At 58.9% G+C, this 57,067-nt stretch carries 59 protein-coding genes, 3 tRNA genes and 1 pseudogene (1 of these 63 cut by a window edge); 43 read left to right on the forward strand and 20 right to left on the reverse strand.

The window, feature by feature from the left end; genetic code table 11:
* The 24 genes and pseudogenes from ERD78_RS17800 to ERD78_RS17915 all read left to right on the forward strand — a co-directional run.
* Positions 1–88: IS3 family transposase (locus ERD78_RS17800; RefSeq protein WP_129970584.1), on the forward strand; the 88-nt coding region annotated here is incomplete at its 5' end.
* 405 nt (positions 89–493) lie between these two features.
* Positions 494–829, forward strand: coding sequence for a type II toxin-antitoxin system RelE/ParE family toxin (locus ERD78_RS17810; protein WP_129971097.1), 336 nt, complete (start codon positions 494–496; stop codon positions 827–829).
* Positions 826–1,140, forward strand: a complete 315-nt coding sequence (locus tag ERD78_RS17815) for a helix-turn-helix domain-containing transcriptional regulator (protein ID WP_129971099.1) — start codon at positions 826–828, stop codon at positions 1,138–1,140. Before ERD78_RS17810 ends, ERD78_RS17815 begins: the two co-directional genes overlap by 4 nt.
* A 216-nt stretch (positions 1,141–1,356) precedes the next feature.
* Positions 1,357–2,835, forward strand: a complete 1,479-nt coding sequence (miaB, locus tag ERD78_RS17820) for a tRNA (N6-isopentenyl adenosine(37)-C2)-methylthiotransferase MiaB (RefSeq protein WP_129971101.1) — start codon at positions 1,357–1,359, stop codon at positions 2,833–2,835.
* The gene (locus tag ERD78_RS17825; RefSeq protein WP_129971103.1) at positions 2,832–3,839 is read left to right on the forward strand and encodes a PhoH family protein; all 1,008 of its coding nucleotides are present in this window, start codon (positions 2,832–2,834) and stop codon (positions 3,837–3,839) included. Before miaB ends, ERD78_RS17825 begins: the two co-directional genes overlap by 4 nt.
* Positions 3,829–4,305 (forward strand): rRNA maturation RNase YbeY, encoded by a 477-nt coding sequence (gene ybeY / locus ERD78_RS17830; RefSeq protein WP_129971114.1) that lies wholly within the window; start codon positions 3,829–3,831, stop codon positions 4,303–4,305. Before ERD78_RS17825 ends, ybeY begins: the two co-directional genes overlap by 11 nt.
* Positions 4,306–4,449: 144 nt before the next feature.
* Positions 4,450–5,331, forward strand: coding sequence for a CorC family transporter (locus tag ERD78_RS17835; protein WP_129971116.1), 882 nt, complete (start codon positions 4,450–4,452; stop codon positions 5,329–5,331).
* Positions 5,321–6,988: an apolipoprotein N-acyltransferase gene (gene lnt / locus ERD78_RS17840; RefSeq protein ID WP_129971309.1), complete on the forward strand. Its 1,668-nt coding sequence runs from the start codon at positions 5,321–5,323 to the stop codon at positions 6,986–6,988. The genes ERD78_RS17835 and lnt overlap by 11 nt, the downstream gene beginning before the upstream one ends.
* Positions 6,989–7,043: 55 nt before the next feature.
* A complete protein-coding gene (locus tag ERD78_RS17845) occupies positions 7,044–8,000 on the forward strand; it encodes a tripartite tricarboxylate transporter substrate binding protein (RefSeq protein ID WP_129971118.1) in 957 nt (318 codons plus the stop codon).
* Between the two features lie 3 nt (positions 8,001–8,003).
* Complete coding sequence (locus ERD78_RS17850) at positions 8,004–8,486, forward strand: tripartite tricarboxylate transporter TctB family protein (RefSeq protein ID WP_129971120.1); 483 nt, start codon at positions 8,004–8,006, stop codon at positions 8,484–8,486.
* Positions 8,487–8,490: 4 nt separating this feature from the next.
* Entirely contained in the window at positions 8,491–9,987 is a 1,497-nt protein-coding gene (locus ERD78_RS17855) for a tripartite tricarboxylate transporter permease (protein WP_129971122.1), read from the forward strand.
* Between the two features lie 164 nt (positions 9,988–10,151).
* A tRNA-Ala gene (locus tag ERD78_RS17860) sits at positions 10,152–10,227 on the forward strand.
* A gap of 75 nt (positions 10,228–10,302) precedes the next feature.
* Positions 10,303–10,378: transfer RNA gene (locus ERD78_RS17865), tRNA-Glu, on the forward strand.
* Between the two features lie 27 nt (positions 10,379–10,405).
* Positions 10,406–10,482 (forward strand) — tRNA-Asp (locus tag ERD78_RS17870).
* 447 nt (positions 10,483–10,929) lie between these two features.
* Positions 10,930–11,223, forward strand: a complete 294-nt coding sequence (locus ERD78_RS17875) for a CopG family ribbon-helix-helix protein (RefSeq protein WP_129971124.1) — start codon at positions 10,930–10,932, stop codon at positions 11,221–11,223.
* Positions 11,220–11,618, forward strand: coding sequence for a type II toxin-antitoxin system RelE/ParE family toxin (locus tag ERD78_RS17880; RefSeq protein ID WP_245152523.1), 399 nt, complete (start codon positions 11,220–11,222; stop codon positions 11,616–11,618). Before ERD78_RS17875 ends, ERD78_RS17880 begins: the two co-directional genes overlap by 4 nt.
* Positions 11,619–11,810: 192 nt before the next feature.
* Positions 11,811–12,130: pseudogene (locus ERD78_RS17885) on the forward strand (helix-turn-helix domain-containing protein).
* Between the two features lie 172 nt (positions 12,131–12,302).
* Positions 12,303–13,445 (forward strand): XRE family transcriptional regulator, encoded by a 1,143-nt coding sequence (locus ERD78_RS17890; RefSeq protein WP_209020034.1) that lies wholly within the window; start codon positions 12,303–12,305, stop codon positions 13,443–13,445.
* Positions 13,435–14,073 carry a PIN domain-containing protein gene (locus ERD78_RS17895; protein ID WP_180029224.1) on the forward strand — a complete coding sequence of 213 codons (639 nt, stop codon included), beginning with the start codon at positions 13,435–13,437 and terminating at the stop codon, positions 14,071–14,073. The genes ERD78_RS17890 and ERD78_RS17895 overlap by 11 nt, the downstream gene beginning before the upstream one ends.
* Complete coding sequence (locus ERD78_RS20275; RefSeq protein WP_425331548.1) at positions 14,018–14,299, forward strand: nucleotide-binding domain-containing protein; 282 nt, start codon at positions 14,018–14,020, stop codon at positions 14,297–14,299. Before ERD78_RS17895 ends, ERD78_RS20275 begins: the two co-directional genes overlap by 56 nt.
* 896 nt (positions 14,300–15,195) lie before the next feature.
* Positions 15,196–15,474 carry a type II toxin-antitoxin system RelE/ParE family toxin gene (locus ERD78_RS17900; RefSeq protein WP_129971128.1) on the forward strand — a complete coding sequence of 93 codons (279 nt, stop codon included), beginning with the start codon at positions 15,196–15,198 and terminating at the stop codon, positions 15,472–15,474.
* Positions 15,474–15,767, forward strand: coding sequence for a HigA family addiction module antitoxin (locus ERD78_RS17905; RefSeq protein WP_129971130.1), 294 nt, complete (start codon positions 15,474–15,476; stop codon positions 15,765–15,767). Before ERD78_RS17900 ends, ERD78_RS17905 begins: the two co-directional genes overlap by 1 nt.
* A gap of 136 nt (positions 15,768–15,903) precedes the next feature.
* The gene (locus tag ERD78_RS17910; protein WP_129971132.1) at positions 15,904–16,149 is read left to right on the forward strand and encodes a type II toxin-antitoxin system Phd/YefM family antitoxin; all 246 of its coding nucleotides are present in this window, start codon (positions 15,904–15,906) and stop codon (positions 16,147–16,149) included.
* Positions 16,146–16,409, forward strand: coding sequence for a Txe/YoeB family addiction module toxin (locus ERD78_RS17915; RefSeq protein WP_129971134.1), 264 nt, complete (start codon positions 16,146–16,148; stop codon positions 16,407–16,409). The genes ERD78_RS17910 and ERD78_RS17915 overlap by 4 nt, the downstream gene beginning before the upstream one ends.
* A 5-nt stretch (positions 16,410–16,414) precedes the next feature.
* Here the strand turns inward: ERD78_RS17915 and ERD78_RS17920 are convergent, their stop codons facing one another.
* The 7 genes from ERD78_RS17920 to ERD78_RS17950 form a co-directional block, all read right to left on the reverse strand.
* A complete protein-coding gene (locus ERD78_RS17920) occupies positions 16,415–18,313 on the reverse strand; it encodes an amidase (RefSeq protein WP_129971136.1) in 1,899 nt (632 codons plus the stop codon).
* A 25-nt stretch (positions 18,314–18,338) separates the two neighbouring features.
* Positions 18,339–19,382, reverse strand: a complete 1,044-nt coding sequence (locus ERD78_RS17925) for a succinylglutamate desuccinylase/aspartoacylase family protein (protein ID WP_129971138.1) — start codon at positions 19,380–19,382, stop codon at positions 18,339–18,341.
* 218 nt (positions 19,383–19,600) lie between these two features.
* Positions 19,601–20,506: a LysR family transcriptional regulator gene (locus tag ERD78_RS17930; protein WP_129971139.1), complete on the reverse strand. Its 906-nt coding sequence runs from the start codon at positions 20,504–20,506 to the stop codon at positions 19,601–19,603.
* 90 nt (positions 20,507–20,596) lie between these two features.
* Positions 20,597–21,466, reverse strand: a complete 870-nt coding sequence (locus tag ERD78_RS17935; protein ID WP_129971141.1) for an MBL fold metallo-hydrolase — start codon at positions 21,464–21,466, stop codon at positions 20,597–20,599.
* 112 nt (positions 21,467–21,578) lie between these two features.
* A complete protein-coding gene (locus tag ERD78_RS17940) occupies positions 21,579–21,911 on the reverse strand; it encodes a DUF4148 domain-containing protein (RefSeq protein WP_129971143.1) in 333 nt (110 codons plus the stop codon).
* Between the two features lie 146 nt (positions 21,912–22,057).
* Entirely contained in the window at positions 22,058–22,690 is a 633-nt protein-coding gene (locus ERD78_RS17945; RefSeq protein WP_129971145.1) for a TetR/AcrR family transcriptional regulator, read from the reverse strand.
* Between the two features lie 272 nt (positions 22,691–22,962).
* Positions 22,963–23,751 carry an AraC family transcriptional regulator gene (locus tag ERD78_RS17950; protein ID WP_129971147.1) on the reverse strand — a complete coding sequence of 263 codons (789 nt, stop codon included), beginning with the start codon at positions 23,749–23,751 and terminating at the stop codon, positions 22,963–22,965.
* Between the two features lie 97 nt (positions 23,752–23,848).
* On the opposite strand from ERD78_RS17950, the gene ERD78_RS17955 reads away from it, so the two are divergent.
* A complete protein-coding gene (locus ERD78_RS17955) occupies positions 23,849–24,106 on the forward strand; it encodes a hypothetical protein (RefSeq protein ID WP_129971149.1) in 258 nt (85 codons plus the stop codon).
* A gap of 15 nt (positions 24,107–24,121) precedes the next feature.
* On the opposite strand, the gene ERD78_RS17960 is transcribed toward ERD78_RS17955, so the two are convergent.
* The 6 genes from ERD78_RS17960 to ERD78_RS17985 form a co-directional block, all read right to left on the reverse strand.
* Positions 24,122–26,464 (reverse strand): molybdopterin oxidoreductase family protein, encoded by a 2,343-nt coding sequence (locus ERD78_RS17960; protein WP_167668982.1) that lies wholly within the window; start codon positions 26,462–26,464, stop codon positions 24,122–24,124.
* 248 nt (positions 26,465–26,712) lie between these two features.
* Positions 26,713–27,909 (reverse strand): alpha-hydroxy acid oxidase, encoded by a 1,197-nt coding sequence (locus tag ERD78_RS17965; RefSeq protein ID WP_129971153.1) that lies wholly within the window; start codon positions 27,907–27,909, stop codon positions 26,713–26,715.
* A gap of 15 nt (positions 27,910–27,924) precedes the next feature.
* The gene (locus ERD78_RS17970; RefSeq protein WP_129971155.1) at positions 27,925–28,896 is read right to left on the reverse strand and encodes a tripartite tricarboxylate transporter substrate binding protein; all 972 of its coding nucleotides are present in this window, start codon (positions 28,894–28,896) and stop codon (positions 27,925–27,927) included.
* A gap of 42 nt (positions 28,897–28,938) precedes the next feature.
* Positions 28,939–29,964, reverse strand: a complete 1,026-nt coding sequence (locus ERD78_RS17975; RefSeq protein ID WP_129971157.1) for a hydroxyacid dehydrogenase — start codon at positions 29,962–29,964, stop codon at positions 28,939–28,941.
* A gap of 10 nt (positions 29,965–29,974) precedes the next feature.
* A complete protein-coding gene (locus ERD78_RS17980) occupies positions 29,975–30,649 on the reverse strand; it encodes an RraA family protein (RefSeq protein WP_129971159.1) in 675 nt (224 codons plus the stop codon).
* Between the two features lie 90 nt (positions 30,650–30,739).
* The gene (locus tag ERD78_RS17985) at positions 30,740–31,639 is read right to left on the reverse strand and encodes a LysR family transcriptional regulator (RefSeq protein ID WP_129971161.1); all 900 of its coding nucleotides are present in this window, start codon (positions 31,637–31,639) and stop codon (positions 30,740–30,742) included.
* A 108-nt stretch (positions 31,640–31,747) separates the two neighbouring features.
* Here ERD78_RS17985 and ERD78_RS17990 point away from each other — a divergent pair, with 108 nt between their 5' ends.
* The 3 genes from ERD78_RS17990 (at position 31,748) to ERD78_RS18000 (ending at position 34,299) form a co-directional block, all read left to right on the forward strand.
* Positions 31,748–32,209: a DUF3293 domain-containing protein gene (locus tag ERD78_RS17990; protein ID WP_167668983.1), complete on the forward strand. Its 462-nt coding sequence runs from the start codon at positions 31,748–31,750 to the stop codon at positions 32,207–32,209.
* 225 nt (positions 32,210–32,434) lie between these two features.
* A complete protein-coding gene (bioB, locus tag ERD78_RS17995; RefSeq protein ID WP_129971165.1) occupies positions 32,435–33,445 on the forward strand; it encodes a biotin synthase BioB in 1,011 nt (336 codons plus the stop codon).
* A 5-nt stretch (positions 33,446–33,450) separates the two neighbouring features.
* Positions 33,451–34,299: an EamA/RhaT family transporter gene (locus tag ERD78_RS18000; RefSeq protein ID WP_129971167.1), complete on the forward strand. Its 849-nt coding sequence runs from the start codon at positions 33,451–33,453 to the stop codon at positions 34,297–34,299.
* A gap of 59 nt (positions 34,300–34,358) precedes the next feature.
* Here ERD78_RS18000 and ERD78_RS18005 read toward each other — a convergent pair whose 3' ends face one another.
* Entirely contained in the window at positions 34,359–35,945 is a 1,587-nt protein-coding gene (locus ERD78_RS18005) for an MFS transporter (protein WP_129971169.1), read from the reverse strand.
* 74 nt (positions 35,946–36,019) lie between these two features.
* Complete coding sequence (locus ERD78_RS18010; protein ID WP_129971171.1) at positions 36,020–36,526, reverse strand: peroxiredoxin; 507 nt, start codon at positions 36,524–36,526, stop codon at positions 36,020–36,022.
* A gap of 193 nt (positions 36,527–36,719) precedes the next feature.
* Between ERD78_RS18010 and moaC the strand changes: the two genes are divergently transcribed.
* Positions 36,720–37,220: a cyclic pyranopterin monophosphate synthase MoaC gene (moaC, locus tag ERD78_RS18015; protein ID WP_129971173.1), complete on the forward strand. Its 501-nt coding sequence runs from the start codon at positions 36,720–36,722 to the stop codon at positions 37,218–37,220.
* 40 nt (positions 37,221–37,260) lie between these two features.
* Entirely contained in the window at positions 37,261–38,076 is an 816-nt protein-coding gene (locus ERD78_RS18020; RefSeq protein WP_167668984.1) for a prepilin peptidase, read from the forward strand.
* A gap of 104 nt (positions 38,077–38,180) precedes the next feature.
* On the opposite strand, the gene ERD78_RS18025 is transcribed toward ERD78_RS18020, so the two are convergent.
* From ERD78_RS18025 to ERD78_RS18050, 5 genes are all read right to left on the reverse strand, one after another.
* A complete protein-coding gene (locus tag ERD78_RS18025; protein WP_167668985.1) occupies positions 38,181–39,617 on the reverse strand; it encodes a collagen-like triple helix repeat-containing protein in 1,437 nt (478 codons plus the stop codon).
* A 349-nt stretch (positions 39,618–39,966) separates the two neighbouring features.
* Complete coding sequence (locus tag ERD78_RS18035) at positions 39,967–40,506, reverse strand: MarR family winged helix-turn-helix transcriptional regulator (RefSeq protein ID WP_129971181.1); 540 nt, start codon at positions 40,504–40,506, stop codon at positions 39,967–39,969.
* A gap of 18 nt (positions 40,507–40,524) precedes the next feature.
* Complete coding sequence (locus tag ERD78_RS18040; RefSeq protein WP_306669793.1) at positions 40,525–42,000, reverse strand: collagen-like triple helix repeat-containing protein; 1,476 nt, start codon at positions 41,998–42,000, stop codon at positions 40,525–40,527.
* Between the two features lie 477 nt (positions 42,001–42,477).
* Positions 42,478–44,151: a collagen-like triple helix repeat-containing protein gene (locus ERD78_RS20060; RefSeq protein ID WP_129971187.1), complete on the reverse strand. Its 1,674-nt coding sequence runs from the start codon at positions 44,149–44,151 to the stop codon at positions 42,478–42,480.
* Positions 44,152–44,430: 279 nt separating this feature from the next.
* Complete coding sequence (locus ERD78_RS18050) at positions 44,431–45,942, reverse strand: ShlB/FhaC/HecB family hemolysin secretion/activation protein (RefSeq protein WP_245152530.1); 1,512 nt, start codon at positions 45,940–45,942, stop codon at positions 44,431–44,433.
* Positions 45,943–46,586: 644 nt separating this feature from the next.
* Between ERD78_RS18050 and ERD78_RS18055 the strand changes: the two genes are divergently transcribed.
* From ERD78_RS18055 to ERD78_RS18115, 13 genes are all read left to right on the forward strand, one after another.
* Positions 46,587–46,763, forward strand: coding sequence for a Flp family type IVb pilin (locus ERD78_RS18055; protein WP_129971191.1), 177 nt, complete (start codon positions 46,587–46,589; stop codon positions 46,761–46,763).
* 30 nt (positions 46,764–46,793) lie between these two features.
* Positions 46,794–47,318, forward strand: a complete 525-nt coding sequence (locus tag ERD78_RS18060) for an A24 family peptidase (protein ID WP_167668986.1) — start codon at positions 46,794–46,796, stop codon at positions 47,316–47,318.
* Between the two features lie 10 nt (positions 47,319–47,328).
* Positions 47,329–47,826 (forward strand): TadE/TadG family type IV pilus assembly protein, encoded by a 498-nt coding sequence (locus tag ERD78_RS18065; protein ID WP_129971195.1) that lies wholly within the window; start codon positions 47,329–47,331, stop codon positions 47,824–47,826.
* Position 47,827: 1 nt separating this feature from the next.
* Positions 47,828–48,385, forward strand: a complete 558-nt coding sequence (locus ERD78_RS18070; protein WP_129971197.1) for a TadE/TadG family type IV pilus assembly protein — start codon at positions 47,828–47,830, stop codon at positions 48,383–48,385.
* 3 nt (positions 48,386–48,388) lie between these two features.
* Entirely contained in the window at positions 48,389–49,375 is a 987-nt protein-coding gene (gene cpaB / locus ERD78_RS18075; protein ID WP_129971199.1) for a Flp pilus assembly protein CpaB, read from the forward strand.
* 104 nt (positions 49,376–49,479) lie between these two features.
* Positions 49,480–50,742, forward strand: coding sequence for a type II and III secretion system protein family protein (locus tag ERD78_RS18080; protein ID WP_129971315.1), 1,263 nt, complete (start codon positions 49,480–49,482; stop codon positions 50,740–50,742).
* A gap of 12 nt (positions 50,743–50,754) precedes the next feature.
* Complete coding sequence (locus tag ERD78_RS18085; RefSeq protein WP_129971201.1) at positions 50,755–52,056, forward strand: P-loop NTPase family protein; 1,302 nt, start codon at positions 50,755–50,757, stop codon at positions 52,054–52,056.
* Between the two features lie 23 nt (positions 52,057–52,079).
* A complete protein-coding gene (locus ERD78_RS18090) occupies positions 52,080–53,441 on the forward strand; it encodes a TadA family conjugal transfer-associated ATPase (protein WP_129971203.1) in 1,362 nt (453 codons plus the stop codon).
* Entirely contained in the window at positions 53,438–54,370 is a 933-nt protein-coding gene (locus ERD78_RS18095) for a type II secretion system F family protein (protein WP_371734634.1), read from the forward strand. Before ERD78_RS18090 ends, ERD78_RS18095 begins: the two co-directional genes overlap by 4 nt.
* Positions 54,371–54,379: 9 nt before the next feature.
* On the forward strand, positions 54,380–55,384 hold the full coding sequence (locus ERD78_RS18100) for a type II secretion system F family protein (protein WP_129971207.1): 1,005 nt from the start codon (positions 54,380–54,382) through the stop codon (positions 55,382–55,384).
* Complete coding sequence (locus tag ERD78_RS18105; RefSeq protein WP_245152525.1) at positions 55,384–56,316, forward strand: tetratricopeptide repeat protein; 933 nt, start codon at positions 55,384–55,386, stop codon at positions 56,314–56,316. Before ERD78_RS18100 ends, ERD78_RS18105 begins: the two co-directional genes overlap by 1 nt.
* A 2-nt stretch (positions 56,317–56,318) precedes the next feature.
* Complete coding sequence (locus tag ERD78_RS18110; RefSeq protein ID WP_129971209.1) at positions 56,319–56,882, forward strand: DUF3613 domain-containing protein; 564 nt, start codon at positions 56,319–56,321, stop codon at positions 56,880–56,882.
* A gap of 26 nt (positions 56,883–56,908) precedes the next feature.
* A protein-coding gene (locus ERD78_RS18115) for a TadG family pilus assembly protein (RefSeq protein WP_167668987.1) crosses the window boundary here: on the forward strand, positions 56,909–57,067 show its beginning. It continues 1,956 nt past the right edge of the window; the window shows 159 of its 2,115 coding nt (coding positions 1–159); the start codon lies at positions 56,909–56,911; the stop codon falls past the right edge of the window.

Consider the following 57,067-nt stretch of genomic DNA (forward strand, 5'->3'; position numbering starts at 1 on the left):
CATTCACTACTACAATCACGACCGCATCAAAATAAAACTAAAAGGCCTGAGTCCGGTGCAATACCGTATTCAGGCCTTGGCCACCTAATCTGTAACCGTCCAACTTCTAGGGGTCAGTTCAGATTGGCCGCCCCTTTTTTCATTTCACCGAGGTGTGGGCTATCGCCCCGACGGCACCAATCCGTGCCGCCACGTTCCGATGCGCCCCAACCGCAAGGCCATGCGCTACGTCCATACTGAGGATGACCCGGTATGCAAGGCGGCAGAACAGGTGGTGAACCAGCGCAAGACGATCACCGGCGCATCGCCACGCTCCGCCGAGGCGACGGCATGACCCCGCAGCCGCTTGCCGCAGGCCAGTCAATTCGCCAGTCGGTGTCTGGCGAATCCTGCACAAGGCGCCGTCTGCCTAAATTGTCGTGTCGCTGAAATGACAATTCGGGCAGGGGTCGGCCGTCACCTCATCTTGACTTTAATTCGTCTATAAACGAAAATGACCACATACCGAATCGAGCACTATCTGACGGCAGATGGGCAGAGGGATCTCTACATCGACTGGCTGGGCCACCTGCGGGATGGCAAGGCCAAGGTGGCGATCATCCGGCGTGTGGCCCGCATCGAGCAAGGCAACTTTGGCGATCACAAGTTCTGTCGTGATGGCGTGTGGGAGCTACGCATCGACGTTGGGCCAGGCTACCGAGTCTATTACGCCCTGTCCGGGCAGCGGCTCGTACTGCTGCTCTGCGGTGGCGACAAGCGCACGCAGGACACGGACATCAACCGTGCGGTGGACTACTGGCGGGACTGGCAACGGAGAACCGACGAATGAGAAGCAGAACTCATGACAATGCAATGGCCGAGATGTATCGCAATGACCCGGCGCTCGCGCTCGACGTCATCAACGGCATTTTGGAGGACGGGGAACAGGCTGAACTGCTGACTGTGCTGCGCCAGCTCACGCAGGCGTTCGGCGGCGTGCAGGCAGTGGCCGAACAGGCTTGCCTGAACCCGACGCAGCTCTATCGCACACTCTCACCGAAGGGTAATCCGGCACTGAACAGTCTGACCGCTATTCTCAAGGCGATGGGACTGCGACTAGCGGTGCAACCGATAGACTCAACGCCAGCGCAAGCAGCCTAAGAAATCCTGTTGAAGCCTTTTAACTTAACGCCTCAGTCTGTCGACTGCACACTCCTGCTGATCTCTTTCTTAGCTGAAGCTCCATCCAATCTTTCAGATCCTCATAGCTGGTCTTGCTCAACTGAGCCGGCCATTTGTTTTTCTTTCTTCGTGCGGCAGTACAATAAGGGTTTTTATCGCGGCCCCCGGGATCAACACCCGTCACGGCCTTCAGACATGCAAGAAATCAATCTCAAGCGCACGCCAAGCGGCGATGCCTCGGGCGCCAGCATTACGCCCTCCCCTGCCGTCATGGCGGAATCCGCGTCCTCCCGTCAGGCCTCCTCCCCGACAGGCCAAGGCCAACGCAAACTGTTCATACGCACCTTCGGCTGCCAGATGAACGAGTACGACTCCGAGAAAATGGCGGATGTGCTGCGAGAAGATCAGGGTGTCGTGCTTACGCAAGACCCAGAGGAAGCCGACATCATTCTCTTCAATACCTGTTCCGTGCGAGAGAAAGCACAAGAAAAAGTGTTTTCCGATCTAGGAAGAGTTCAGCATCTGCGCAAGTCCAAGCCCGGCCTCATTATCGGCGTGGGTGGCTGCGTGGCCAGTCAGGAAGGCGAGGCCATTGTGCGCCGCGCACCTTATGTGGACGTGGTGTTTGGCCCGCAAACGCTGCATCGCCTGCCATCACTCATCGCACAACGCAAAGCGTCAGGCCAGCCACAAGTCGACATCAGCTTTCCAGAGATCGAAAAATTCGACGCGCTCCCTCCCGCGCGCGTGGAAGGGCCGACCGCGTTCGTGTCCATCATGGAGGGCTGCAGCAAGTATTGCAGCTTCTGTGTCGTGCCCTATACGCGCGGCGCGGAAGTGTCGCGCCCTTTCGACGACGTGCTCATCGAAGTGGCCGACCTGGCTGACCAGGGCGTCAAGGAGGTCACGCTACTGGGCCAGAACGTCAATGCCTATCGCGGCCCGATGAGCGGCACGAACGAAATCGCCGATTTCGCCATGTTGCTTGAATACGTACACGATATTCCCGGTATCGAACGCATTCGCTACACCACGTCGCACCCCAAGGAAATGACCACGCGCCTGATCGAGGCGCACGGCAATCTGCCCAAACTGGTGCCGTTCCTGCACCTGCCGGTCCAGGCGGGCAGCGACGCCGTGCTGGCAGCCATGAAGCGCGGCTACACGACGCTGGAATTCAAGTCCATTGTGCGCCGTCTGCGCGCGGCGCGTCCCGGACTGACACTGTCCTCCGATTTCATCGTGGGCTTTCCGGGGGAAACCGAGGCCGATTTCGAGAAAACGATGAAGCTCATCCGCGATGTGGGGTTCGACACCTCCTTCTCCTTCATCTATTCACGCCGCCCCGGTACGCCGGCGGCAGACCTGCAGGACGATACACCGCGCGAACTCAAACTTGAGCGCCTGCAACGCCTGCAGTCGCTCATCAACGAACAGGCGGCGATCATCAGCCAGGCAATGATAGGCACGACGCAGCGCGTTCTGGTGGAGAAGCCCTCCCGGCGCGATCCCGGAGAGCTGTCCGGGCGCACCGAGAACAATCGCATCGTCAATTTCGCTGGCCAGCCCCGATTGATCGGGCAGATGATAGACGTGCGCATCACGCAGGCATTCAGCAACTCGCTGCGCGGCGAGATCGTGACGCGCGACTCACTCACAGAGGAGCGGGCATGACGGCGGCATCGCGCAGAAAGCCGGTTCATCTCACGCTCGAGGGCGACAACACGCACCTGGCCAATCTGTGCGGGCCGCTGGACGCCAATCTGCGCCAGATCGCAGATGGCTGGAACGTCGCCATACAGCGGCGCGGCAGCCATCTGACCATCACTGGCGACAAGGCGCGTGCCGCGGCCGGCGCCATAGACATTTTCCACCGTCGCGCCGTGCACAAGGCGCTTTCCGTCGACGATATTCAACTGGGCCTGGTGGAATTGGGCGCGCGCATGGCTGAAAATGATGGCGATGCGCAGCAGGCCGACACGCTGCCGGAACTGCCTCCCGTGGACGACATGAGCCTTTCGCTGCGTACACGCAGAACGGACCTGCGTCCCCGCACACCGCGCCAGCGCGACTATCTCAACGCTATTCTTAAACACGACATTACCTTCGGCATCGGCCCGGCCGGTACAGGCAAGACCTGGCTGGCCGTGGCCTGCGCCATCGATGCCCTGGAACGCGAGGCTGTGCAGCGGCTCGTGCTCACGCGTCCCGCTGTCGAGGCAGGAGAACGGCTGGGCTTCCTGCCTGGCGACCTCGTCCAGAAGGTCGACCCCTATCTGCGTCCGCTCTACGATGCGCTCTACGATCTCATGGGTATAGAGCGCGTGCAGCGGTTGTTCGAGAAGCAGACTATCGAGATCGCTCCACTCGCCTATATGCGCGGGCGCACGCTCAACCACGCCTTTGTCATACTCGACGAAGCTCAGAACACCACGCCGGAGCAAATGAAAATGTTCCTCACCCGCATCGGTTTCGGCAGCAAGGCGGTCATCAATGGCGATCCGTCCCAGGTCGATCTGCCGCGCGGGCAGGCGAGCGGCCTGACCCACGCCGTGGACGTGCTGGAAGATGTGCAGGGCATCGCCACGACCCGGTTCACCAGCCGCGATGTGGTGCGCCATCCGTTGGTGGCGCGTATCGTGGATGCATACGAAAAAGCGGGCGACCATGTCTCCTGAGCCTTCGCCCGGCCTGACCCTCGCCGTTCAATACGCGGTGAAAGCCGAAATGCTGCCGCGATGGCGGCTGCGGCGCTGGGTGGCGCAGGCAGTCAGGATGGTTGCGCAGACGCGGCCGATGACAGGCGTCATGCTGACACTGCGGCTGGTGGACAGTGATGAAGGCCGCGAACTGAACAATACATACCGCGGCAAAGACTACGCCACCAATGTGCTGACCTTCGAATATGGCATCGATCAGCAGGGCGTCGCCAGCGGCGACATCGTCCTGTGTGTTCCGGTTCTGTACCGGGAGGCCGAGAAACAGGGAAAACCCCTACTCGATCATGCCGCTCATCTGGTTGTGCATGGCGTGCTGCATGCCCTGGGCTATGATCATATTAAGCGGGACGAGGCACAGCGCATGGAGGCCCTGGAAGCCGCCATTCTGGCCCGCATGGGCTTGCCCGACCCTTACCAGGCATGAGGCCAGCTCGCATCCGCACGCGGCCCGGCCAACAGCAGCATCTTCGCCAGTGCAGCCTGGTGCCGGCCAGCCACGCCGATGCATCCCTGACCGGCATCGCATTATCGGTTATCCTAATCATTCGTGTATTCAGTCCCCTGGACAATGTCAGACCCTAGTTCACCCGACGCCGAGCAGCGCCCGGCGAAAAACAGCAAGTCCCTGTTCCAACGTCTTACGTCCTTCATGCGGCCAACAGAGCCCGCCGACCGCGAAGACATCAAGGCCGTGCTCGAGGCCGCCCATGATCGCAAAGTCCTCGACGGCGAAGCCTACGCCATGATTTCCGGTGCGCTGGATGTGGCCGAGCAGACCGTGGCCGACATCATGGTTCCACGCTCCAAAATGGACATGCTGGACATCAGCAAGCCGCTGTCCGAGATTCTTCCAGAAATCATCGAAACCGGGCACTCTCGCTTCCCCATTTACGAAGACGATCGGGACAACATCGTGGGCATACTGCTTGCCAAGGATCTGCTTCTTTCGGTCAGCAACCCGTCCATAGACCTGCGCCCGCTGGTGCGCCCCGCCGTCTTCATTCCTGAAACCAAACGCCTGAACGTGCTGCTGCACGAGTTCCGCATCAGCCGCAATCATCTGGCCATCGTAGTCGACGAACATGGCGGCATCTCAGGCCTGGTGTCCATGGAGGATGTGCTCGAACAAATTGTCGGCGACATCGAAGACGAATACGACGAAGACGACGAAAAGACCATATTCCAGACCGGCACCAACAGTTGGCGTGCAATGGGCATCACCGAGATCGAAAACTTCAATGTGCATTTCGGCACGCATCTGCCCCACGAAGACTACGATACGATCGGCGGTTGGCTTGCCGCGGAATTGGGGCGCATACCGCGACGCGGTGACAGCATCAATTATGAAGGCCTGAATATCACGGTCGTTGGCGCCGATGCGCGCCGGGCGCTGTGGCTGCACATCCAGCACCATGCCGCCAAACCGCCCGCTCCAGCCGATGCCGCCTGACCAGCGCTCCAGCACCTCGATACTGAGCCGGGCTAGCGGCCCGGCCGTGCTTCTCGTACTCGGCACAATCCACGCGCTGTCGTTTTCGCCCGACCCCCTGCCCCAGTGGCTGCTGCCGTTCATACAGATTTTCGGGCTGGCCTTCCTCGCTCATCATGTCTTTCTGGCCCGCCGCATGCGCGACGCGGCAGCCGGCGCATTCTTATTCTGCTTCGCCAACTTCGCTGTCGGGATGTACTGGCTCTACATCAGCATGCACGACTACGGCGCAATGGCCGCGCCCTTGGCCATTGCGGCAGTGGCTGTGCTCGCTGCCATCATGGCGCTCTATGGCACATTGGCTTGCGCAGCGAGTTGGTGGTTGGGTGCCAAATATCTGGATGCGCGCGCCAGCTACCAGCGGCATCTGCTTCTGGCCGCCACCTTCGCATCGTGCTGGACCGCGGCCGAATGGCTGCGCGGCACGCTGTTCACTGGTCTGCCTTGGCTGAATATCGGTTACGCGCATGTAGAGGGCATGCTGGCACCGTGGGCTCCCATCATCGGCGTCTATGGCGTGGCATGGCTTGCCGCCTTTGCCTCCGGCGCAATCGGGCTGCTGGCCCTGGCCAGAAACTCAAGCAATGACGCCAGAGCCGCGGTAGGTGTCGGCATAGCCATCCTTACTGGACTGATCGGCATATTCCTGCACCATGTGCAATGGGCCCAACCGCAGGGCAAGCCGCTCATTGTGCGCCTGGTGCAAGGCAACGTGCCGCAATCCGAGAAGTTCGATCCCGGCCTGATGGTACAGGGACAGATCGACTATCTGAGCCTTGCGGAGCTTGCGCCCCGTGCGCCGGATGGCAAGCCCGATATCATCGTGCTGCCCGAGACCGTGGTGCCACTTTTCCAGGACGACGTCGCGCCAGAACTATGGGACCGATGGCTCGATGTGGCCCGCATGCAGGACGCGAGCCTGATCCTGGGCGTACCGCTGCACGACTATGTCCAAGGCCGCGAGCGCTTCACCAACAGCGTGATCGGTGTCAATGCCAATACCCCTCGCCAGGCCATCATTGATGCCAATCCGGCCATGCGCTACGACAAGCATCACCTGGTCCCCTTCGGCGAATTCGTGCCAGCGGGCTTCCGATGGTTCGTGGACGCAATGACCATCCCCCTTGGCGACTTCGATCGCGGCCCGGTGCGTCAGCGGCTGTTTACCATCGACGGCACTGTCTTCGCCCCCAATATCTGCTACGAAGATGTCTTTGGCGAGCAGATCATCGCCTCTGTGCGAGACAGCGACAGGCTAGGCCCTGGCGCCAATGTACTGGTCAATGTCAGCAATCTGGCATGGTTCGGCGATTCCTGGGCGCTGCGCCAGCATCTGCAGATATCCCGTATGCGGGCCCTGGAAACCGCGCGGCCCATGTTGCGTGCAACGAACACGGGGATGACCGCCGCCATCGACCCCGATGGCAGCATACGCGCGGTGCTCGACCCGCTGCAAAAAGGCGTGTTGGACGTCGAGGTTCAAGGCATGACCGGCATCACGCCCTACGTCCGCTGGGGCGACCGGCTTGCGCTCGGCTGGACTGTGTTATTCCTGATACTGGCGCTGGCCTTGCGCAGACGGCCTCTCACAGGTGACGAACAGCACAATAAGGGGTAGAGTGCAGGAAAGGCTTGCAAACGAAATGCGCTACACCCAGTAGCAGGAGACATACATGACGTTTCTTACCCGATTCTGTTCCGCTGTCGTTGCAGCACTCATGCCTCTCGCCGCGGTGCTGGCTGATCCAGCCATCGTCATGGCTCCCGGCGGTGCGGGAGGCGGCTACGATGCCGCGGCGCGTGTTCCTCTGCAGGTCATGCAGGAAACAGGCATTTTCACCGACGGCTCGCAAGTCACCAATAAAGGTGGCGCTGGCGGCACCATCGGACTCGCCGAGTTCGTCCGCACAGCCAAGGGCAACGACAACGCCATCATGTCCATTGGTTCCATCCTGGTTGGCGCCATCATCCTGAACAAGTCGCCTGTTTCACTTGACGACGTCACCCCGCTGGTACGCTTGACGGATGACGCGGGTGCCGTGGCAGTGCCAGCCGACTCTCCCTTCAAGACGGTCAAAGACCTTACCGCCGCCCTGGCAAAGAACCCCGGCGCAACCCCTGTGGGCGGAGGCTCCATTGGCGGCGTCGATCACGTCACCGCCGCCTTGCTTGCCAAGGCCGCAGGCCTGGATCCCCGGAAAATCAACTACGTGCCTTATACAGGCGGTGCGGAAATGATTACCGCGCTGGCTGGAGGCCAGCTGAAGGCAGCCATCTCCGGCCTTTCCGAACTCAAGCCGTATGCCGACCAGGGCAGGCTGCGCATCATCGCGGTCACCTCCGAACAGCGTCTGCCCGGCGTCGATGCGCCGACGCTCAAGGAATCCGGCCTGGATGTCGTCATCGGCAATTGGCGCGGTATTGTCGGTGCGCCAGGCATGTCGGACAAAGGCAGGAAAATGTGGCTGGACCGCTTTGCCAAAATGCACGATACGCCAGAATGGAAAAAGGCACTGTCCGATCATGAATGGACGGATGCATACCTTGCAGGGGACGATTTCGCCGCCTTCCTGGATCAAGAGAAAGTGCGCCAGACTGAGGTCCTGAAATCGGTCGGGCTGGTGAAATAACACATGGGATCCCAACCCCGCCGACCGTGGTGGCTGGGGCTGCTTGTCGTGGCGATAGGTCTGCTCTGGTTCTATGAGGGCTGGAGCATGCCGCAGTTGGGTGGCTATGCAACGCTGGGGCCCGGCTTTTTCGTCAGCGTTCTCGGTGCCCTGCTCATCCTGTTCGGCATCATACTGCTGGTGCAGATAGGCCGTGGCGAAACATTTGTGCCCCAGGATACCGAGAATGCCGAAGCCGGCGCCAAGGCAGCCTGGCCATCTTTCATGTGGGCCGCCGGTGCCGCAGCCATACCGTTGCTGACCATGACACGGCTTGGCTTTCCCTTGACCGCCATGCTTTCATTCGCGATGGTGACGCGCGCATTCGGCTCGCGCAAAATCCTGCTCGACTGCGGCATCGGGCTGGCCCTGGGCATCATCAGTTGGCTTGGATTCAGCAAGCTGGGCGTGAGCCTGGGCGGTGCCCTGCCGCTGGCGGGATGGTGAGCATATGGACTCGTTCTACTCCCTGATACAAGGCTTCGGCTTTGCATTGCAACCCGAGAATCTGTTCTGGGCGTTCCTCGGCTCCATGCTCGGCACAGCCATCGGCGTGCTGCCCGGCATCGGCCCCGCTCTCACTATCGCCCTGCTCCTGCCTATCACCGTGAAAGTCGCACCCACCGCGGCCTTCATCATGTTTGCCGGCGTGCTGTACGGCGCCATGTACGGCGGCTCCACCACCTCCATTCTGCTGAACACGCCAGGTGAAAGTGGATCCATGATGACCGCGCTGGAAGGCAACAAGATGGCCAAGAATGGCCGCGGCGCGGCGGCCTTGGCCACTGCGGCCATCGGTTCGTTCGTGGCCGGCACCATTGCGACCCTGGGCATCACCTTTCTTGCCCCGCTGATAGCCGAACTGGCATTCGTGTTCACCGCCGCCAATTATTTCGCATTGATGGTCCTATCGCTCATGTCCGTGTCGGTGGTGCTGGGCACGTCACGCGTGCGGGGCTTTATCGCGTTGTTGCTTGGCCTGGCATTGGGCGTGGTGGGCATAGACCCGCAGACGGGGCTGGCCCGGCTGACATTTGGCTCGCCCGCCCTGCTGGACGGCATCGAGCTCACCGTGGTGCTGGTCTCGATGTTTGCTGTTGGCGAAATTCTGTATGTCGCCAGCCGGTTTCGCAATATGCCGCCGCAGATAAACCCGCTGGCCGGCGGCAGCTGGATGACACGCCAGGATTGGAAGCGTTCCTGGAGGCCCTGGCTGCGCGGCACATTTCTTGGCTTTCCCATCGGCGCGCTACCGACCGGTGGCACCGAAGTCCCCACGTTTCTGTCCTATACCATAGAGCGGCGTCTGTGCAAGCATCCCCAAGAGTTCGGTAATGGCGCCATCGAAGGCGTCGCTGGGCCGGAAGCAGCCAACAACGCCGCCGCGGGTGGCATCCTGGTGCCGCTGCTCACACTGGGCCTGCCCACTTCAGCCACAGCCGCCGTCCTGCTGGCTGCGTTCCAAAGCTACGGACTACAGCCCGGCCCCTTTCTCTTTACCAACAGCCACGATCTGGTATGGGCAGTCATAGCCTCCCTCTATATCGGCAACATCATGCTGCTGGTATTGAATCTGCCGCTGGTCGGGCTTTGGGTACGCCTGCTGCTCATCCCCCGGCCCTATCTGTATGGCGGCATCCTGATTTTCGCCATGGTCGGCATCTGGGGAATATCCACGTCGTGGATGGACCTGTTGGTGATGTTCGTAGTCGGCTTGGCGGGCTACGTCATGCGTGTTTACGATTTCCCCATTGCTCCCGTCCTCATCGGCCTCATCCTCGGGCCCATGGCCGAAACCCAGTTGCGCCGGGCATTGGCCATTGGCAACGGCAGTCCTCTGGCCCTTGTTTCCGACCCCTTGTCCATCGTGTTACTGAGCCTGGCTGCCGCGGTCCTGCTGCTGCCGCTCCTCCTGCGGCGGCTTCGGGCGGCCGCGAACAGCCAATAGACAGATGCCGCCTCACCCGTGCCCTGCCTGTCTTTTGCCAATGAAAAGTGCCGGCATCCGAAGGCGGACAACGCCGCGTTGCATTGGCTACGGCCAGCGCGTCAACTTGCAAGCGATAAAAATTTCGTGCATAATCTCGCTTCTTCGCTAGTCAATCTAGTTCCGGGGGTATAGCTCAGCTGGGAGAGCGCTTGCATGGCATGCAAGAGGTCAGCGGTTCGATCCCGCTTACCTCCACCATCAAAGCGAAGATGCGCCGCAAGGCAGCAAGAAGTACCGCGTGTTTGATATGCTAGAATGCGCAACTTATGTCCTGTCCCCTTCGTCTAGAGGCCTAGGACACCACCCTTTCACGGTGGGTACAGGGGTTCGAATCCCCTAGGGGACGCCAGGTTTCCTGGTCTACGGCAACCGCTGCGGAGCGGTAGTTCAGTTGGTTAGAATACCGGCCTGTCACGCCGGGGGTCGCGGGTTCGAGTCCCGTCCGCTCCGCCAAGAAATTCAATGAAATCAAGCGCTTACATCAATGTGAGTGCTTTTTTTTCGTCTGGGTTTTGTTCCAAAGTCGGTGTTTTTGTTCCAAAGTTTGGCTTTTTCGACTTTCTGTTTGGCTGGAAAGCCGCGCCAGGCCTAGCTTTCCGAGTTGGGCCATCTCAACGAATACCGGCTCAAGTTGCCGGTATCTATACCCCTATTCCCCACTGATTCATGTGCCCAAATGGAGGCGCATTTGTGTAGCGCGTGAGCGTATTTCCGTTCCTATCTAGGGTGCCAAAGAGCCTCCCTACGCTAAGACTTCTCCGGCGCTTGATAGATATTTGAAACGACATGCTCAATACAAACAATCCGATACTGAAATGCTATTCCCACCGCATACAATGCCTGGCACCCGACAACGTGTTATGATGCACTATATTTGTAACACATAAGAGGGCAAACGACATGAGCGAAGCCACCTTTACCTTTAGAGTCGATGAAGCCCTGAAAACCGAGTTTTCCACCGCAGCGAAAGCCCGCGACCGCAGTGCCGCGCAGCTCCTGCGCGACTTCATGCGAGATTTCGTGCGACAGCAAGAGGAAGCGGCAGCGCATGACGCCTGGTTCCGTCGCCAGGTACAAATCGGCCTGGACTCGGCCAATGCTGGCGACGTAATTCCAGCGGCGGAAGTCGAAGCCGAAGCCGAATCTTGGCGGGCTGAAATGCGCCTGAAGATGGCCGGTGTTACTACATCGTGAAGCTGGTCTGGACACGGCCAGCACACGCTGACAGAAGGAAAATACGGGAATACATCGCGCAGCACGCTCCGGCTGCTGCGTTGGCCTTGGATGAACTGTTTTCAGAGAAAGCTGGCCTGTTGCTTGATCATCCCGGCCTGGGGCGGACTGGCCGGGTGCCTGGCACCCGCGAGTTAGTCGCTCACCGGAATTACACTCTGATTTACGACACGGCTGGCGATGTGGTGCGTATCCTGCGTGTCCTGCACGCAGCCAGGCAGTGGCCACCGCGCTATACGATGGACGAACTGCCGGAAGGGGCTGAAGCCTCCGTGACCTACCCGCTGCCGCCAAAAGAACGCGAATGGGTCGATGCGCCGTCAGTCGGCCGAGAATGGCCCAACGACGAGAATTAAAGAGTCCGAAAAATATAGATGCTCAAGCGCAAGTGATGAAGATCGAGAGTGGAATCGCTTTACTCCCGCTTTATCAAGAGCGAGGAAGACGCTCAGGCCTCCATCGCCATGCACGCTGCCAATGGCATCACCCAGGTCCGCCTGGAAGGTGGCCTCGAAACGTTATCGAGACCTATTACAGGAGCTAAGCAAATGAGCAACCAACGATTTGCGAGCATCTGGGATGCCATCGAAGACACCCCCAGGAAGAAGCGGAGAACATGAAGCTTCGGTCGGTCCTCATGACAGCACTGAAGCAGCACATAGTTCGCGCCAAGATGGATCAGGCCGAAGCCGCCAAGCTTTTTGGCGTGACCCAGCCCCGCGTCTCTGACCTGATGCGTGGAAAAATCAATGTTTTTGGTCTTGATGCACTGGTCAATATGGCCGCTGCCGCTGGACTGCACATTGAGATGCGCGTACTTGAACCTACCGTGAGGCGATGCCTGCACGATAGCACACGTGAAAGATAGGTCCTCGCTCAGAACCGGGTTCAGAGCTTGGCACATTGTGTATTGCGCATTACACAATGTGCCAAGCCCTCCCCTTCCTGGCATCGATCCATGTAAGAGCAATACCCGCACAATATTGATACACTCCTTTACATTGCAGGTACTCAGTGCCGCGACAATACAATGAAATCCAATGACTATAAATCTTCAAACCCTAGGTACGAAGCTGTCAAAATACCGCAGTCAGGTTACTCAGACTGTTGAGGAGGTAGCGAAAGCCACCGGTATCGAGAGTAGCCGTGTGCGCTCAATTGAGAGCGGTGTGCAAGAACCGACTGGCGACGAGATTCTCATCTTGGCTGATCATTACCGCTGCGATTTCAAATTCTTCATCAGCGACGAGCAATCCACGCCTTTCGAGCAAACAGAGATCCTCTACCGAGCACATGGCCGAGACTTCTCGAAGGAGGATCGCATTGCGATTCAGGAGTTCCTCTACCTATGCGACACTGAAGAGTTTCTGATGCAGGAACTCGGGAGGAGGACGCAGCCCTTCAGCTTTCAGCGAACTGGCACGTATCTCAAGGGGCATGGAGAGGCTGCTGCTGCAGCTTTCCGCACTGCGATGGGTCACAACGACCGGCAGGTGCCACGGGACATTTACGAGGAGTTCCGTTCAGCCGGTGTGCACGTTTTTCGGCGGAAGCTCGGAAACTCTGCGATTTCGGGTCTATTCATCATGCACCCCACAGCCGGTAAATGCGCCTTGGTGAACTACAGCGAAGACATCTACCGGCAACGGTTCAGTGCTGCACACGAAATGGCACACGCAATCTTCGACAGCGCCTCGGGGCCACGCGTTACCTACTTCCAAACACAGGGGCTCGACATGCTAGAGGTGCGTGCCAATCGCTTTGCCTCTTGCTACCTTATGCCGCCCGAGGTGTTGCGCCGTCTTCCTGAGCCAATCGTTTGGAGCGAGGCAGATGCACAGCGTTGGGCAAATGAATTCCGAGTAAGTTGTGACGCCTTGGGTATTGCACTCAAGGAAGCGAAACTTGCCGACGCCAGGTCCAGTAAACGCATCCGTGGTTATCGAGTGCCCCGCGAATCCAAACTTGACCCTGAGCTTCCTGATTCCCTTAATGATGCACAGCGTAAGCGAAAAACCGCACTTCTTGAGCGTGGCCTTTCGGATCATTATGTAGGTCTTTGTTTTGATGGGTACAAGCAGGGAGTGATCAGTCTCGGTCGCTTAGCAGAGGCGCTACTCTGTAGTCGCGCGGAACTCAGCGAACTCTCAAAGCTTTATGGGCGGAGCCTGTATGTCAATTGACCCTTCCAAGTTTCACTCAGTCAATGTCACCGACACCTGTTCGGTTTGGAACATTCTTTCTTCGAACCGCCTGCGCGCAGCAACCAAGGAGGCTCACTGCTACTTCTGCATCACATCGTTCGTCCATTACGAGTGCATGATCAAACCAAGGAAATCCCCAACTGAGGCTGACAATGAGCTGCGCAGACGTTTACAAACCGAGCAGCAACGCGGCTCTTTTCCCGTTCATTCGTGCAGTATTGAAGATCTCCAAAGCGTGAAGCTACTAGAAAGCCGTAGGCGACTGGGTATGGGCGAGATTTCTTCTATTGCGTTTGCAATGAAAAACCGTCAGGCCGTGCTTACCGATGACCAGAAAGCGCGGAAACTAGCGGATGAGGCAGGGCACAACCTAGTGCAGACGACCCCTCATTTGTTCTCATGGCTAATATTCACGCGGAAGCTGAATGACTCAGACGTGCAGATCGTCATTGACGAGCACAAGGCGTTAGAAGGCGACTTAGCACGACATCTGGAAAAAGGCTATGAGATAGCGCTGGAATGCCAACTCAATACTCGCCCTATCAACTCCGATACACCGTCCGACTCATCCCAGCCGACGCAGGCGCCGCTGGAGTCAGGCGGCTAATTCCAGCGTATCCTCAAATGGCAGGTCATCTGGCAACCACTATGTTGAAGTCTATGCTGTACAAGATCGTGTTTGTGTTGCACGTGAGCGTATCTCCGTCCCCATTGAATCTCAAAAGCGCTCCCCAACCGACAACAGTGAAGTGAATTATTCACACAACACTGCTGTCGAATATGATGGTAAAGTTTTAGATAGCCCAATAAAATTTTTCTTGTCGCACCTATGAATGCCCAAGCCCGCCGACTGTAGAGTTCGCGGGCTTTGCCACGCTTAGCATATGAAAATGGAGCGCAACGTGAGCAGGAGTAGACGCAAAACCCCGATCACGGGCATTACCACGGCCCGTAGCGAAAAGTTTGATAAGAAGATTTGGCACCGAGCTTACCGGCACGCCGAGCGTCAGCGACTTCACACCAATCCCTACTCGTTCCCGCGCCATCACTTTGAATTTGGTGCACATGCCTGGAATCTGAGCAAGGATGGTAAGCAGTACTGGGGGCTAGACGTTACTGCAAGTCTGATGCGTAAGTAAGCAACAGCCCCAGTTGCGATAGATTGCCTGCAGAAAATGCGGTTCAAAGTTTCATCCGCTTCCAAGTGATCCGGTGCAAGGCGTGCATACCGCATAGTCGAGCTCACCGGAAAGCACCTCCAGTTTCACCATCGTTGACGATAGGTTCACTAACTCTTACATTGCTGCAACGAGAGGGGTTGGGTGTCAAAGTCGCTCTGACAAATTTTGGAACGAAAACCTGTACAACCGCATGAAATCGTGCGAAGAACAATGTTTCTTTGGAACGGGATTTCTCTGGGCACCCGCATAAACATTGGCTTCGATAGGACGGCTGTCACGCCGGGGGTCGCGGGTTCGAGTCCCGTCCGCTCCGCCAAAAAATTCAATAATCAAGCACTTACATCATGTAAGTGCTTTTTTTTCGCCTCGATTTATATTCCAAAATTTGGGATATAAAGCCTACCGCTTGGCTGCGAAGCCACGCCGGGCCTGGCCTGGCTTTCGAGATCAACCTACCTGAAGAATAGGAATGGTTTCCAGAAAAAACGGGAAAGAAGGGGCATTCTACACTTCTTGTTTCGTGATGCGCAACAAGCTACAATCAACGCATGATCAAAAGCTTTCGGCACAAGGGCCTTCGTCGACTGTTCGAAACTGGCAACGCATCAGGCGTTCAAGCAAGCCATGCCACACGCCTTCGCCTACAACTATCCGCCCTTGATACCGCTCAGGTTATCGAAGACATGAACCTTCCAGGATTCAGGCTTCACCCCCTCAAGGGCGCAATGAAGAACCGCTGGTCGATTACTGTTAACGGGAACTGGCGTATTACCTTTGAGTTTGAAAACGGAAACGCTTTTGTACTGGATTACGAGGACTATCACTAATGAGCATGCATAACCCACCCCATCCGGGTGAATTCATATCCGGCATCTACCTTGAGCCCAACAATATCAGTGGTCGTGAGCTTGCCAAGGCGCTCGGCGTAGCCGCTTCCACCTTAAGCCGAGTACTCAGCGGCGCGTCTCGCATCACACCTGAAATGGCGTTGCGCCTATCCAAGGCGCTTGGACGCAGTCCGGAAAGCTGGCTGGCCATGCAGGACGCCCATGACCTGTGGTTCGCTCGCCAGCATGTCGATTTGAAGCGTGTCGATGCGCTGCAATTCGCCATCGCCTAGGGTCAGGTTTGCAATCTCCACTAGATAGAGACGCTGGTGTCTAAACCAGTAGTGCAGTCAGCCAACAAGTGCCATCGCGCTTGGCCAAACGTACGCAAAACGTACGATATAAATGCACATTTTTAGGAGAGGTATCATGTCCACAACAATGACTGCGACCGAGGCACGTGCCAACCTCTATCGACTCATCGACCAAACCGCCGAGTCTCACCAGCCGATTCGAATTGCCGGCAAGCGTTCGAGCGCGGTGCTTATCTCCGAGGCAGATTGGGATGCCATCCAGGAAACCCTATATCTGGCTTCCATACCGGGCATGCGCGACTCCATCAAGAAGGGGATGGCGGAACCCCTGGCAAGCAGCGCCAAGGAGCTTGATTGGTGACTTGGCAGGCCGTCTACGCAAATGCAACGCTCAAGGATGCGAAAAAGGTTGCTGCGGCTGGCTTCAAGACCAAAGTGCAAGCACTGATTGAAATACTGGAGGCCAATCCGTTGCAGAACCTGCCGCCTTACGAAAAGCTGGTTGGTGATCTCTCTGGCGCCTACTCCCGTAGAATCAATATCCAGCAGCGATTGGTGTATGAGGTGTTCTTCCAGGAACGTATCGTTCGTGTTTTGAGGATGTGGACGCATTACGAGTAACCACTCTAACTTCCGCTTGGCGCAAAGCGGACACGAGCAGCCCCCCATGGGGACTCCTGGGTATAAAGATGAACATACAGTTCGCCCTTCAGCGCAGCCCTCAGATGATGGGCCTGCAAGACGATCTCTTTGCTTGCCTGGCCTGGCGCTGCATGCGGCAAATGAAAAATAACTGGCCCAGGGCGTTCACCTTGCGACGACTGGAGGGTCAACGCAATAATAGAGGTTTGCTCCACCTGCGCGGTTTCTGTACTGACCCCCAGCCGCCCGGTGCAAGGGTCCAGCACGTACTTTACTGTTATTGCACAAGCCGGCTCATTGTCTGGCGTAATACGCAGCATTCCCGACAACGGTGGCGGCGCCTTCCCGTTCACCAAATCCGGCGCATATATCGGTGGCACCCGTCTATTCCCCGACAGCTCCCAGTCCAGAGCAAAGTTCAGCAGGGTCTGTTCGGAGTACGGGCGACCGAGCAACTCAAGCCCCACAGGCACGCCGTCGCGAGTAAAGCCCGCCGGCAGGGAAATGGCTGGCAATCCCGTCGACGGGCTTAGCTGGCTGTTCTCACCGGGTTGCACTTCGCCTATCACACTCGGCTTTCCACGCAGCACGGGATAAAGCACGGCGGAAAGCTTGTGTTCATCCATCACCTTCTGCACCAGCAGCGAAATCTCCCGCTTCTTCTCCCTGGCATGCCGGTAGGACGTCGTGTCAGGCGACTCGGGCTGATCACGCAGCCTAAAAACCTGGTCGAGCTGCTCATGATGTAGTCCTCTGTCGAGGATCTCGGACAGCGATTTCGCCGGGAGTCCTTCATAGGCCGCCAAATAATCCGACAAGGCGAACTTGAACTCATGCGCGATCAGGCTACTTTCACGCATCAACGCGGCAACGTTCGGCAGATCGACCTCGATCAATTCCGCGCCAAGCTCGCTCATGGCCAGCGCAGCCTCGCGAACTATAGCTGAAACCTCCACCTCGTCCGCACGAGAGCCAAAGAATTCCGAGAGAATCCCGATTCGCGCCCCCGATAATGTGTTCTGCCGCAGGCCATCCAGATAAGAATCGGGTATATGGCTGTGCACACCGCTTGTAGCGGAGTCATTTGAGTCTTCTCCCACGGTGGCGTCGAGCATGATTGCCAGGTCGCGTACCGTTCGCGCCAAGGGCCCGCCGACATCCTGCGAAGGCGATAGTGGCAAGATGCCGTCTCGGCTGGACAAACCAAAGGTGGGCCGAAGCCCCACCAGATTCTGGTTGGCGGCTGGAATCCGTATCGACCCGCTGGTATCGCTGCCCAGGCCCGCTGCGGAAAAAGAAACAGCGACCGCCGCAGCGGTGCCGCCACTGGAGCCGCCTGGGTTGCGCCTCAAGGAGTACGGGTTTCGCGTTACGCCAGTCAAGGAAGACACATTGGTTATTCCCGCTGCAAGCTCGTGCATCGTCGTCTTGCCAAGGATGATTGCGCCTGCCTCTCTTAAACGTCTCACTTGAAACGCATCTTTCTCCGGCTCCAGGACGGCAAGTGCCAAGGCTCCCCCTGAGGTAGGCATGCCGGCGACGTCAAAGTTGTCTTTCACAAGAATTGGAATGCCATGCAGCAAGCTCCGCGCGCCGGTATTGCGGCGCTCAGTGTCCATGGCAGCCGCCTGCTCCAGCGCGGAAGGATCGAGCCTCAGTATGGCGTTTATGCACGGGCCATGCTGGTCGTAAGCCTCGATACGCTGCAAATAGGCTCGAACAAGATCCACCGACGTGAAGCACCCGGCTGCAAGGGAAGCTTGCAGATCAGTGATGGACTTCTCGAACACATTGAGCACCGGCTCACTTCCCGATTTCGCTAATTCCGGGCTACAGGCTTCTGTAGTGCGGCGCTGCTGTGAGGGATAGGAAGGACGAATCATGTTGTGAACACACAGAGCGATTGAATTACAACGCCTCCCGTCTGGCGGCGATGGATTTACCGGGCTCACTGTCGACAATATCCGATGCAAGATGCACCAGACAGTCTCCCGCCTGCACGCCAGAGAAGGTTCGAATACATACGACCAGTCCTTCACCTTTAAAACGCAGCTCGAGGGGCGCATTCGTTGGCCGGTACGGATCATGAAGACGGCCGGCCAGCTGGCCAGTCACGACCTCGTCGCCCAGCCGAAATGCCGGTTCAAAAATGCCGGGGCATGGCGAAAACACATAATGCCTCTCGCCATCCACCCTCAAATGTCGGCTTGGCGTGGTCGGCGCCAGCGGTCCATCGTCATCGGTCATGCCCAATGCATGGAGAAGCCGCTGTATGCCGCCCTCGACAAGCGCCAGGCCTTCCAGATTGCAGCTGGAACCTCCCCCGAACTCTCCGCAGAAGAACAGGACATTATGACGCTCCGCCGCCGCCCCATACGTGCGATCCTCACCAAGCAGGTCCATGATTATGACACGAGGCGATGCAAAAGCATGTACCAGCCGATTGAACGCCGCGCGGCGGCCGGCATCCGCGGGAGGAGCAATCATCAGCAGCGGCAAGTAGTTTGTCGATGCCCCGCCGGCATGGATATCGAATATGAAATCCGCACGTGGAAACAATTCGGTGTCGAGATAATGGGCAATCATCTCTGTCGGCCCGCCGTTGCGCGAGCCCGGAAAAACGCGATTAAGATTCGCCTTGTCAATTGGTGAAGTCCGGGTTCCGTTAAGAAAAGCCGGAAAATTCAGCCCAGGAATAACGATCAGGGTTCCCCGGATATCCATGGACGGCATGCGCTGTATCAGCTTCATCAGCGCAATCGGGCCTTCGTACTCATCGCCATGATTGCCCCCTGTGAACAGCACGGTGGGGCCCGATCCGCGCTTCAGGACTGCAACCGGAACAGGAATATGACCGTACCCCGACCTGTCAGACGAGAACGGGATACGCAAGGCGCCGGTCTGGAAGCCATCGCGGCAGTAATCAACATCGGCTGATATCAAAGATTTCATTTCTACACTCAAACAAATGGTTGCCCACCGCCGTTCTTCTACTGAGGAAGAGGCCTGATCAACAATGATTGGCCTGGCAGCTGCAACTATCCGTCAAAAGCGGAGAATGCGCCAATACCGATTTTTCGAGGAGGTGATGCCCGACACGCATCACGGCAAACACCGACGCAACGCGCCCGCCGAGGCACGGTAAATCTTGGCACGACCAGCCACAGAGCTTAAGGCAACGCTGCCGCGTCTTCCCTGTAATCCCTTAAAAGCGTGAGGAATCGCGCCAATGCGGGATTCGCATTATCGGCAAGGTGAACAAAGGCCAGTGGCAATGGCATGGAAAAACCGGCAACAGGCACGAACTTCGCTTGGGCAGGCGGCCTGCCCAGGTTCGCCGCATTTACGATCGCTGCGCCCACGCCTGCGGACACAAGCGACAAGATCGCCGCCTCGGTGGTAACTTCCTGCACGACATTTGGCGTAAGGCCCGCCTGCACGCATGCAGCGATAAGCCTGTCGTAGTAGGCGGGATACACACCGCGCTGAAAGGTAATGAACGGCTTTCCTATCAAAGAACACATCGCCACAGCTTCGTTTTCCGGCATATCCCATGTACGGGGAACCGCCAGCATCACGTCATGGCGGCACAAGGACAAGACGCTGAATTTTTCCGGCAAGGGATCGAACAGGTACACAAAGCCCCCGTCCAGGCTGCGATTCTCAATTGTTTCCAACTGGGCCGGTGTATATAACGGCACCAACTCGATGCTGACTTTATGCGCCTCTTGCTGGAATCGATTGAATATGGCGGGTACGACACCATCCCAGCCCGCATTTTCGACGAAGCCGACACGCAAATGGCCTTCGACACCCGACGCCACTTGGCGGGTGGTGCCCACCGCAGCTTCCAAGTGGGACAGTATCTGCCTGGCTTCGGCCAGAAATACGGCTCCCGCCTCGGTCAGTCTGAGGCCGCGTTTTGTGCGGACAAACAGTGAGACACCCAATTCCGCCTCCAGATCCTGTATCTGGCGGGATATGGCCGGCTGCGTAATATGGATGCGTTCGGATGCCACCCGTACGCTTTCATACTCCGCAACCGCAATAAAATAACGCAGGTGTCGCAATTCCATTGGGCATTGGCAACCGATCACTGAATCCTGATAGCATACTGCAACCCATTCCCGGCACTGATGCAGACAGCTGCGAAAGTAATGGCCGGATCAGGCAAAACGCCAGTCGAAGCCCTTTTCCGTGGCGGCGATATAGCCGGCCGAGCTTTCGGGGAAATGCGCCGTGAACAGCAATGCCTTCTTGGCAACAGCATATGCCAGCATCCATTCTCGCGAAGAACGCGCCTGTGCGGCATCCTCGCAGAAAGCGGAGTTCCAGCGTGGCCGGTATATCTGTATTGGATTGTGGACGACATCTCCGGTGAAAAGGGCCTGCTCCCCCTGTGCAGCCAACCCTATGGACATATGCCCCGCGGTGTGACCCGGCGTCGGATAGAAGGTCAAGCCGTCGATTGACTCGCCTCCCTCCGGGCCTACGAGATCCACCTGTTGCGATTCCAGCACCGGCAGAATCGCATCCTCATAGATGCCGCCCGCCTGTGCTGGCTCCCGCGCCCGACTCTGGCATTGCTCCAGTTCACGCTGAGGAAACACATATCTTGCATTGGGAAACGTAGGCACCCACTTGCCATCGCGGCGACAGGTGTTCCAACCCACATGGTCTGAATGCAAATGCGTGCACATGACGTAATCGACTTGATCCACCCCTACTCCGGCCTGCGCGAGCCGCTCCAGATACGGCGTGTTCAACTGGTTGAACATGGGCACCGTACGGGTTCTGCCATTTCCGATTCCTGTATCAATCAGAATAATGTGCTTCGGCGTCTTGAGCAGCCAGGTGTGAATATTGACTGTAACCATGGAACGCGCTTTGTTCACGCAACCAGGTGTCATCCACGCCAGTTTGTCGTCCAGCACATTGGCGTCCCAGTCGGGAAATAAAAATGATGCCGAGAAATCATGAAAAACGATCTCGGATATCCGGATAACTTCAACATCGCCAACAATGTATTTCTTCATAAGGAATCTTCTTGACTGCGGTAAACGTCAGGGAGGGCATAGCGATACTATCGCTCAAAATCCCCCCCAAGGACCAATGCCGTTTACTGCAGGCAGTGATACCTTTGCCGCATCAGGCGCCGGTATAAAAGCTCTCGATATAGGCTTTCTCCTCGGCCGTCATCGATTTGAGTTCCTGGATGACCTGTGCGCGGGTTTTTCCTGGCGTCGAAATACCCTGCGGCCATGCGCCCGTTGCCTCACCCTGGCGCGTATTCCAGGTCGGATCGGCCTTTGCCGCTTCGAGTTCCTCGAGTACCAGGGCACGACTCTTCGTGTTGGTCCAGTCGTAAACCTCCGTGCCACCCTGCTCCGTATTATCCGGGACCCAATACGCGAGGCTGGTGGCGGGAACGGTGGCTGTGAAAGCGGCGATGGCGATGAATATATTTGCGCGTAGAGACATGGTGAGTTCCTGTAAGAAAGCGCCCTGCAGCGTAGCGGCGCTGCGAATGGCGATGCCAGAATATCTGGCCAGGACTCCACTCTAGTGGCGGCATGCTGACAGCCCCATGTCACCCGCGTGACAAGTGCGTCATTTACGCTCGTCGGTCATCTCTTCCCGAGCTCTTTCAGATAGGCGCAGAACATATCAGCCATCGAGTCGGCATAATGCTTGATTTCCGCCTGCGTGCGCGGGGTACCCGAAAAGCTGCTTCCGACTGTGCTGAGCGTCGTGGTAATCAGGTCGCCTGCCACCGCGCGAGCCTTGGCTGAAGCCTTTGGCAGCGCTTGCGCCATGAAGAGCGCTATGGCTCGATCCGCAGACGCTCGTATCTCCCGAGCTTCGGGCGCATCGCGGTAAAGCGGCGCTGCATCGTTCAGTGCCCCTCTCATTTCTGCTTCCTCGCACTCCGACCGCAGGAAAGCATGCACCAGCTCCCGCAACCGATCAAGCGGAGGCTTATTCGAATTCTCAAGAATGCGACGCAGCATCTCCGTTGTTTGTATCCACTCGTCGGCTTGCAGCCGAAAGAGGATGGCCGCCTTATTGGGAAAGTACTGATACACCGATCCAACGCTGACGCCTGCTTTCTCGGCAACCCTTGCCGTAGTGAAGCGCGTGGCGCCTTCCCGCGCCAAGACCTGCGTGGCAGCCTGCAGGATGGCTGCAACCAACTCTGTTGAACGCGCCTGCTGCGGCTGCTTTCGAGTGGCAATCTGAGGATGTCGGCGAGTAGTCATATTGGTGCGAGAGAATAGAGACCGGAGCTGGATGGGGTATTGAATGGCATCATCTTCAATGCGATGAATTAATCACATATTATCGTGACACGCCCACCCGCTCAAGCCAATTGACGAAGCCTCGCACAACGCCGCATCTCTGGCGTCGGGGCGGACATGTCTGTTTCAAGCAGGCGCACTCGCGATCTGCCGGCTGGTTGCCAGCGATGCATAGCCCCCTACCAGTTTCGGAAAACGGCGATAAGGCGGCTGTCTTGTGGTATGCAACGACATCACAACACACGCATGGACTGTTCATATCGTCCCGGTGTCGCGCCCAACACCCGACGGAACAAGGCGATAAAAGCGCTCACGTTATCGTAGCCAAGATCCAATGCAATCGCGGTTACCGGCCTGCCCGCGGCCAGCAGCTCCAACGACCTTAACAAGCGCAAGCGCTGGCGCCATTCGGTGAAGCTGAATCCCGTCTCAATGATAAAGCGCCGCGTCAACGAGCGAGGTGCTATACCGGCCCAGGCCGCCCATTCCTTCATAAGCCGCTCGTCGCCAGGCCGATCCGATAAAGCACGCGCAATCTTGAGCAACCGCGCGTCGCTCGGCATGGCCAAGCCCAACGGCGCCGCCGGTGCGCCCCGAATCTCGTCCAGGATTACCCAGGCCAGCCTTTCTTGCGTCGCGGTCAAGGCGCTATGGCTTCGCCATGATGCAGCACGCGCAACGGCTTCCTGCAGCAGGCCCGAGACAGCCAGAATACACGGCGCATCAGGCAGATCGTCACAGGCACCCTGCTGGACATAGACACTCCAGCCTGCGAACGGTCCATGCGAACGCAGCCCGTGCAGCACCCCTGGAGGAATCCAGATGGCATGCGTAGCCGGCACCACCCAGCGGCTGCTGCCCGCATCCACCGAAAGCAGCCCTCGCGCAGCGCCAATCAACTGCCCTCTCGCATGATGGTGCCGACGCGTTAAACGAACCGTACCAGACTGCTGTGCTACCGCGAGCAATAACGGCTCATCGGCGGAGGATGCCAATTCGGGTGCAATCAGCGGATAGGTCATACGTGGCTTCAAAAGCGTATCAAATGTCTTTTATACCGTACACGCGCCAGACTGGCATGAATAAGATGGCATTGTTCCAAATCGAATGGAGAATTTCATGAAAGCTGAAGACATATTGCCCGACGAGCGCAATCAGGCGGAACTGAACGGTGTTGTTATCCGCAAGGGCACGGTCGCCGCCTTCCTTGCCAACGCCAAAGCATGGTGCGACTCATCTACAGATCCCGCGCATAAACAAGCAGCCGAACGCGATATCCTCGATGCCATGCCTGCATTGCAGGCACTGGGGCTCTTCGAAGTACTGTCTGTCCGCAATGCCGCCCTCAGGAAGATGATCACCCGGATGCACGGATAACGCCCGCTTCCGAGTTTATGAAGACATGGGTACGGACATATTGACAGTGCCATCCAGCATTCGCGCCGCAAACGGCTCAATGGATGTGCCATCCAATTCCCTCATGCGCTCCAGCAGCCAGGATTCAGGCTGTCCGAAACTCAGTCGCTTTATGGCAACCGGAGACGACTTGAGATGAGGCTGCTGGCTTACCGCATCCCGCGCATACCAAGTGTGTTGATTGGCGGACTGGGCGCCGTGCCCATAATGAAATGGCACAAATACCTCTCCTGGCCGAACAGTGTCCACCACCATCGCCACGCCTTCCCAGCGGCCATTCGGTGAAGTCAGCTCGACCAGATCGCCCAGCGCAATGGCCAATCGATCCGCATCCTGAGGGTTGATCTCCACATACGGCTGCGGCGCATGTGCGTTCAGTACCTTTGACCGCGCTGTTTTGGTGCGCGTGTGGAAATGATAGACCACACGTCCCGTAATAAGCAGAAACGGATACGCCTCTGAAACCGGGTTTGGAGGGCGGCGCCACTGGGCTGGCCTGAGAAAAGCCTTGCCGGCCGGATCAGCGTGGGCATAGGCGTTGCGTGTCGTGGGAGTGCCGTTCAAGAAATCGACGCCGTGGGTTTCGCACTCGTCGATGCCGGTCCAGAATTTCAAGTCCTCGTACAAACGCTCGCAGCCTCGCGGGTACTGCTCGTTACAGGGCCAGCGCACGGCACCCATTTCCAGAATGAGCTCATAGGTCATACCGGAATAGTCGCAGGGCCTTCCCTTGGACACCCTGCGCCACTCTTCGAAGGCATCTCGCGGATCCGTAAACGCAATCAGAGGCTGACCATCCTTGTCCTTGAACCCAAGCCTGTTTGCAATCTGAGCAATGATATCGAAATCGCTGCGTGCCTCTCCTGGCGGATCAACGGCTTTAAGCAACAAGTTCACGCTTCGATCAGCGTTGGTGACGCAGCCCTGCTTTTCGCCCCACATGGCGACAGGGAAATAAATATCCGCGCAGGCGATCGTTTCCGCATCCACAAAGGGATCCTGCACTACGACAAAGGTGCGCCTGAGTATCCGCTCGGTACGGTTCTGGTCGGGCAAACTGACCAGCGGATTGGTGCCTATTACCCAAAAGAACTCGATCTCGCCCCGCTCCGCGCCTTCCATCATGCTGAGTATGTCCCGTGGAACCTCCGGGCGAAAGCTGGCGTAGTCGATATTCCAGTGTGCACACAGGTCGCGCATTTGAACTTCGCTATGGGGGTTTCTATAAGCGGGGTATGATCCTCCCGCCCCGGCTTCGCGATTGCACATTGCCGACGGCTGGCCAGCCATCAAGAGCGGTCCAGCGCCCGGCCTGCCTATCGCACCGGTAAGCAGATGCACGGTATTCACCAGAGACGACGATGCCGTGGCCTCGACACTCTGGTAAAAGCCCTGCAGTACTGTCGAAACCATGCGCGGGGTGGTACCTATCCACTTGGCCGCGGTCTCCAGATGCTCGCGCGGGATATCGCACAATTCAGCCACGCGCTCGGGCGGATAGTCGCGCACCACGGATTCAAGCTGATCGAATCCAACCGTATGTTGCGCAATGAAATGGCGATCGACCCAGTCGTTCTGAACCAGCAAATGAATAATGCCGTTCATCAGCGCCACATTGGTGCCTACCCGTATCTGCAGATGCAGATCCGCTCCCTGCTGCACGGTCGGCGTTTTACGGGGATCCACCACCATGATACGTCCGCCATTCTTTTTCCGTGCAGCCAGCATTCGTTCCCAAAGAACGGTTTGAACCTCGGCGACATTATGGCCGTACAAACAGAGCAGGTCGGCCCGATCCACGTCGGCATAGGAAGCCACAGGGCCATCGACGCCGAAGTTTGCCATCAACCCGGTGGCCGAGGTGGCGGTGCAGAGTCGCGTATTGCCATCGATGTTGGCCGAACGCAATCCGCCGCGCCAAAATTTCCCCAGCGTATAGAGTTCTTCAAGCGTCAGTTGCCCCGAGTTGTAGCAGGCCAGGTTCTGATGGCCTTGGCTCCATGCCTTACGAAAATGCTCGACAAAGAAATCCAAGGCCTCATCCCAACTCACTGGCTTCAGCGGCGCATCCTTGGTCTTGCGTATCATGGGCACCATACCGCGGCGTCGGCTATTGTTGGCTACCCAGCCATGTTCTCCTTTTGGCCCCAAGTGTCCGAAGTTGACAGGATGTCCGGCAGAACCGCGCACCCCGACAATTCGGCCATCTTTCACCGCGATATCCAGGCCGCAGCCGTTCGAACAAAGAATACAGGCCGAATGTACCCAGGTATCGGGCTCGCCCTGGATGCCAAGGTTGCTGTCTATTCGTGGCTGCATGGCATTGCCTCCCGCTATGGTTGGCCGCAGCACAATTCCTCGCATTCGCGGGGCATGGCCTTGCCGCGGGCGTCAGCGCATCAATAGGCCATTGATGCATCGAGCATAACACCGCGACTTTGACATGACGCTGACAGGAAGAGAGGCTCAGATGTGGTCATTCCGGCAGCCTCCTTATGACATGCCACAGTCCGCGCATGCATAGTGCCCTGCAGCAAGACCGCACTGGCCGCGATAGACGTAGCCATCTAAGCCAGATACTGCTGGAAATGGCTTGCCGAGGACAATGTTTGCAGATACTGAGGCCCGATATCCTGTATATCTGTAAGCCCCAGCAACGCAGCGTCACGCGTGATCTCCGCCTGCAGCAGATCCATGGCATGCTCGACGCCACGCTGGCCGGCCAATGCTGCGGCAAAGCCGAATGGCCGCCCCACGAATACCAGGCGAGCACCCAGCGCCAGCGCTTTCAGCACATCGGTGCCGCGTCGGATGCCGCTGTCCATCATGACAGGCACCCCAGGGCAGGCGCGCACAATGCCAGGCAAAGCCCTGAGTGGCGCAATGGCACCGTCGAGCTGTCTTCCGCCATGGTTGGAGACGATAATGCCATCCACACCGTGCTCAACAGCCATGCGGGCGTCCTGCTCTGCCAGAACGCCCTTCACGACAAGTTTGCCCGGCCAGTTCCGGCGTATGGCCTTCAGCCAGTCCCAACACAGGTGCGCACGATCGGAAAAGTCACGAAGCACGTTTCTTGAAACAATAGGTGCGCCGCGCGTTGCGTAGTTGTTCTCGAAGTGCGGCACACCGTGGCGGCACAAGGTCTGGATGAAGGTTCCCGCCGTCCAGCGCGGATGCGTCAGGCCATCCCAGATGAGGCCGGGCGACGGACGCAGCGGCGTTGAAAACCCCGCCCTCACGTTATTCTCGCGATTGGCGGAGACAGGTGTGTCCACGGTGATAACCAGCGTACCAAAGCCTGCCGCGCGCACACGCTCGACAAGCGCCATGGCCTGGTCCATTGTGCCCGGTACGTAGGCCTGGAACCAGACATCCGGGCCTATGGGTGCCACATCCTCAAGACGCATGAGCGACGATCCGCTCATGATCATGGGGATACCACGAGCGGTACCCGCTTGTGCCAGGACTGCGTCACCACGATAGGCCGTAACTGCGCTCAGCCCCATCGGGGCAATGCCGACAGGCCCACTGTATGTCCTGTCCCACAATGACGTCCGCGTTGCCACTTGGGAAACATCGTTCAATACGCGAGGCACAAAGCCAAGCTCACGAAAGGATGCCCGATTGTCCTCGAAGGAAAAATTTGTTTCCGCCGCCCCCGAGACGTAGGCGAAGAGGCGGCGGGGCAGATAGGACTGCGCCGCCTTCTCGAAATCATCCAGGCACAAAAGCCGTGCCAGGCGTCGTTGTGGATACAGCATACTGTTCGGGTATTCCTATTGATCCGCCCAGGGTGTTTCCTTCCAGAATGCCGAGAACAGCTTCTCACCAGACTTCAGTTCAGCCTCGTATTGCTCGGGCGGCAAATAGCGCAGAGGCACAAACAGTTTCTGGGCCTGCTCGCGGAACTCGGCATCGTTCACGGCATCGTGCACAGCCTTGACCAGCTTCGCGCGCACATCGTCGGGCAGGCCCTTCGGTGCACCGATCCCGCGCAGAGACGACATAATGATATCGTGTCCCTGCTCTCGGAATGTTGGAATATCGGGTGCCAGGCTCGTGCGCTCGGCGCTCATGATGCCCAGATCGCGCAATGGCGAACCGCCATCGATATAGGCTTTTACCTCGCCTATGTTCATGGCGGCCATCATGATCTCTCCGCTGCTGATTGCGCTGCGCACCTCGCCAGCGCCCTTATAAGGCACGTGCATCATCTTGACGCCAGCCTGCTTCTCGAAAAGCAGCATGGCCAGATGATCGTCCGAGCCCGCCCCCGTCGTCCCCACGGTAACCTCTCCCGGATGCGCCTTGGCATATGTGGCCAGATCAGCCAGCGTTTTGATATCGCTTTTCGTATTGACGGCGAAGCTGTCGGGATCGTCTATGATGTTGCCGATCAGGTCAAAGTCGGACCAATGATATTGCGCCTTTCGCTGAATTGGAATTGTGATGAGGTTCGGTGTGTTCAAGAAACCGATGGTATAACCATCGGGCTTGGCACGGGCAATTTCGGCAAATCCGATTTCACCGCCTGCGCCCGGGCGGTTCAACACCACAATGCGGGCATCGTTGCCAAGGTATTTTTCAATGAAAGGCGCCAGGGCTCGGGCCACCAGATCTGTGCCACCACCGGGGCCATAGGACACCACCATGCTGATGGGATGATCGGGATATGCAGCCGCTGCCGTGCCCATGCCTGCGGCAACCAGCAAGGCGCCAGCAGCCAGTCTACGCATAATATTGCGCATAGTATGTCTCCTCCAGAAAAAATCGATAATCAGTTCACTACCTCAGCCATGCAGTCGCTGCGCCGCGCGCTGCCATGCTAGAGGATTCACCACACGGGCGGCCTGCCTGCCTTCGGCGAGCGCAACAAGCTGCTCGGCCGCCATTCTCGCCACGTTGCGCCGCGCCTCGTGCGTAACGCCTGCCGTATGAAAGGTCGGCACAACATTGGACAAGGCCAGCAAAGGGTTTTCGCGGGCTGGCGGCTCCACATCCCAGACATCCAGGCCGGCGCCCGCCAGATGCCCCGCCAGCAACGCATCGTATAGCGCAGCTTCCTGATGTATACCGCCCCGCGCGGTGGTAATGAAGATTGCGCCCTGCTTCATGCGTGCGAATGCCAGCGCATCGAACATGCCCCGGGTTTCGCTGGTAAGCGGGCAGTGCAGCGAAACAAAGTCGCTTGCGGCCAGCAGTTCCTCCAGCGACACCGGCTGTGCTCCGCGCGCGGTGATTTCATCCGGTTTCAGATAAGGGTCATGGGCCACCACGTGCATATTGAAAGCCGCGCCCAGTTGAGCTGCGCGCTGGCCAATGTGGCCCAGGCCGACAAGCCCCAGCGTCTTGTCCGACAACTCGTGGCCCATAAGGTCCTCGCGAGAGAAGCCGCAATCGTTGCGAAGACGCGAAGCGGACTCCAGAACACGGCGCGATACGGCAAGCATGAGACCCAGCGCATGTTCCGCAACCGAGTTGGCATTGCCGCCCGCCTGGTTCACTACGAGCACGCCGGCGTCGGTGCAAGCCGCGACATCCACGGTGTCATATCCGGCGCCTGAGGTCGATACACAAGCCAGATCCGGGCATTGGTCGAGCAGATCTCGTGTTACTTGCCACTGCAGCGGCACTTCGTCTTTTGCAGCCGAAATGTGATAGAACCGCGCCCCGCGCAGGAGATCCATGTTCTCCGAGCGCGGCGCATTCAGCTTCATGACTGCAAGCGCCAAGCCAGGAGCCTCTCGCAGGATGCGGTCGAAAACCGGATCGATCCATAGATCCAGGCGCACTACCCGAGCGGGTTGCTCTGCCATACCGCCCCCTCTAGCGCGCAAAATCGCAACCGCGCTGCGGCAGGCTTTCGTCTATCCAGCGAACATCCAGGCGATCATTCATGATGTCCTGCATGATGCGCGCCTCAAGCGTCTGCTTTTCGCTTGCGGCGCGGTGAATGGCTTCGGCTTCCTTGCGCGGAACGCACAGCAATCCATCCTCATCACCGACAATCAGGTCGCCCGGTGTCACCACCATGCCGCCCAAGCTCACAGCGACATTGATTTCCCCTGGCCCATCTTTGTATGGCCCGCGATGCGTGATACCTCCCGCATATACAGGAAAGCGGCCACGCGATATTGTTCCGATGTCTCGGATCGCGCCATGAATGATTATTCCTGCCAGGCCTCGCCGCATGGCTGTGTTGACCATGAGTTCGCCAATGATCGCGTTAGACAGATCGCCGCCCGCATCCACGACAATGACATCCCCCGCTTGGGCCATGTCCAACGCCTTGTGCACCATCAGGTTGTCGCCAGGCCTGGTGCGTACCGTAAAGGCGGGACCGCTCAGCGCGCCACCTGCATGCATGGGACGCAATGCGGCACCGCCCGCGCTCATGCGCGACATGACATCGCTGATGTTGGCTACCGGTATATCGCGAAACTTTTCCACCCAAGCGGACGACACGCGCTCTTGCAGTTCATAAATACGAAATCCAATCATGCCTTTCCTGCCATCATCATGCTGCGTAAGAACGCCGACAGCTATGAATTCTAGGATTGCGCAGGCAGATTGAACCGCAATATTTCTGCGTTACGGGGTCAAAAAATTTGATGCCGCGGGTTTGAATACCGTGTCCGCATGGTCGATGAGCGCCTCGGCCAGTGCCACGCGCGGTCCCTGCCGATTCCAGACAATGCCAATCCGGCGCACTGGCGTTCTATGAGGCAGGGCGAGCTTGGCAATGGCGTGGGTCTGGTACCAGATCGAAAAAGAATCCGGCACAAGCGACACCCCCACCCCCCGCTCCACCAAGGCCACGATGGTGAGCAGGCTGTCGATTTCAATGCGTTGCCGCGGAAGTATATGGTTATCCTTCAGGTAGCGATCCACCAGCTTTCCGCTGTATGCGCGTCTGTCGTAACGGATGAAAGGCGCCCGGGCAAGCAGATCATGCGGCTCTCGCTTTGCATGGCTGGTTGGCGCGATCACGATCAGCGTTTCTTCCTGCAGCGTGTGCCAGCCACAGTTCTTGTTGATGGTATAGGGAGGCTCTATGGCAATGGCCAGATCCAGTTGGCCCTCATGGACTTTCCGGCAGAGTTCCATGGACACATCGAACTCCACTTTTATGGACAGGTCCGGATAATGCTGTGTGCAAAACGCATCAAGCAGCGCAGGAAGGTGTGTGGTCAAAGCCGACGGAAACACGCCGAGCTGTAGCTCCCCTTCGAGAGACCCCGTGCTGGCCACAGCCTGCAGGTCGCGCGCATCGCGTATCAGGTCCTGTGCGCGCTGGTAAATACGCATCCCTGCTTCCGTGGGCGTTACGCTGTGTCCAGAACGCTGCACCAGTGGCATGCCCAGCTCGCTTTCGAGTATGCGTATGCGAGCTGCTACCGCGCCGGCCGTAATGTGAAGGCGGCGAGCCGCCTCCGCCAAAGACTTGCACGCCACAACTTTAGTGAAACTCTCCAGGTATTCAATGTTCATGGGTTCTTGATCGGCCTACCTCAGGATTGGCATACGCTACAGTAGGTTGTCCCGTCTCTTCTCGGAATACATTTTCGACGAAAGCGATGCTTTGATCGACGAATGGGCATGATACCTGCAATTAAGGCTGTGTTTTCCAACCCGACACATATGAACCACCCCGACCCGGCTACCGCACAGGCTTTCGAATCGGCCCATTACGAGATTACCGCCCCCGATGGCGAGACTGTGGTGCTGCGCATAGGCCTGCACGGCAACCTGGATAGACTTTTATTGCAATGCAACGCGACGTCCATTGCCATTCTGACCGCGTGGAATCCCGGTGGAAAGCGTACTTCTGATAGTCAAAACGAGCGGGCGCAAGCGAGGCTGCAGGAACGGATCCGGTCACTCAATCTGCGAATGCTGAATGGCAGGAATCTTGATCCGAACGGCGTGGGACCGACCGAGCCCACATGCGTGCTGCTGGACGCCAGCCATGCGCAGACACGAGCCCTGGCCAGCCTGCACGACCAGCTTGCCTACGTATATGCCAGCATGGAAAGCCCGCCCGCGTTGATATGGCTGTAGTACATCAAACGGGAAGGACCAAGAGCGCCAAGAAACATGGAGATACAAAAAGCCCACCTGTTGCCCGTTGGCTCAAATTCAATACAATTTTGGGAGATTCTATGCGGATTAGCGATTTATGATTAATTTTAATGTTATTTAGGTGTAATTTAAAAACACTTTCCGCTTGAAGCCCACTGCATGGTTGCCTAATATACGACTCGTTTTACTGAGAGGCGTAATCCCATGAATACTCCTGTTGCGAGCCCCTGGAAGATCAAGGACGTCATCGCGCTTTACGAGCTTCCGCTCATGGACCTGCTGCTCCAAGCCCAGACCGTTCATCGCGAAAATCACGAGGCCAACGCGGTACAACTTTCCAGCCTGCTTTCTATCAAGACGGGCGCATGCCCCGAGGATTGCGCCTACTGCCCTCAATCGTCGCGTTACGACACCGGCGTCGAGAAAGAAGCATTGCTACCTGTGGATGACGTGCTCGCTGCAGCCCGCAAGGCCAAGGACAACGGTGCGCAGCGCTTCTGCATGGGCGCCGCCTGGCGCTCGCCCACCGCCCGCCAGGTCGACGCCGTAGCGGAGCTGGTATCTGCCGTAAAAGCCATGGGATTGGAAACCTGTGTCACGCTGGGTATGCTCAAGCCAGGCCAAGCCGAGCAATTACGCGGTGCCGGCCTCGATTACTACAACCACAATCTCGATACATCGCCAGAGTTCTATGGCAGCATCATTACCACTCGCTGCTACCAAGACCGCCTCGATACACTGCAGCGCGTACGCGACGCCGGCATTCATGTGTGCTGCGGCGGCATAGTCGGCATGGGAGAATCCCGCCGTGATCGTGCGGGCCTGGTCGTGCAGTTGGCCAATATGTCGCCTTATCCGGAATCCGTGCCCATCAATAACCTGGTCAAAGTGCCGGGAACACCGCTGGCGGGCGAGGAAGACATTGATCCATTCGAGTTCGTACGCACAATTGCCGTAGCGCGCATTACGATGCCGCGCGCTATTGTGAGGCTGTCCGCGGGACGCGAGCAGATGAACGATGCGCTGCAGGCGCTGTGCTTCATGGCCGGCGCCAGTTCAATTTTCTACGGCGATCAATTACTCACCACCGCTAACCCTCAGGTCGAGCGCGACCGCAGACTCTTCGAGCGTCTCGGACTGCACCCCGTGGGCACCGATGCATTTACGGAAGCTGCGCCGCTGCCCGCCAGCGATGAATCGCTGGCGCTTGCCTGATACCCATGATCATTCTGCTTGCCAGCATCGCCTGCAGCGTTGCCGTATCCATTCTGCTGAAGGTTGTACGGCGCCGCAGCATCGCCGTCGATCAGGCCATTGCCGTCAACTATGTGCTGGCAAGCCTGCTAACCCTTGCGGTGCTGCGTCCCGACCCGGCTTCGCTGCTGGCCCCGGCCACACCGTGGTGGATATTGGTGCTGCTAGGCGTTCTGCTTCCCACCATCTTTCTCGCCATGGCCGGCGCGGTACGCCATGCCGGCATCGTGCTGAGCGACGCGGCGCAACGCCTGTCACTTTTTTTGCCCTTGCTGGCTTCGTTTCTTATTTTTTCGGAAAGCGTTTCTAGCCTGAAATTGACTGGCATTGCTACCGCGCTGCTGGCATTGGGATGCCTGCTATGGCGGCCGCGGGACAGCGCCCAGGGGCGGCAAGGACTGGCTACCGTCGGGCTGCTGCTCGCCGTCTGGGCAGGCTACGGCACGATAGATATTCTGTTCAAGCAACTGGCCAAGGCGGGCGCGGCGTTTTCCAGCAGTCTGCTTGTCAGCTTTGCACTGTCAGGCGTGCTGATGTTCGCCTACCTGATCGCCCGCAAAACGACATGGACGCGGCGCAATCTCCTGGCCGGCGTTTTGCTGGGCCTGCTGAACTTCGGCAACATCTACTTCTACATACGCGCCCATCAGGTATATCCCGACAACCCGACGCTGGTCTTTACGGCCATGAACATCGGTGTCATTTCCCTGGGTACGCTGGTCGGTGCGGGTTTTTTCCGGGAAAAACTGACATGGTTCAACGTGGCCGGCATTGTTCTGGCAATCGGTGCCATCGTCATGCTCGTGCCCCGCTAACCGCTACGCGCAACCCTCTTCTGCTTGCACGCAGCTGTCCATACAGGTGAGCCGGCGCGTCATTCGTGCTTGACGGCATCCTGGCCATCATCAGCCGGCTTGGCCACCGACGGCGGCAACTCCGCCACAATTTCTCCATGTGCGGTCGGCGAAGCTGCTGGATCGTGCTCGCCCGCTTCATTAACGCCCGATAACGGCGCAGGCACAGCATGCGCCTGCGCGCCGCTGCCGACAGCGGCAGCATGCTCGGCGGCGGGCGTCACATCATCCGTCGCGGAAATACCGTCCGTTGCTGCGCCTTCCTGCCGTGGCGTGCCAGCACCCGGCGTGCCGTCTCCTGGGTCTGCGGCGCCTTCTTTGTCGTCCTGGCCCTCCAGTTCCTCCGCAGGCGTCTCGAACGACACATCACTCTCCACATCCACACGCGGATCAAGCGTGGCCACCACATTTGAGCTCTGCAGGCTGTCGGACATGGGCACGAACTGCGTCGGCGCGTCGTCGCTGAGGTTGGCTCCCGTCACTTTCTGAGGGCGAACAAATGCCACCAATACAAGCGCGCACAGCGACAGGAAAACAAAGTACATACCTTCGCTGACGCCGCGCATGAGCAGGCCCGCGGCCAATGGCCCCAGGCTCGCACCTACGCCATAGACCATATACAAAATGGCGCTAAGGCCCACGCGGCGGTCGGGGTCGACATTATCATTGGCAAAAGCGGCACCCAAGGGATAGAGCGTAAACAGCAGCGCACCCTGCACACAGGAAAACACCACCAGCGCCCAATAGGGGAATATCCACCATCCCCATAAGGGCACGACCACCAGCATAAGAGCCAGTGCATTGATGCGTATCATGCCCACTCTGTTGACGCGGTCAGCGAGCCAGCCCAGCGGCCATTGTGCAATCAAGCCCGCAGCCACCGCCGCGGCGAGGAACACAGCAACCTGGCTGTTATTCAAGCCCTGCTTGAGCGCATAGACTGGCGCCAGGCCATAAAATGCGCCGGTGAGCGCGCCCGCCATGAATACCACAAGCAGCGATATAGGTACACGCGAGCGGTAATACCGCGCGTGTATGGGCGCCGGCATCTGCAACGTTGGGTGCAGGCGGCTGGTCATCGCGATGGGAATCAGGCACAGCACAGAACACATGGCCGCAAAAATAAGCGGCTCGTAGTTCAATCTTGGAAACAGTGTCAATGCCAACTGGCCCAACACCGTGCCGCAGCTTGAGCACACCATGTAGAAGGCAAACACACGGCCCCTCAGGCGATTCTCGGTCTGCTCGTTCAGCCAGCTCTCCAGCACCATGAACTGGGTAACCATGGCGATGCCGGCCAGGAATCGGAATCCCAGCCACACCCAAAGGTTGTCCACCAGGGCAAGAACCAGAATGGTGACGGTTGCCACCGCTGCCGTCACCGCATAGGCGCGGATATGGCCGACGCGGATAATGATGCGGTGACCTATGCGCGCACCAAAAACCAGGCCGGTGTAATAGGCGGCGATGAGGCCGCCAACCCACAGTTCGGAAACAAATTCCGCGGTAAGCCGCAGGCCCATGTATGTGTTGAACAGGCCAGAGCTGATCAACAGCAGCAGCGTTGCCAGATACAGGGAAAAGAATGCGGCGATTGTTTTTACCATTGACGAAACACTGACACGCTGTCGAACCCTGGCGCTACGCCGGTACCGCGAATGTACTGCTTATGGCTGATGCTTCAACCCAACTGATTCAGCATTGTCTGGGCGTCGCTGACTTCGAACTTGCCGCTCTGCTCCACATTCAGCTGCTTGACCACGCCATCCTGGATAAGGGCGGAGTAGCGCTGCGAACGAACGCCCATGCCTCGTCCCCTCAGATCGAGCTCCAGACCCAGCGCGCGTGTCCAGTCTGCGCTGCCATCCGCCATCATGCGCACGCTGCCATTGACACCCTGATCGCGCCCCCAGGCGCCCATGACGAAAGCATCATTGACTGAGACGCACCAGATTTCATCGACGCCCTTGCCCTTGAGTTGATTGGCCAGTTCGACGTAACCGGGCAGATGCTTGTTCGAGCATGTGGGCGTAAATGCGCCTGGAACGGCAAAAAGCGCTACCGTCTTGCCTTTGAGCTCATCTTCGACATTGAAATTATTGGGGCCTACCGCGCAGGCATCAGTCGCAGTCTCTATATATTCACTCAAGGTGCCGCCAGGAATGCGGTCGCCGACTTTCAGTGTCATGGTGTGCTCCGGTTTAAGTAAGGGTACCGCCCAATGGCGGTTTCTTGAAATTCAACCATAATCATACGACGTTGCCGCGATGAATGGCGCGAACCGCCCGTGGCGTGACGTGTTCGCGCCGCCGGCCCTTTGTGGACCCTCCATTGAGATTATCATGGAGCCGTTGTCCAGACTTTCCCTCTTTAATCCAGAAATGAGCAATACATCTCCTTCCCCGGCGCTCAGCCACATCGATGAAACAGGCAAAGCGCGCATGGTCGACGTTGGCGACAAAGCCAACACGCAGCGCACGGCCATTGCGCAAGGGGGCGTACGCATGAGTGCTGCGGCCTTCCGGCTGCTGTCCGCGGCAAACAATGCCAAGGGCGAGGTATTGGGTACGGCTCGCATTGCGGGCATCATGGCGGCCAAGCGATGCGCGGAACTCATCCCGCTGTGCCACAGCCTGCCTCTCAGTTTCGCCGGCATCGATTTCATCACGGACGAAGCTGCCTGCAGCATTACCGTGCGCGCCACGTGCCGCAGCGACTACAAGACCGGCGTCGAGATGGAAGCCATGACCGCCTGCAGCATCGCCGCCCTCACGATTTATGACATGTGCAAGGCGGCTGACAAGGGCATTGTGCTGGAGCAGGTGCGTCTGCTCTACAAATCCGGAGGCAAGAGCGGAGAATGGCGCGCTCCCGACGCCTGACGCCAGCCTGAGCATGATGCCGGTCGCAATCCCTCCTCTCATGGACAATGTCCACCCCCTTGCCGTTCTGCTGGCGCTGATCGTCGGCGGACTGCTGGGCATTTGGGCATCCGCGCTGGCTCGCCGCTACGGAGAGTGGCTGGAAGCAGGCGCCGAACCAGACATGGCATGCTTGCTGCGCGCGCTTGCTCTGTGCAAACCGGCGAGCGTCGGCTCGCCGAGGGTTCCCGACGCCATGGCCCCCGATGCCCAGGGCATGGCTGCGTTCAGCGTACACGCACAGGCTGGGCAAAATGCATCGCCCGTCTTTGCCTCCGGTTTTTCCCGCCCCGCCTGGCTCAGAACCGACACCGGCATTGCCTTGCTGCTCCTGGCAGCCAGTACGGTCTGGTTCTGCATGCGCCACGGTGTCTCGGCCTACTTTGTTGCCCTTTCGGCCGCGTCTTTTCTGCTGCTGTGCCTGGCACTCATAGATTGGCGCACGGGGTTGCTGCCGGACGCCCTGGACTTGCCGTTGCTTGTGCTTGGCCTGCTGATAGCCTGGTGGCTTCCGGACGGCCCCAGTCTGCCAAGCGCAGCGGCTGGCGCGGCTTTCGGTTTTGGCGTGCTTTGGCTCATCGCCCGGGTGTTTTACCTGGTTCGGGGCATCGAGGGCATGGGCCGCGGAGACTTCAAGCTCGCCGCCGCACTGGGCGCCTGGTGCGGCATACAAGACCTGCCCACCGTCTTGCTTATCGCCAGCTTTGCAGGCGTCGTATTCGGCATGGCCCAGCAGCGCAGCCTCCGGCCGGCGGGCGCCTATCCTTTCGGCCCTTTTCTGGCCGGTGCCGGCTTGGCGGTGCTGCTGCTCACCTGACGGCCCAACGTTCACATGAACGCCCGGCAATGCAGAGCATGTCACGTAAAAACACAAGGGGCGAGGCCTAAGCCCCGTCCCTTCCGTTTTAAATCACACGCGTGTCAACGGCGTCCACCGCCAAGCAAACCGCCACCAAGCAGGCCATTGACCAGGCCAGTTACGGGTGCCAGCAGGCCGGCTCCGGCATTGCCACCGGCTCCACCCGATCCTCCCGCATCGCCAGCGCCACCGGCCGCACCACCCGTTACGGCACCGAGCACCCCGGTCACAGGGGCCAGCAAACCGCCTGCACCGTTTCCTGAAGCACCGCCTGTTGCCGAACCCAAAAGGCCTGTCACGGGCGCAAGGAGACCACCATCGCCACCCGTAGCGCCGCCCGCCACCGAGCCCAGCAGTCCTGTTACAGGCGCAAGCAGACCGCCTTCGCCGCCTGCGGCGCCACCGCCTGTCACTGTACCGAGCAGCCCCGTCACAGGTGCCAGCAGACCGCCTTCGCCACCCGCTGCGCCACCTGTCACCGAGCCTAGCAGCCCTGTCACTGGCGCAAGCAGCCCGCCGTCACCACCTGCGGCGCCACCGCCTGTCACCGAGCCGAGCAGCCCCGTCACTGGCGCAAGCAAGCCACCCTCACCACCTGTGGCGCCACCCGTCACCGGGCCCAGAAGTCCGGTGACGGGTGCCAGCAGACCGCCTTCCTTACCCGTAACGCCATTCAGCAATCCGGTTACAGGCGCAAGCAGGCCGCCTTCCCCACCAACGCCGCCCAAGAGGCCACCGACCGGTTCCAGCAGGCCGCCGGGGCCCGCCAATGATGCGGTGAGAACGCCCAGGCCATCAGTCAGATTCTTGCCAACCGCTGTCAAGGGCTCGCCGCCTTCGCCATTCACCACACCACCGAGGCTGGCCAGCGAATCGCCAACGCCATTCAACAGCCCGCCCACGCCCTCGCCAAGGCCGCCCGGCAAGCCGGTACCGGCGATGGAGTCGGCAAGCCCATTGACAGTGCCGCCAACGCTGTCCAGCAGATTATCCACGGGCTCGCCCACACCTGTTTGAGCGCCAACCTGCTGTGTCAGACCTGTGGCAGTGTCTACGACACCATCAGTGACCTGATCGAGCTGGCTGCCCAAGTTGGCGAGCGTGTCACTGACGCCGAGACCAAGCAGATTGTCAGCCGCCTTGCCGGTGCCGCCTAGCGTGGTTTCCAGAAGCCCCTTTGCAGCGGGGTTGTTCGGGTCATTGGGATTGTTGGGGTCGTTCGGATTATTGGGATCGTTGGGGTTGTTCGGATCGTTAGGGTTATTGGGATCGTTGGGGTTATTGGGGTTATTGGGGTCGTTCGGATTATTCGGATTGTTGGGATCGTTGGGATTGTTGGGATTATTTGGGTTGTTCGGATTGACGGGAGGCGTAAGCAGGCCGTCTGCACCCGCGCCGCAACCGGTAATCGTCAAGGTGGCCGCCAACATGCCGGCCAAAAGGGTAAGCCGGAACATCTTTCTGGATGGTGCTTGGCTGGGGGTTTGCTCGATCGACATTGCATATCTCCTGTAATTTGATGAGGCCGTAACGGATTGCGTCGCGGATTGACAGTGAATACGCAATGCTCGTGCCAACTTTTTCTAGCAAGCGGATATACAGGAGATAAAAGTCAGATTTCAATAATTATTCTTTTTAATCAAATAGTTATATATAAGGAAAAATGGCATTCTTCGTATTTTCACTCAAGCAACAATATCGCCACATTTGCGAATGTTACAAATGGGTTGGTTTCTCGATGATTGCATCAGGAACGTTACGTAACAAAAATGTACTGGCCCATGAACAGAAAATGGCGGCTGGCCCCAAGGCCTGCCGCCATCTCCAATCACTGCTTTTCTCCACTGTCTATTTGGCCAACTCCCGCGTAGCCAGCCATTGCAGCGTGTCACGCCGCAACAGCTTCATGCAGCGCATGAGAAAATCGAACGTGCCCGCAAGATCCGAATTGCCGGAACGCTGTGCAATCTCCGCAATGCGATCCACCACGTACTGCTCCGGATGCATTAGCGGTTCGCACCGTTCAGCCACGGGTCTCAGCGTTACCACTCTGCGATCATGCTGGTTGCGATCGCGCTGTATATAGCCTGCCGTTTCCAGGCGATTGATAAGCGCCGTGACACCACCATGGCTCAAACCCATCAATTGCCCCAGATGACCGGTGGACAGCGATCCAAACTCGATCACAAAAGCCAGGGCACGAAGATCCAGAGACGACAGCCCCGCATCTTCGGCCAGGCATGAAAGCCTGGCCTCGGCATAGACGGAGAGGCGCCGGCTGATCAACATGGCCAGTTCATCCACCACGGGGTCCGTATCCTCGGTCAGGTCGCGCAGCTGAGCCGGGCTGACCCGCCGGGGTGCTTCACTCACAATCGATAGAGACATAGCCCACCTCGATGCTGATTAGCGGTTCCCGCCAAGCAAGCCGCCCAGAAGGCCGCCTGTCCCTCCTTCAGATCCTTGCGTGCCGCCTCCTGTCAGCCCACTGAGCAGACCCGTGACCGGCGCCAGCAGACCACCTCCCGCGCTGTCGCCACCTGTCACACCGCCAAGCAGATTGGTAACCGGTGCCAGCAGACCTCCGGCACCACCGCCGGTTGCACCGCCTGTGACGCCACCCAGCAGGCCCGTGACCGGCGCCAGCAAGCCGCCCGCGGCTCCGCCATCGCTCGCCCCGCCCAGCCCGCCAAGCAGATTGGTAACGGGAGCGAGCAACCCCCCGGCGCCATCGCCGCCTCCAATACCACCCAGGCTAAGACCGGCAGTGAGCGAAGCTACCCCGCCGGTGGCACTGTCCAGCGTATCGCCGAGCGGATTGGCCGCATCACCGTGCACAATGCCGCCCGCGCTGGATACCGCTGCGCCAAGGCCATTTACCAAACCACCCAGTCCGAGCGGCATGCCGTCACCCACCCCCTGCAGAGAGCCGCCAATACTGGTCAACAAGCCATTGACGGGTTCGCCCACGCCAAGGCTGTCGCCAAGATTCTGTGTAGTGCCGGTCACCGATGTCGCCAGCGGTGCAACCACGCCGTCAAGCGTTTGGCCCACACCACCTAGCGTGTCCGACAAGCCCAACGGCACAACGTTGTCGACCGCCTCGCCCGTGTTGGCGAGCGCCGGCTGCAGCACCGGCGTAGCGCTGCCATCACCGCCACCCACACCTGCGCCGGCAAGAATGTCTGTAACAGGCTGAAGCAGCCCGCCATCTCCGCCAAGCGATCCCGTCAGCGCACCGACAGCGCCCGTCGCATTACCCAGGATATTAGTAAGCGGGTCGCTACCGTCTGCTGTCGGGTTCAGCAGACCACCCACGCTGGCCACGGTGTCGCCCACGCCGCTGATTGCGCCACCAACACCAGCGCTCAAACCATTGGGCAGTCCGGTGCCGGCAAGAGAATCACCAAGGCTGGACACCGTGCCCCCGACTTGCTGCAAGAGGCCGTCAGCCGTCTCGCCAATGCCAGTAGCCGCGCCCACTTGTTGCGTCGCGTCCGTCACGGTGCCGGCTATCGGTGCCACCACTGTATCCAACTGCTTGCCAAGATCACCCAGCGCCTTGTCTGTATTCAAGTCAACAAGGTTGTCCACCGCCTGGCCTGTATTGCTTAGCGTGGTTTCCAGCGGGCCCTTGGCGCTATCGCCAGGATTATCCGGGCCACCAGGATTGTCTGGACCGCCCGGATTATCGGGGCCGCCGGGATTGTCTGGGCCACCAGGATTGTCTGGGCCGCCCGGATTGTCGATGGGTGGCGTGAACTCAGCGCCGGCGCCAGCGCCGCAGCCAGTTAGCGCCAGCGTACTGGCCAACATGGCAGCCAGCAGTGTCAGCTTGAAGCCGGACGATATGCCGGAACGTTGGGTTGTGTGCATACTCATGTTCTGTTCTCCTTGGCTCATGCTTCAGAATGTCTGCCGCGACTTGGAAATGTGTCGGTTGGTTAACTTAAAGCAATAGTCATGCCAGAATTCGATTCCTCCGCGAGCATGCCCTGCCAAATAGTCAGCTTTCTTCAAATAGTTTTATTTTTCAAGCTGTTATATAAACTTCGCGTTGAATATGTCCTGCTTGCAGCTATATTCAGACTATTTCCAAATCTGCGATTGTTACAAATGGGGCGATTTCGCTCTTTTCGTTACGTAACAAAAATCGAGCAGGCAAAAAAATGGCGGCCGAACATCGTTCGCCGCCATTCCCATTGCGTACCGCGATCGCCCCAGCGCCCCTGTTGCCGGTAGTGGCGAGAATGCATGCCATGTGGGGCACGCCAAAACGCGACGCGTGGAAAAACCCTCTGAATCCATGCCGCAGCCCCGCTCGCATGCCGGGCTGCGGCTATTTCACGCTGGCCGCACTTAGCGGCGACCACCTCCCAGCAAACCGCCCAGCAGGTTGGTCACAGGGGAAAGCAGATTGCCTGCGGCATTGCCGCCCTCTCCGCCCGTACCAGAGCCACCGCCGGTTACGCCGCCGGTCAAGCCTCCCACCAAATCAGTCACAGGTTTCAGCAAGCCGCCAGTCGAAGCGCCGCCATCCTGCGCGCCGCCGGTCAGGCCGCCCACCAGATTGGTGACGGGAGACAGAACGTTGCTGTTGCCACCCGCCGCGCCACCCGTGAGGCCCGATACCAGATTGGTCACAGGAGACAACAGACCCTGCGCCGCACCGTCGCCATTATTGCCAGTCAAGCCACCCGCCAAGCCAGTAATGGGAGACAACAGGCCGCCACTTTCTGCGCCGCCGGTCAGACCATCTACGACCTGAGCTACCGGAGACAGCAACCCACCGTTTTCCGTGCCGCCGGTAAGACTGGTGACAATATCCGTGATCGGCGACAGCGGCCCGCCAGCTCCCTCTTCACCGCCGTTGCCCGTGAGGCTACCCACCAAACCCGTAACCGGGGACAGCAATCCACCAGCGCCGTTCTCGCCATCATTACCGGCAAGACCACCCAGCAAGCCAGTGAGCGGAGACAACAAGCCACCCTCTTCACCGCCTGGCAAGCCGCCCAGACTGCCGAGCAGATCGCCCACTGGCTGCAGCAGGCCGCCCTGTCCCGTCAAGGAGTCGGTGAGCGAGTACAAGCCATTGGTGATATTGCCACCCACCGCGGTAAGCGGTGCGCCGCCCTCACCGTTCAGCACGCCTCCCAGACTGGTAACGCCCTTACCCACGCCATCCAGCAACCCACCAAGCCCCACGCCCAGATTGCCTGGCAGGCCGGAATCGGAAATGCTCGCGCCGAGATTGACGACTGCGTCACCCACGCCTGTCAGCACGCCATCCACCGGCTCACCCAGCCCCGTCTGCGCACCTAGCTGTTGCGTGAGGTCTGTTACGGTGCCGACCACAGGTTCCGTGACGTTGTCCAGCTGCTGGCCCAAGTCGCCGAGCGTGGCGCCGGCATCCAGCGGCAGGACATTGTCCGTTGCATTACCTGCACCACCCAGTGTGGTTTCCAGCAGTCCCTTCGCGCCCGGATCGCCCGGATCGCCCGGATCGCCCGGATCGCCCGGATCGCCCGGATCGCCCGGATCGCCCGGATCGCCCGGATCGCCCGGATCGCCCGGATCGCCCGGATCGCCTGGATCACCCGGATCGCCTGGATCACCCGGATCGCCCGGATCGCCTGGATCGCCTGGATCGCCTGGATCGCCCGGATCGCCCGGATCGCCCGGATCGCCCGGATCGCCCGGATCGCCTGGATCGCCTGGATCGCCTGGATCGCCTGGATCGCCTGGATCGCCTGGATCGCCTGGATCGCCTGGATCGCCTGGATCGCCTGGATCGCCTGGATCGCCTGGATCGCCTGGATCATTGGGATCACCGGGATTACCAGGATCGCCAGGATTATTCGGATCACCAGGATTGCCAGGGTCACCCGGATTATCAATGTTTGGTGGCGTCAGCTCGCCGCCAGCCGTGAATCCGCAGCCCGTCAAAACCAAGGTGCTGCTAAACAGACTCGCCATCAACGCAAGTTTCAGTGTCCGACGCGACACTCTTGCGCGCGATCGTTTGGTCTCCATGAATCTCTCCCGTCTTGAAGTGTTCGGTAGCGGCTGACGCCCTATGAAACACCTAAAGCAACAAGCATGCCAATTTTTGATTCATGGCAATAAAAATGGCGCCCAAAGCGCCATTTTTTATGTTTAGCTATATAAATCAATTGATTAAAATAAAGCTCATGTCATTTTCCAGCCCGATACCGCCGAATTTGGACAAGATTCATTTCTGCGAATGTTACATATGGGGAGTCTTTTCGCTGGACGTTACGTAACAAAAAGTCAGCCCCGTCACCCCCAAGCCTACATACCATCATAAAGCAGGGAATAATTAGCATTGAACCGCAAGCTTCGGTCGTCGCTGTTTAGCGGAAGATCGCCCATAGGCTTGGCCACATTAAAATCGAACACATAGTGCTTGTCGTCTGTCAGGCGTACACCCAGCGCAGCAGACGAAAGCTTGCGGCCATTGTAGGACTTGAGATTATCGTCGTTATACCAAGCACGTGCGTGGTCGTACATGACATAGGGCTGAATAGCCGACAGTACGCCCCAACCCGTCGGGATGCGCTTGTTCAATTCCAGGGACATACCGTAACCCTTGTCGCCGGCGAGTTCGCCCTGCTCGTATCCCAGCCCATAATGCCAGGCGCCAAACGATATCTGCTCGAAATTAGGCAAGATATCCGAGCTGTACTGACCAGCCGCCGACAGGGTAATGCCAAAATTATGCGGCAACCTGAAGGTTTGGCGTGCGTCCAACGTGTAGCGCACAAAGTCCAGCTCATAGCTCGGATCAGCGAAAGTCGCATAGTTGCTTTCCACTTTCTTGGAAGCACCCCAGGCGTCAAACCCCTTGTTCACGCCAAGCGTAATATCCCGGCTCTGCACCGGGCCCACATCACGGTAGCGCAACTCGGCCCGCGCAACACGCAGATCCGTGCTCTGTTTCAACCACGCATTATCCACATCGCGGTGATATTGGTCTTTTGTGGCCGCGGCATAAACACTCAGCTTGCCCTTGAGCATCCGCTCGTTATTGAGAATAAATGGATAACTGACGCCGATGCCGATTTTCTTGTTCTCAACGCGGCGATCCCATCCCTGGGACTCAAGCAACGCATCATGCGGTTCGGACAGGTAGTAATAGCCGTCGGACTCCAGCGCCAAGCCCTTGTTGCCGACGGGCACCGTGGCCTGATACGCGTAGTACTCCACATCATCATTTTGCAGCGGCGGCGCCGATGTGAGTTTGATCTGCTCACCCAGCGGGGTCAGACTGTTTAGCGTGACCCCGACCATGCCTTGCATGCCCGTACCCAAGTCGGCAATACCGCCAGACAGACTGACCCGCTGGCGCTGCGCGTCGATCACAAATTCCGTCGCCCCATCCGCACGGCGAGGCATGTCCAGCTTGGGCGTAAAACTCACGCCAGGCACCTGGCGCATCAAATTCAACTGGCGTTCAAAAGTCTTGCGTGTCAATGGTTTCTCCGCCACGATGGGCGCCGCAAGCGATTGCAGCCTGTCGCCCGCATTGCCCACATCGCCCTCTATGCGCAAGCGCGACACATGCCCTTCAACCACAGTGACTTTAACCAGACCATTTGCAAAGCTTTGGTTTTGCAGCAAGGCAAACGACAGCGCATAACCACGCGACTGGTATATGGCCGTGATTTTGTTTACCTCCTGAACCAGCGCCCCCACTGTTGTTTCCTTGCCGGCCAGCGGTTCCAGAATGGGGATGATGTCGCTCAGCGGCACAACCGTGTTTCCCGACACCGTGAAATGCCGGGGAATAATCCGCTGCGCCATACGCCGCTCGATCTGCCTTTGCGCATCGCTCTTTTGAATCTGCACCTGTGCCGGCCGCTTTTGCGTTTCGCCGGGCACCTGCAGTTTGGGCAGGCTATCGATGGGATTGCCGCGCACCACACCGTCCGCCAACACCGGTGCTGCGGGTAGAAGTATTACGCCAGCCGCCAGCGCCCATGCACAGAATTTACGCCGTATGTGCGTTGTGTTCAAGAAAGAAACAACTCGACAAAAGACGTATGACGATATAGCGGTGGCAGTGGACATAAGCGCGGCTCGGTGCGGAAAAAGCGACAAATATCGCCCGTGTATCGCGACTTTAAAGATGTCACTAGGCCAAGCGATCTAAGCCGCATGATAACGGCAGACCACTAAATACTACAAAATTCATCTGAAATGCTGCAAAAAACTAACAGATATTTATTTATTACTGTCTTAAAGGACAGTACTTCATAGAATCTGTCCACTAAAAGCTACAGAAGTTACCAATTCTTTGCTTATTTCTAGGGATTACCCTATAAAATGATTCATCCCGTTACAGTAGTATGTGCTTGAAGATCTAGGGAAAATTCCCGATCTTAAGCGGCGTAACGGCCAAAATGTATGTATATGTAAATTTTGTTTGTGTATGCAAGGGGATGGAAATGAAAGAACAACTTATTCAGTTCTGGAAAGATGAAGAGGGTGCGACGGCCGTGGAGTATGGGCTGATTGTGGGGTTGATCGCTGCCGTTGTTGTAGGCGTGGTCGCGACGCTCGGAAATCAAATCGCGGCAGCATTTCAGGCTATTGTGGATGAGCTGCCGAAAATAACCGGCTGAGCCCCAATCTGGTAATTCTGAGCGATATGCGTGAATCACATCTGGCTACTAATTTTCGTTGTATTCAACCTAGTTGCAACCTGGCTGGATATACGCACGCGTCGCATACCTAATTGGCTAATCCTTGCTGGAGCGGGATACCAGCTTGCTTGGCTTTTATTAGCTACGCAAGACATTAAGTACACGTATCTTGCTTCGGCTCATTTGCCTAGCCTACAGGCTGCCTTGATTGGACTGGTAATTGGTTTCGTCGTGTTTTTCCCCCTATGGCGTTTTCGCGCCGTGGGAGCCGGCGATGTGAAATTCATTGGGGTTCTAGGTTTTTTTCTAGGCCCTGCCGGTCTCTTCCCGGCATTATTGATAGGCAGCATCTTGGCCGGTATACACGCCTTGTCTGCAGTTTTACTGCAAGGCTGGGTTGGTGCTCGTGCCATTTGGAAGCAACCGCCTGATATCCGCCGAGGCATTCCCTACGCTGCTTACATTGCTCTAGGCGCGTTATTTGGCATGGGATGGCTCATGTTTCACCCTGAACCCTGGTTATCGTCGTTGTAGGTAGTTCATCATGGAAGCAGGCCCATATTTATTATCGGCACATCATAAACGCCACGCGCGGCAGCGTGGCGTTTATGCCGTTGAATTCGGGCTTGTGTTTCTTATCTTTTTTCTTGTGCTGTACGCCATCATGGCCTATGGCGTCGTCTTTGCCATACAGCAGACTTTGAATGGCGCGGCCCAGTCGGGTGCGCGTACGGCGCTCACGTGGCAGGGCTCGGAGACTGACCGGCAGGCAGCCGTGGAGGCGGAGGTGAAACGCCTGTCGGGTTGGCTGGGCAAATGCAGCGGCCACATGAGCTGTAATTTTTGCAGCCCCCACGCCACGGCGTCGCCGTGCCCTTCCTCAACCACCCCCGATCTATACACCGTAGTCCTTAGCTATGACTACATGGGAGACGGGGCTTTTGTTCCTCCATTGCCAGGCGCAGAATTTTTTCTGCCCAGCACGCTTCGGGCCAGCGCCACGGTAAACCTGGATATCACTGCCGTGTCACGGGGGAGCTGATATGTGGCAACCTGCACCCAATGCCTCCGCCTTGCCAACACAGCCGATAACAGGTCTCGCCCCTGCGCTTCAGAATGCTTCATATAAAGTGCAATCGGGTGTTGCCGCAATAGAGTTCGCGCTCACCATCATCCTCGTGTTGATGATTTTTTTCGGCATTATTGCTTTCGGCACGCTCTTTTGGGTTCAGCAAAAAGTCTCCGATCTGGCGGCGGAAGGCGCGCGCTATGCCTTGGTACAAAGCAGCACCATGGCAAGCGGCAATGCCGCGGCGGAAGCAGGCTGCACGCATGTAAAGGATCTGGCCAGCCAGGACGCCATCTTGAAAGCGTTGATCGGCGGCGCCGTAGACGCAGGTTTTTGCACGGGTAGCGAGCAAGCCTGTCCCGGCGGAGCCAATAGCTGCGCCCAGATTGCCATCAGCACACCCGTGGTCGTCAACAGTTGGCCTTTGCTGAATGCCGTGCAAGGCATTGCCAGCCTTTTTGACAACGGCTCAGCGCTATTTCCCTCTTCACTCTCCTCCACCGCCACCATACAGATACTGTCGGAGTCCTGAAACATGAGCCCCATCCTGAAGTTCCTCGCCGCGATTCTGGTGGTGATTGCCGTGGCCCTGGGCGTGGTTGCTTACAGGATAGCCAACCGGCCCGCACTGCCTCCACCCGCGCCCAATACCCCCATCGCGGCATCCGAAGCACCCAAGCCCGTGCCAACCTATCCCGTGGTGCTGGCGGCCAAAGATATTGCCGCTGGCGTGCCCATGGCGAACACGGCATTGAAGACAGCACAATGGCCCGTATCGCCGAAACAGGCTTACGCCGAACCTAAAGAGCTGGTGGGCAAGCGCCTGCGTTTCGATCTGCCCGCCGGAGAACCCATCACGCGCGCAATGCTCATGCAGGGCCTGGCTACTTATCTGGACGAAGGCCAGCGCGCTGTCAGCATTCCGGTGGACGAGATTACCGGCGCATCCAACCGGATACGCCCTGGCGACATTGTGGACGTGTTCTTCACGCTGGAGCGCAAGAGCAGCGGCGGCGCAGACAACGCGGAAGTGGCGGATACCCAAGCCCGGCTTCTCTTGCCGCAGGTACGCGTACTGGCCTATGGCCTCGACTCGCTGGACGGGCCGCCGCCCCAAGATGCGGCATCGGACAACCAGCAACCCCGGCGGAGAGATCAGGCAAACAACGCCATGCTGGCTGTGCCGCTTGCCCGCGTCAATGAGCTGCTGCTCGCGGTACGCAGCGGCAAGCTGCAACTGGCGCTGAGATCGCCGGAAGACGAGAGCCGCCCCGACACCGATCTATTCAAGCCCACAGAGCCGCTGCTTGCGGGCCGCAAAGATCTCACCGCCGCCGAGCGTCAGCTATTGGCCGAGGCTGGCAACCGCGCCTATGCGGGCGAAAGCCTGACACAGGTGTCGGGTGCGGATCAGGACAACAAGCCGGAAAAAAAAGCCCAGGCTCCCCGAACATCCTCAGCCCAGCCACACCGTAGCGTACAAGTGATACGCGGCGGCAAGGCTGAGACCGTGAAGTACTGACCAAATTTACGCGGCACAACCGGCGCTAACGCCATCACGCAACACGCAGCAAGGCGGGTTCCATGACAAATAAAAAAGCAGCACTGTTTTCTTCGCCCTTCACCATGCAAGCCGCCGCGCACGCTACGGCGCGCCCCGCAACCCATGGAGGGCACGGGCTGGCGGCAAGTGTCTCCGCAACCTGCCTGCTGGCTCTCGCTTCCTTTGCCTGGCTTCCGGCCGTCGCCCAGGAGGCGCCTGGCACCGCAGTTGCGGCGGGTGCCAGCGCCGCAGCGGCCATGGCGCTGCCCATGCATGGGCAGCGCATGCTGCCGATCAACGGACGTGCCACGCGCGTGGCTGTGAGCGACCCCAATGTTGCCGATGTGCAAATACTGTCTGGCAGCGGCAGCCGAGCAGGCGGCGTCATGCTGTTTGCCAACCAGCCAGGCACCGCGGACGTGCAGGTATGGACCAGCGCCAGCAAGACGCCCCGGCACTGGCGCGTCACCGTATTGGGCGACGATCGCCCTTCCGCTGCCGCTGCCTCGCAGGCGCCAGGAAGCATGGTGCAGGTGGAAGTCAAGGTTGTGGAGGTGTCGCGCAATGCATTGAAGGATGTCGGTGTGCGCTGGAGCTCACACGATGGCGGGCCGTGGAGTGCATCGCTCAGCCTGATACCTGCTGGGCTCAGCGGCATGGCCAATGGCGGCTTCTCTTTGTTCTATACCTCAGGCGACTTTGATGCTGGCCTGAGCCTATTGGAAAGTACCGGCATGGGCCGCATCCTGGCCGAACCCACACTGGTGGCCATGTCTGGCCAGAGTGCGAGCTTCCTGGCCGGCGGGGAAATTCCCGTGCCGCAATCGGGTGGCCTGGGCACCACGACCGTTGAATACAAGCCGTTTGGTATCGGGCTGACGGTATCTCCCACCGTGCTGTCGCGAGACCGCATTGCCCTGAAGGTGGCGCCAGAAGCCAGTGAACTGGATTATGGCAATGCCATCCCCATCAGCAATGGCGATCAGGTCACGCTAATGCCCGCGCTGCGTACTCGCCGCGCCGACACCATGATAGAGCTGGGAGACGGAGAAAGCTTTGTGATCAGCGGCCTGGTGTCGCGTCAAACCATTGCCAATGTCAGCAAGGTGCCTTTCCTGGGCGACCTGCCCATTATCGGCGCATTCTTTCGCAGCGTGGCCTACTCGCAGGAGGAGCACGAGCTCATCATTGTGGTCACACCGCATCTGGTCAAGCCCATTGCCCGCGGGGCCCACATCCCCCTGCCTGGCGACAAACTGGAAAAGCGAAACACACCGGGCAATGCCTGGGGTTATTACCTGATGGGCCCGGCGGGTGGCCAGCAAATGCCCGGTTTCTCGCGCTAAGGAGGCGGCATCTTGCCCCAGCAGCCCCGTTTTTTACTCTACTCAGACAAACAGGCGCTGGCCACCGGGCTGGCCGACGCCTTGCATGACCTCGGTCCGGTGATTCAGGAAACACCCGCCGTAGGCAAGCTGTCTTCACACATGGTGGAAGTACGCCCCACCATGGTCTTCCTGGATTTCCTGAGCCACTACGGCCCCGAAGCAGCCAACGACGCCTATGAGGTGAATCTGGAACATGCCAGCATGCTGGCGGGTGAGCTCGCGCGCCGATTCCCGGATGTGCCTGCCGTGGCGCTGGGTTGCGCCAGCGACCCCGGCGGCGCCATCACGGCCTTCCGCGCGGGCGTGAAGGACTTTGCGGATCCGAACCAGGAAAGCGACTTTCTTGCCATCGTGGAGCGGCTGCTGGGCCAGGCCCCACGCGAATCCGGCGCCCACCCGGCCAAGCTCGGAAGCGTGCTGCTGCTGGGTGCACGGCCAGGCCTGGGGGTCAGCACGCTGGCATCGCATCTGGCAGGCATGGTGCAGCAACAGTTGCGCGATGCCGCAACCGAAAGCGGCAATGGCAAACCGCCCCGCAAGACGCCGGAATACCTGCCTCTTGCGCAACGCGTCTGCCTGCTGGACCTGGGCATGCCTGTCGGCGATAACCTGCTTTACCTGAATATTCGTCAGGGTTTTCATTTTGTGGACGCGGTGCAAAACCTGCGTCGCCTTGATGACACCTTGATCAACTCGGCGCTGCCGCAAAATGATGCGGGCGTCAGCGTGCTGGCATTGCCGCGCGCTGTCGAACAGGTGCGCGATGCGTCCCTGGCCGACTCCATTGCGCTCTTCGAGCGCCTGCGCGATATGTTCGGCCTGGTCATTACCGATACCGGCGGCCTTTCCAACCCGCCATTCATTTCTGCCATTGCGCGCAGTTGTGCGCAGGTGTGGGTGGTCACGGATCAAAGCCTGGGCGGTCTCGTGTCCCTGGCCGACCTGCTCGAAGACCTTGCCCAGCAGAAAGTGGACCGCGAACGGCTGCGGCTTATCGTCAACCGCTACGACCCGCGCTATGGCATGAACGCCGCGCAGATCGCCGAACGTTTTGAACTGAACCTGCTGGCCACGCTGCCCGACCGCACCCTCGCGTTGCGCCGAAGCATGAACACCGGCAAATTGCTGAACCAGGAAAGCGCCGCCGACCCTTATGTGAAGGCCGTGAACACGCTGGTTCGCGAACTGAATCCCGACAACACTTCTTCGCACCGCGGACAGCGCAATCCAATGGGATGGCTGGCCGGACTGGCGCGGCGCAGCCACAATTAAACCCGTGTGGCAAGGATAGACCCATGATCATGACCGGTTCCGTTCAATTTGGCGATGAAGGCTTCGCAGGCACGCAGCGCTTCCAGGAAATCAAAAGCGCCGCCTACGAGCATCTGCTGTCGCGCATCGAAGAGCTGGGCGCGGAGTTCGGGCGCTGGTCGCGCGAGGCCATCCAGGAATTCGTGGAAATCGAGGTTTCGGGCTTTGTGCGGCAGAAACGCGTACCCATTAACGAATCCGAGGTCCAGCAGGTAGCGCTGAGCCTGACCAAGGAACTGGCAGGCCTGGGCCCGCTGGAGGATCTGCTGGCCGACGCCACGGTGGAAGACATACTCATCAATGGCTACGACAACGTTTTCGTGTCGCGCCGGGGCGTGTTGACGCGCGAACCGGTACGGTTTTCCGACAACCAGCACATCCTGCGCATCGTGCGCCGCATACTCGCGCCGCTTGGCCGCAGGCTGGATGAGTCCACACCCATGGTGGACGCTCGCCTGCCCGATGGCGGACGACTGAATGTCATTATCGAGCCTCTGGCCGTGGATGGGCCTTCCGTGTCGATACGGAAGTTTCGCCAGGACCCGCTCAAGCCCACCGACTTGCTCAACCTGGGCAGCTATAACGAGGAAATCTGCCGCCTGCTGGATGCCGCCGTGCACCAGCGCTGCAATATCATCATTTCGGGCGGCACCAGCTCGGGCAAAACCTCGCTGCTCAATGCGCTGGCCTTCTTCATTCCCGAGAACGAGCGTATTGTCACGGTGGAGGATACAGCCGAACTCTCCTTGAACCACCCCCACGTGGTAAGGCTGGAAGCACGCCAGGGCGGATACGACGGCAGCGGGGTGGTGTCCATACGCGATCTGATACGCAACAGCTTGCGCATGCGGCCAGACCGGGTAGTGGTGGGCGAAGTGCGCGGCGCCGAAGTCATGGACATGCTGCAGGCCATGAATACCGGCCACGAAGGCTCCATGACCACCATACACGCCAACTCGCCGCGCGAATGCCTGTACCGCATCGAAATGCTGGCCGGCTTTGCCGGCTACCAGGGCAGCGAAGACAGCCTGCGGCGCCAGATCGCCAGCGCGCTGGATTTCATCGTCCAGATAGGCCGCCTCTCCAATGGGCGCCGCCGCATATTGTCCGTTACTGAAATCACCGGCATGGGCGACAACGTCATTTCCACCCAGGAGCTGTATCGCTACGAAAGCTTTATCGACCCCGATGGCCAGGAGCAGGATCACTGGAAAAGCCTGGGCATACATCCCCACACGCCCAAGCTCGCGCGCTTTCGCGACCAGTGGCAGAACAAGGGTGGCCCAGACAGCCGTCAATCGCCGCCTCCCGCCGATGGCGGCGGATTCTGGGGCAGGAGGCGCTGATGGCCATTGTGCTTGTCCTGATCGCAATAGCACTGCTGCTTGTGGTGGGCGGTGTTCTACTGTGGCACGCCGCTGCGCAACGCAGCCGCCGCGATGCCACAGAGCGTTTCGTGGGCCAGCACATCGACGAGCGCACCGCCGCCAAGCTGAATGCGCCCGGCATGGTGGTGCGCACGCCCTCCGCATGGCGGGGCGGGCCCGACACATGGAACCAGTTGCTGCTCAGGGCCGGCATGGTGCCCACCTTCCGGTTTTACATTGGCCTGGTTGGCCTGCCCTTACTCGTTGCGGTGATCGGCGGCATGCTGCTGGGGCCCTTGGCCTTTGCGGCGATCCTGCTGATAGGCCTGGTGCTTGGCTTCTTCCGCATCTGGCTGCGCGCCGATCGGCGCCACCGCAAGGCGGTGGAACAGTTGCCGGATTTCCTGGACGCCGTGGTGCGCCTGATGGCCATAGGCACAAGCCTCGCTGCATCTTTTCAGGTTGCCGCTTCCAAGATCGACGACCCTTTGCTGGAGATCATTGAAAAAGCCAACAGCGCCCACCGCGGGGGCTACGAACTGGACGTCGCGCTGCGCCAGACAGCGCGGCAGTACAGGTTGCACGAGCTGTACCTGGTGGCCGCCATCGTGGGGGTGGCCCTGCGTTTTGGCGGACGCAGCGACCATGTGCTGGAGCGCATGGCAGCCTTCATGCGCGACCTGACCCAGGCTCGGCGCGAGCTTGTTGCGCTTTCCGCGGAAGTGCGGCTCTCGGCCTGGATACTGGCACTGCTTCCTCTGGGGCTGGCAGCTTTCATCCTTGCCTTCAACAACGACTTGTTCATGAACATGTGGCATGATCCCGTAGGCTGGAAACTGCTGTTGGGCGCTGCAGCCCTGCAGATCATCGGCTCCTACTGGCTATACCGCATGGCCAGGCTGAATTAGGGGAATGACATGAACACGTGGCTTTCCCGAATCGATATCAACCTACTGATCGCGCTGGCCGTCGTGCTGCTGGCGCTTGCGCTGTTCATTGTTGGCGCGGCCATACTGGGCCGCGCCTTTCGCCAGGCCAGAAGCCAGGCAGCCATGGAGAAAGCGCTGGCTGCCCGCGGCACGCAGGGCACGCACAATCCCACCCCTGTGCCGCCCGAGCAGCGGGACGCCTGGACGGATGCCGTCAGCACAGCCGCCGCCTTGGGCACACGCTGGAGTACCGGCCGGCTTGCCGAGTTGCTGATCGCGGACGAAGACCGGCAACTGATCGCATCGGCGGGCTACTTGGATCAGGCCAAAGCACGCGCATTGTTTCTGTTTGCGCGCGCTGTGCTCAGTATCGCGCTGCCCCTCGCTGCCCTGCTGTGGCTAGGCCGGACCACGATACTCGGAAGTCATGCGCTGGGCGTATTTGTTGTCTTGTTTGTAGGCTTTGCCCTGGGCCTGATGCTGCCCAAATGGGTGGTGGCGCGGCGCGCCAAGCAGCGCAAGCTGGCTGCAGCCGAAGAGCTGCCCTTGCTTATCGATATTCTGCGCCTGCTGCAGGGTGTGGGCCTGTCGATAGACCAAAGCCTGCATGTGGTTGTGCACGAGTTTGCCGAGGTCATGCCGGTATTGGCACGCGAACTGCATCTGGCCGTGGACCAATACACGCGCGGCCGCAGCCGGGAGCAGTCGCTGGCCCGGCTTGCTACAGACTTCGACAACGACGACTTGTCCGCCATTTGCCGCTTGATTGCACAAGTGGACCAGCACGGCGGCGCGGTGCAACAGCCGCTGCTGCACTTCAGTGAGCGGCTGCGCGAGCAACGCAAGCTGGATCTTAAAGAGAAAGTAGGCAAGCTCACCGTGAAAATGACGGGAGTAATGGTGCTCACACTCATGCCTGCATTGTTGATCGTTACAGGGGGCGCGGGCTTCCTGGCCATCATACGCGGCTTGTCCCGCATGGGAGGCGGCTGATGAGGAATATCTTGTTCAGAACACTATGTCTGGTCGCCTGCGCGATGTTGCTCGCAGGCTGCTCCACCAACAAAACAGACACCGCCTGGAAGCTGATCCGCCAGCAGCAGGAGCAGCAGGCCATGATGCGGCAGCAGGAAGCGGAGGATCTTCGCAAGAACGAAGCCAGCCGTCCTGAAGTAATGCTGGCGATGATACGCGAGGCACAGCAGCAGCAGCGCTATTTTGCTTCGCTGGCCTATATAGATGCTTATGCGGCCAACTACGGCGACAGCACCGAGCTGAACGCATTGCGGGCCCATGCCTTGCGCATGACGGGCCAGCCACAGGCCAGCGAGCAGGCATACCGCGCGCTGCTGAAAACCAGCGAAGCCGCCAGCGGCTGGCATGGTCTTGGTTTGCTCGCCGCAGAACAAGGCGACTATGCCAAGGCCAGCGAATACCTCGCCAAGGCCTCCGCCCTGCAGCCCACCAATGCTCAGATACTCAACGACCTGGGCTATGCCCGCATCCAGAGTGGCAATCTCGCGGGCGCGAGACTGCCGTTGGGCAAGGCGGCGGAGCTTGATCCCGACAACGACAAAGTGCTGTCCAATCTGGCGCTGTTGCTGCTTCTGCAAGGCAATACACCTCAAGCCAATGCCGTCATGGACAAGGCGCAATTGTCTCAAGGCACGCGCGATCAAATTTATTTACTGGCAAGCGAATGGCGTACGAACCCCGCCACGCACCTATCATCTGCCGGAGCACGGCAGCCAGCCAGCGCCCAGGCCACGTCATCCTCCTCCCGAACCTCCAGCCCGGTTGTGACCAGTGGCGATGTTCCCGCCTATGCCGCTGCACAAGCCAGCGGCTCAGCCTCATACCCAGCCAGCCCCATCGGCTTTCATCAATCGCCGCTGATGGACAACCATACTCCTCTGGTGCAATAGCCATGACGACACTCTTTAAAGGCCGCGATATGCCACGCTTGCTGATACCGCTTTGCATTGCTCTTTCCTGCCTGCCCCTGATGACGCAGGCCCAGGACAAAGCGCCTTTGACCGGCCGCATGGCTGCGGCCCCGGTACCCGCCGCCGATGCACGCACGGCGCCCATGCCTTCGTCGGCCGTGTTCACCCCTGCGGAAGCCTATCCGGTTTCGCCCAATACGTCGGCGCCATCGGCAAGCACCACCGCGCGGCGCGGCAGCAGCCCCGTGGTCACACAGGCCCCACCCTATCGCGCATCGTCCTCCACCAGCACCTCGCAGGCTGGGCAGCAACCGTCAACGGCACAGCGCAGCCAACCCAAGGGCATCTGGGGCATGCCAACCGAGGAAATAGGCGACGTGGCGCACGCATTGTTCAGCATGCAAGCCCAAGGCAGCGAGGCGGGTAATGCACTACCCACCCTGGGCGCTACGGCGGGCCCTGCCTACAAGCGATATGTCGACAGTTTTTCCCATCCACTGCCCGAATGGTTCAAGGAAGCCGTGGAGCAGGACAGCGGAAATTAAACCGGCCTGTCTTAAGGAGCATCATCATGCATCGCAGCCAATCTCCCACCCAGCGTCACAATGAGAGCCAGCAAGGCTCCATTGTGGTAATCCTGGCTGCGTCTATCGGCATGCTGATGGTGCTGCTGGCGTCCATACAAATTGGATATGCGGCATATATGAAACGTGAATTACAGAAGGCTGCC

Source organism: Allopusillimonas soli (assembly GCF_004153445.1).
GTDB classification, from domain to species: domain Bacteria; phylum Pseudomonadota; class Gammaproteobacteria; order Burkholderiales; family Burkholderiaceae_B; genus Allopusillimonas; species Allopusillimonas soli.

Coding starts and splice junctions, on each gene's coding strand:
- ERD78_RS17810 (WP_129971097.1), top strand. CDS start 494: ATGACCACATACCGAATCGAGCACTATCTGACGGCAGATGGGCAGAGG.
- ERD78_RS17815 (WP_129971099.1), top strand. CDS start 826: ATGAGAAGCAGAACTCATGACAATGCAATGGCCGAGATGTATCGCAAT.
- miaB (WP_129971101.1), top strand. CDS start 1,357: ATGCAAGAAATCAATCTCAAGCGCACGCCAAGCGGCGATGCCTCGGGC.
- ERD78_RS17825 (WP_129971103.1), top strand. CDS start 2,832: ATGACGGCGGCATCGCGCAGAAAGCCGGTTCATCTCACGCTCGAGGGC.
- ybeY (WP_129971114.1), top strand. CDS start 3,829: ATGTCTCCTGAGCCTTCGCCCGGCCTGACCCTCGCCGTTCAATACGCG.
- ERD78_RS17835 (WP_129971116.1), top strand. CDS start 4,450: ATGTCAGACCCTAGTTCACCCGACGCCGAGCAGCGCCCGGCGAAAAAC.
- lnt (WP_129971309.1), top strand. CDS start 5,321: ATGCCGCCTGACCAGCGCTCCAGCACCTCGATACTGAGCCGGGCTAGC.
- ERD78_RS17845 (WP_129971118.1), top strand. CDS start 7,044: ATGACGTTTCTTACCCGATTCTGTTCCGCTGTCGTTGCAGCACTCATG.
- ERD78_RS17850 (WP_129971120.1), top strand. CDS start 8,004: ATGGGATCCCAACCCCGCCGACCGTGGTGGCTGGGGCTGCTTGTCGTG.
- ERD78_RS17855 (WP_129971122.1), top strand. CDS start 8,491: ATGGACTCGTTCTACTCCCTGATACAAGGCTTCGGCTTTGCATTGCAA.
- ERD78_RS17875 (WP_129971124.1), top strand. CDS start 10,930: ATGAGCGAAGCCACCTTTACCTTTAGAGTCGATGAAGCCCTGAAAACC.
- ERD78_RS17890 (WP_209020034.1), top strand. CDS start 12,303: ATGACTATAAATCTTCAAACCCTAGGTACGAAGCTGTCAAAATACCGC.
- ERD78_RS17895 (WP_180029224.1), top strand. CDS start 13,435: ATGTCAATTGACCCTTCCAAGTTTCACTCAGTCAATGTCACCGACACC.
- ERD78_RS17900 (WP_129971128.1), top strand. CDS start 15,196: ATGATCAAAAGCTTTCGGCACAAGGGCCTTCGTCGACTGTTCGAAACT.
- ERD78_RS17905 (WP_129971130.1), top strand. CDS start 15,474: ATGAGCATGCATAACCCACCCCATCCGGGTGAATTCATATCCGGCATC.
- ERD78_RS17910 (WP_129971132.1), top strand. CDS start 15,904: ATGTCCACAACAATGACTGCGACCGAGGCACGTGCCAACCTCTATCGA.
- ERD78_RS17920 (WP_129971136.1), bottom strand. CDS start 18,313: ATGATTCGTCCTTCCTATCCCTCACAGCAGCGCCGCACTACAGAAGCC.
- ERD78_RS17925 (WP_129971138.1), bottom strand. CDS start 19,382: ATGAAATCTTTGATATCAGCCGATGTTGATTACTGCCGCGATGGCTTC.
- ERD78_RS17930 (WP_129971139.1), bottom strand. CDS start 20,506: ATGGAATTGCGACACCTGCGTTATTTTATTGCGGTTGCGGAGTATGAA.
- ERD78_RS17935 (WP_129971141.1), bottom strand. CDS start 21,466: ATGAAGAAATACATTGTTGGCGATGTTGAAGTTATCCGGATATCCGAG.
- ERD78_RS17940 (WP_129971143.1), bottom strand. CDS start 21,911: ATGTCTCTACGCGCAAATATATTCATCGCCATCGCCGCTTTCACAGCC.
- ERD78_RS17945 (WP_129971145.1), bottom strand. CDS start 22,690: ATGACTACTCGCCGACATCCTCAGATTGCCACTCGAAAGCAGCCGCAG.
- ERD78_RS17950 (WP_129971147.1), bottom strand. CDS start 23,751: ATGACCTATCCGCTGATTGCACCCGAATTGGCATCCTCCGCCGATGAG.
- ERD78_RS17955 (WP_129971149.1), top strand. CDS start 23,849: ATGAAAGCTGAAGACATATTGCCCGACGAGCGCAATCAGGCGGAACTG.
- ERD78_RS17960 (WP_167668982.1), bottom strand. CDS start 26,464: ATGCAGCCACGAATAGACAGCAACCTTGGCATCCAGGGCGAGCCCGAT.
- ERD78_RS17965 (WP_129971153.1), bottom strand. CDS start 27,909: ATGCTGTATCCACAACGACGCCTGGCACGGCTTTTGTGCCTGGATGAT.
- ERD78_RS17970 (WP_129971155.1), bottom strand. CDS start 28,896: ATGCGCAATATTATGCGTAGACTGGCTGCTGGCGCCTTGCTGGTTGCC.
- ERD78_RS17975 (WP_129971157.1), bottom strand. CDS start 29,964: ATGGCAGAGCAACCCGCTCGGGTAGTGCGCCTGGATCTATGGATCGAT.
- ERD78_RS17980 (WP_129971159.1), bottom strand. CDS start 30,649: ATGATTGGATTTCGTATTTATGAACTGCAAGAGCGCGTGTCGTCCGCT.
- ERD78_RS17985 (WP_129971161.1), bottom strand. CDS start 31,639: ATGAACATTGAATACCTGGAGAGTTTCACTAAAGTTGTGGCGTGCAAG.
- ERD78_RS17990 (WP_167668983.1), top strand. CDS start 31,748: ATGATACCTGCAATTAAGGCTGTGTTTTCCAACCCGACACATATGAAC.
- bioB (WP_129971165.1), top strand. CDS start 32,435: ATGAATACTCCTGTTGCGAGCCCCTGGAAGATCAAGGACGTCATCGCG.
- ERD78_RS18000 (WP_129971167.1), top strand. CDS start 33,451: ATGATCATTCTGCTTGCCAGCATCGCCTGCAGCGTTGCCGTATCCATT.
- ERD78_RS18005 (WP_129971169.1), bottom strand. CDS start 35,945: ATGGTAAAAACAATCGCCGCATTCTTTTCCCTGTATCTGGCAACGCTG.
- ERD78_RS18010 (WP_129971171.1), bottom strand. CDS start 36,526: ATGACACTGAAAGTCGGCGACCGCATTCCTGGCGGCACCTTGAGTGAA.
- moaC (WP_129971173.1), top strand. CDS start 36,720: ATGAGCAATACATCTCCTTCCCCGGCGCTCAGCCACATCGATGAAACA.
- ERD78_RS18020 (WP_167668984.1), top strand. CDS start 37,261: ATGGACAATGTCCACCCCCTTGCCGTTCTGCTGGCGCTGATCGTCGGC.
- ERD78_RS18025 (WP_167668985.1), bottom strand. CDS start 39,617: ATGTCGATCGAGCAAACCCCCAGCCAAGCACCATCCAGAAAGATGTTC.
- ERD78_RS18035 (WP_129971181.1), bottom strand. CDS start 40,506: ATGTCTCTATCGATTGTGAGTGAAGCACCCCGGCGGGTCAGCCCGGCT.
- ERD78_RS18040 (WP_306669793.1), bottom strand. CDS start 42,000: ATGAGTATGCACACAACCCAACGTTCCGGCATATCGTCCGGCTTCAAG.
- ERD78_RS20060 (WP_129971187.1), bottom strand. CDS start 44,151: ATGGAGACCAAACGATCGCGCGCAAGAGTGTCGCGTCGGACACTGAAA.
- ERD78_RS18050 (WP_245152530.1), bottom strand. CDS start 45,942: ATGGCGCAGCGGATTATTCCCCGGCATTTCACGGTGTCGGGAAACACG.
- ERD78_RS18055 (WP_129971191.1), top strand. CDS start 46,587: ATGAAAGAACAACTTATTCAGTTCTGGAAAGATGAAGAGGGTGCGACG.
- ERD78_RS18065 (WP_129971195.1), top strand. CDS start 47,329: ATGGAAGCAGGCCCATATTTATTATCGGCACATCATAAACGCCACGCG.
- ERD78_RS18070 (WP_129971197.1), top strand. CDS start 47,828: ATGTGGCAACCTGCACCCAATGCCTCCGCCTTGCCAACACAGCCGATA.
- cpaB (WP_129971199.1), top strand. CDS start 48,389: ATGAGCCCCATCCTGAAGTTCCTCGCCGCGATTCTGGTGGTGATTGCC.
- ERD78_RS18080 (WP_129971315.1), top strand. CDS start 49,480: ATGCAAGCCGCCGCGCACGCTACGGCGCGCCCCGCAACCCATGGAGGG.
- ERD78_RS18090 (WP_129971203.1), top strand. CDS start 52,080: ATGATCATGACCGGTTCCGTTCAATTTGGCGATGAAGGCTTCGCAGGC.
- ERD78_RS18100 (WP_129971207.1), top strand. CDS start 54,380: ATGAACACGTGGCTTTCCCGAATCGATATCAACCTACTGATCGCGCTG.
- ERD78_RS18105 (WP_245152525.1), top strand. CDS start 55,384: ATGAGGAATATCTTGTTCAGAACACTATGTCTGGTCGCCTGCGCGATG.
- ERD78_RS18110 (WP_129971209.1), top strand. CDS start 56,319: ATGACGACACTCTTTAAAGGCCGCGATATGCCACGCTTGCTGATACCG.